The sequence below is a fragment of the Nostoc sp. FACHB-133 genome (assembly GCF_014698055.1).
Taxonomy (GTDB): Bacteria; Cyanobacteriota; Cyanobacteriia; order Cyanobacteriales; family Nostocaceae; genus Nostoc.
The window spans coordinates 1-57,671 of sequence record NZ_JACJSH010000033.1; the positions used below are offsets into that span (position 1 = coordinate 1).

The 57,671-nt window shown below is 41.2% G+C and carries 37 protein-coding genes and 1 pseudogene (1 of these 38 running past the window's edge); 22 read left to right on the forward strand and 16 right to left on the reverse strand.

From position 1 onward, the window contains the following. Positions 1 to 224 precede the first annotated feature (224 nt). The 11 genes from H6G86_RS23675 to H6G86_RS23725 all read right to left on the reverse strand — a co-directional run bounded on the left by H6G86_RS23675 (position 225) and on the right by H6G86_RS23725 (position 14,168). A complete protein-coding gene (locus H6G86_RS23675; RefSeq protein WP_190936370.1) occupies positions 225 to 785 on the reverse strand; it encodes an HdeD family acid-resistance protein in 561 nt (186 codons plus the stop codon). An 824-nt stretch (positions 786 to 1,609) separates the two neighbouring features. Beyond that, on the reverse strand, positions 1,610 to 3,202 hold the full coding sequence (locus H6G86_RS23680) for an iron uptake porin (protein ID WP_190936371.1): 1,593 nt from the start codon (positions 3,200 to 3,202) through the stop codon (positions 1,610 to 1,612). A 129-nt stretch (positions 3,203 to 3,331) separates the two neighbouring features. Next, complete coding sequence (locus H6G86_RS23685; RefSeq protein ID WP_190936372.1) at positions 3,332 to 4,378, reverse strand: Gfo/Idh/MocA family oxidoreductase; 1,047 nt, start codon at positions 4,376 to 4,378, stop codon at positions 3,332 to 3,334. 295 nt (positions 4,379 to 4,673) lie between these two features. Next, on the reverse strand, positions 4,674 to 6,074 hold the full coding sequence (locus H6G86_RS23690) for a sugar porter family MFS transporter (RefSeq protein ID WP_190936373.1): 1,401 nt from the start codon (positions 6,072 to 6,074) through the stop codon (positions 4,674 to 4,676). Positions 6,075 to 6,206: 132 nt separating this feature from the next. After that, positions 6,207 to 7,205, reverse strand: a complete 999-nt coding sequence (locus H6G86_RS23695) for an ABC transporter permease subunit (RefSeq protein WP_190936374.1) — start codon at positions 7,203 to 7,205, stop codon at positions 6,207 to 6,209. Further along, positions 7,202 to 8,758: a sugar ABC transporter ATP-binding protein gene (locus H6G86_RS23700; protein WP_190936375.1), complete on the reverse strand. Its 1,557-nt coding sequence runs from the start codon at positions 8,756 to 8,758 to the stop codon at positions 7,202 to 7,204. The genes H6G86_RS23695 and H6G86_RS23700 overlap by 4 nt, the downstream gene beginning before the upstream one ends. Before the next feature lie 269 nt (positions 8,759 to 9,027). Next, the gene (locus H6G86_RS23705; protein WP_190936376.1) at positions 9,028 to 10,050 is read right to left on the reverse strand and encodes an ABC transporter substrate-binding protein; all 1,023 of its coding nucleotides are present in this window, start codon (positions 10,048 to 10,050) and stop codon (positions 9,028 to 9,030) included. Between the two features lie 38 nt (positions 10,051 to 10,088). Continuing rightward, positions 10,089 to 11,093: an ABC transporter substrate-binding protein gene (locus H6G86_RS23710; RefSeq protein WP_190936377.1), complete on the reverse strand. Its 1,005-nt coding sequence runs from the start codon at positions 11,091 to 11,093 to the stop codon at positions 10,089 to 10,091. 728 nt (positions 11,094 to 11,821) lie between these two features. Then, a complete protein-coding gene (locus H6G86_RS23715) occupies positions 11,822 to 12,718 on the reverse strand; it encodes an inositol oxygenase family protein (protein WP_190936378.1) in 897 nt (298 codons plus the stop codon). A 503-nt stretch (positions 12,719 to 13,221) separates the two neighbouring features. Beyond that, positions 13,222 to 13,545 carry a DUF1815 family protein gene (locus tag H6G86_RS23720; RefSeq protein WP_190936379.1) on the reverse strand — a complete coding sequence of 108 codons (324 nt, stop codon included), beginning with the start codon at positions 13,543 to 13,545 and terminating at the stop codon, positions 13,222 to 13,224. A gap of 137 nt (positions 13,546 to 13,682) precedes the next feature. Continuing rightward, positions 13,683 to 14,168 (reverse strand): gluconokinase, encoded by a 486-nt coding sequence (locus H6G86_RS23725; protein ID WP_190936380.1) that lies wholly within the window; start codon positions 14,166 to 14,168, stop codon positions 13,683 to 13,685. 171 nt (positions 14,169 to 14,339) lie between these two features. Between H6G86_RS23725 and H6G86_RS23730 the strand changes: the two genes are divergently transcribed. From H6G86_RS23730 to H6G86_RS23760, 7 genes are all read left to right on the forward strand, one after another. Beyond that, on the forward strand, positions 14,340 to 15,368 hold the full coding sequence (locus H6G86_RS23730) for a LacI family DNA-binding transcriptional regulator (RefSeq protein WP_190936381.1): 1,029 nt from the start codon (positions 14,340 to 14,342) through the stop codon (positions 15,366 to 15,368). 143 nt (positions 15,369 to 15,511) lie between these two features. After that, positions 15,512 to 16,930 carry a glucuronate isomerase gene (uxaC, locus tag H6G86_RS23735; protein ID WP_190936382.1) on the forward strand — a complete coding sequence of 473 codons (1,419 nt, stop codon included), beginning with the start codon at positions 15,512 to 15,514 and terminating at the stop codon, positions 16,928 to 16,930. A 264-nt stretch (positions 16,931 to 17,194) separates the two neighbouring features. Beyond that, the gene (locus tag H6G86_RS23740; RefSeq protein ID WP_190936383.1) at positions 17,195 to 18,031 is read left to right on the forward strand and encodes an SDR family oxidoreductase; all 837 of its coding nucleotides are present in this window, start codon (positions 17,195 to 17,197) and stop codon (positions 18,029 to 18,031) included. A gap of 3 nt (positions 18,032 to 18,034) precedes the next feature. Next, positions 18,035 to 19,300 (forward strand): lactate racemase domain-containing protein, encoded by a 1,266-nt coding sequence (locus H6G86_RS23745; protein WP_190936384.1) that lies wholly within the window; start codon positions 18,035 to 18,037, stop codon positions 19,298 to 19,300. Between the two features lie 772 nt (positions 19,301 to 20,072). Beyond that, positions 20,073 to 20,273, forward strand: a complete 201-nt coding sequence (locus H6G86_RS23750) for a fasciclin domain-containing protein (RefSeq protein WP_199338409.1) — start codon at positions 20,073 to 20,075, stop codon at positions 20,271 to 20,273. Further along, a complete protein-coding gene (locus H6G86_RS23755; RefSeq protein ID WP_242064932.1) occupies positions 20,206 to 20,700 on the forward strand; it encodes a response regulator in 495 nt (164 codons plus the stop codon). The genes H6G86_RS23750 and H6G86_RS23755 overlap by 68 nt, the downstream gene beginning before the upstream one ends. Positions 20,701 to 21,216: 516 nt before the next feature. Beyond that, positions 21,217 to 25,446 carry a chemotaxis protein CheB gene (locus H6G86_RS23760; RefSeq protein ID WP_190936385.1) on the forward strand — a complete coding sequence of 1,410 codons (4,230 nt, stop codon included), beginning with the start codon at positions 21,217 to 21,219 and terminating at the stop codon, positions 25,444 to 25,446. 96 nt (positions 25,447 to 25,542) lie between these two features. Here the strand turns inward: H6G86_RS23760 and H6G86_RS23765 are convergent, their stop codons facing one another. Further along, on the reverse strand, positions 25,543 to 27,003 hold the full coding sequence (locus H6G86_RS23765) for an IS5 family transposase (RefSeq protein ID WP_190936386.1): 1,461 nt from the start codon (positions 27,001 to 27,003) through the stop codon (positions 25,543 to 25,545). A 526-nt stretch (positions 27,004 to 27,529) separates the two neighbouring features. On the opposite strand from H6G86_RS23765, the gene H6G86_RS23770 reads away from it, so the two are divergent. After that, complete coding sequence (locus H6G86_RS23770; RefSeq protein WP_242064934.1) at positions 27,530 to 27,799, forward strand: hypothetical protein; 270 nt, start codon at positions 27,530 to 27,532, stop codon at positions 27,797 to 27,799. An 80-nt stretch (positions 27,800 to 27,879) separates the two neighbouring features. Then, positions 27,880 to 28,065 carry a hypothetical protein gene (locus H6G86_RS23775; RefSeq protein WP_190936387.1) on the forward strand — a complete coding sequence of 62 codons (186 nt, stop codon included), beginning with the start codon at positions 27,880 to 27,882 and terminating at the stop codon, positions 28,063 to 28,065. Positions 28,066 to 28,111: 46 nt separating this feature from the next. On the opposite strand, the gene H6G86_RS23780 is transcribed toward H6G86_RS23775, so the two are convergent. Beyond that, entirely contained in the window at positions 28,112 to 30,409 is a 2,298-nt protein-coding gene (locus tag H6G86_RS23780) for an NACHT domain-containing protein (protein ID WP_190936388.1), read from the reverse strand. A 573-nt stretch (positions 30,410 to 30,982) separates the two neighbouring features. Further along, positions 30,983 to 31,474, reverse strand: a complete 492-nt coding sequence (ruvC, locus tag H6G86_RS23785; protein WP_190936389.1) for a crossover junction endodeoxyribonuclease RuvC — start codon at positions 31,472 to 31,474, stop codon at positions 30,983 to 30,985. 685 nt (positions 31,475 to 32,159) lie between these two features. On the opposite strand from ruvC, the gene H6G86_RS23790 reads away from it, so the two are divergent. The 7 genes and pseudogenes from H6G86_RS23790 to H6G86_RS38220 all read left to right on the forward strand — a co-directional run bounded on the left by H6G86_RS23790 (position 32,160) and on the right by H6G86_RS38220 (position 40,539). Further along, entirely contained in the window at positions 32,160 to 33,032 is an 873-nt protein-coding gene (locus H6G86_RS23790) for an alkaline phosphatase family protein (RefSeq protein ID WP_190936390.1), read from the forward strand. A gap of 564 nt (positions 33,033 to 33,596) precedes the next feature. Beyond that, positions 33,597 to 33,740 (forward strand): annotated as a pseudogene (locus H6G86_RS23795) (IS5/IS1182 family transposase); the annotation flags it as partial. Positions 33,741 to 33,771: 31 nt separating this feature from the next. After that, positions 33,772 to 36,855, forward strand: coding sequence for an ATP-binding protein (locus H6G86_RS23800; RefSeq protein WP_190936391.1), 3,084 nt, complete (start codon positions 33,772 to 33,774; stop codon positions 36,853 to 36,855). Between the two features lie 18 nt (positions 36,856 to 36,873). Further along, the gene (locus H6G86_RS23805; protein ID WP_190936392.1) at positions 36,874 to 37,440 is read left to right on the forward strand and encodes a nickel-binding protein; all 567 of its coding nucleotides are present in this window, start codon (positions 36,874 to 36,876) and stop codon (positions 37,438 to 37,440) included. A 358-nt stretch (positions 37,441 to 37,798) separates the two neighbouring features. After that, on the forward strand, positions 37,799 to 38,365 hold the full coding sequence (locus H6G86_RS23810; protein WP_190936393.1) for an OsmC family protein: 567 nt from the start codon (positions 37,799 to 37,801) through the stop codon (positions 38,363 to 38,365). Positions 38,366 to 38,501: 136 nt separating this feature from the next. Beyond that, a complete protein-coding gene (locus H6G86_RS23815; RefSeq protein WP_190936394.1) occupies positions 38,502 to 39,437 on the forward strand; it encodes a hypothetical protein in 936 nt (311 codons plus the stop codon). Positions 39,438 to 39,579: 142 nt separating this feature from the next. Then, positions 39,580 to 40,539 (forward strand): DMT family transporter, encoded by a 960-nt coding sequence (locus H6G86_RS38220; RefSeq protein WP_199338410.1) that lies wholly within the window; start codon positions 39,580 to 39,582, stop codon positions 40,537 to 40,539. Positions 40,540 to 40,823: 284 nt separating this feature from the next. Here H6G86_RS38220 and H6G86_RS40195 read toward each other — a convergent pair whose 3' ends face one another. Continuing rightward, positions 40,824 to 40,994, reverse strand: a complete 171-nt coding sequence (locus H6G86_RS40195; RefSeq protein ID WP_524538514.1) for a GNAT family N-acetyltransferase — start codon at positions 40,992 to 40,994, stop codon at positions 40,824 to 40,826. Between the two features lie 22 nt (positions 40,995 to 41,016). Continuing rightward, positions 41,017 to 41,217 (reverse strand): hypothetical protein, encoded by a 201-nt coding sequence (locus H6G86_RS38880; RefSeq protein WP_242064937.1) that lies wholly within the window; start codon positions 41,215 to 41,217, stop codon positions 41,017 to 41,019. Positions 41,218 to 42,207: 990 nt separating this feature from the next. Here H6G86_RS38880 and H6G86_RS23830 point away from each other — a divergent pair. The 6 genes from H6G86_RS23830 to H6G86_RS23855 form a co-directional block, all read left to right on the forward strand. Continuing rightward, positions 42,208 to 43,965: a fatty acyl-AMP ligase gene (locus H6G86_RS23830; RefSeq protein WP_190936395.1), complete on the forward strand. Its 1,758-nt coding sequence runs from the start codon at positions 42,208 to 42,210 to the stop codon at positions 43,963 to 43,965. 120 nt (positions 43,966 to 44,085) lie between these two features. Continuing rightward, positions 44,086 to 49,767: a type I polyketide synthase gene (locus H6G86_RS23835; RefSeq protein WP_190936396.1), complete on the forward strand. Its 5,682-nt coding sequence runs from the start codon at positions 44,086 to 44,088 to the stop codon at positions 49,765 to 49,767. A 242-nt stretch (positions 49,768 to 50,009) separates the two neighbouring features. Next, positions 50,010 to 55,208: an SDR family NAD(P)-dependent oxidoreductase gene (locus H6G86_RS23840; RefSeq protein WP_190936397.1), complete on the forward strand. Its 5,199-nt coding sequence runs from the start codon at positions 50,010 to 50,012 to the stop codon at positions 55,206 to 55,208. 72 nt (positions 55,209 to 55,280) lie between these two features. Then, the gene (locus H6G86_RS23845; protein ID WP_190936398.1) at positions 55,281 to 56,255 is read left to right on the forward strand and encodes a fatty acid desaturase family protein; all 975 of its coding nucleotides are present in this window, start codon (positions 55,281 to 55,283) and stop codon (positions 56,253 to 56,255) included. Beyond that, positions 56,252 to 57,196 (forward strand): ACP S-malonyltransferase, encoded by a 945-nt coding sequence (gene fabD / locus H6G86_RS23850; protein WP_190936399.1) that lies wholly within the window; start codon positions 56,252 to 56,254, stop codon positions 57,194 to 57,196. The genes H6G86_RS23845 and fabD overlap by 4 nt, the downstream gene beginning before the upstream one ends. A 90-nt stretch (positions 57,197 to 57,286) precedes the next feature. Continuing rightward, positions 57,287 to 57,671: the 5' end (the start) of a fatty acid desaturase family protein gene (locus H6G86_RS23855; RefSeq protein ID WP_190936400.1), read on the forward strand. 605 nt of this gene lie beyond the right edge of the window; only the first 385 of its 990 coding nucleotides appear in the window; its start codon is at positions 57,287 to 57,289; the stop codon falls past the right edge of the window.

Consider the following 57,671-nt stretch of genomic DNA (forward strand, 5'->3'; position numbering starts at 1 on the left):
AATTCAGAATCAGGTTTTGGGAAAAGGTTAAAGGGGAAGGGTTAAAGGTTTTTTCTTTCCCTTTGCCCCTTCCCCTTTAACCTTTAACCGAGAAGTATTGAAACCTAACCCCCTAACCCGCTTCCCGATGCGGGAAGGGGGAAAATTCAAAGTCTCTCCTTTTAGGAGAGAGATTTAGAGAGAGGTTTTCCAGATGCCGTGAAAAGTCAGCCCCTGTAACCAATTCAAATTCCTATTCTCTGGTTGGGAATGCGACGGCTAGGCAGTGAGAGCGCGATCATCCAAACACCCGTCAACAAAAAATTAATACCTGCAAATAATCCCAGCACCCAAGCTGCACTGAAAGGCCATTGATACAAAATTAAAATTGCCAGAATAATGGCCATCATGCCACTAAACAGTGTCCAACCCCAATTTGGATCTGGACGTACTTGAAATGCTGTAATTACCTCAAATACACCCTCAGCAAAAAAGACAATTCCCAAGGCTAATGTGAGGGAGAGTGCAGCACCAAAGATGTTGCCAATCAACATAATCCCAGCAAGTACATATAGAATACCAACCACTAGCTTTAGCCAGAAGCCTTTTTGTCGTCGTGATTGCAATGCGTGGACAATTCGGACAATACCAGCGATCAATAAAAACCAAGAGATGACGATTGCGATCGCAATAGTGGCAACGAATGGTTCTGCGATCGCTGCCATGCCTAGCACAATCATTAAAATGCCTAGAACGATGAACCATCCTAAGTTTTGTCTCTCTTGACCAACGTTTTCAGAATTCATAACAGGTTTACCAAATGGGTTAAAATTGGGTTTTATTCAAGGATTTATATTCGTCTTAATTACTTCATTTCTTAACTACTTAAGTTGTGTAGACTCTGCTTCAGAATATATTTACCAAAGCTATTTTCGGTATTGCATATTTGTGGGATGGACAAGATACCCATCTTTGTCTTTCTAGGCGGTTGGTATGCCCATTTCCCAAAAATAATTCTCGTTACTTTGCCTCTAAGTTTGTTTTAAGATATAAATGCTCAATCTTAAACAGTCATAAAGATATTTAAAGCACGCTATAGCACTTTTAATCTGCACAACTTTGGCGCTCATGTTGCCCACCCTACAAGTAATTTATTTTCAGGACTTACGCAAAATAATGAAAAAACGAACCGCATTCGCGCAGCGTCTCGTTAGAGAAGGACGCAAAGTACACAAAGGAATAAGAGTTTGAGAGACTTATTGCGTAAGTACTAATTTTTACGGATGCAAATTAAAATATTTTTAGCCTATTAGTATGAGTATGGACAAACGGAATCGTAATCCGCATAAGTAAAGAATTTACAATATCTGAAGTTTTAACTTCCTCACTCCCTAGAGATAAAGCAAGTCCTAGCAAATACTGATATTTAGCTTTGATTAATCTTTATACAGAGTGATGAAATAAAGTAGTGAAGATGCTACTAGAGTACGGCGGAATTTAGCTAATAGCTCAGTGAACAAGACTTGGCTAAAATCCCCTTATTAAAGAGACTTATTGTATCAGTTTTAATATTCGAGTATTTTCGATTGATTGCGAGTTGGCTAACAGACTCTGTTAGCCAACTAAACCATTAAAAATCGAAGGTTGTACGAAGCACCCCCACATACTGCGTATCATTCCTACTGTCGTTTTCCGGGTTGAGAATCACCCAAAAACCAGGAGTTACTGAGATATTATCATTGAGGCGGTAGCGATAGAATGCTTCAATATGGTAAGCGGTGTCTCGGTCTTGACGGATATCACTGTTAGAGACACGCGGTGGTATACCAAAGAGAATTCCTGGCAGGTTGCCTTTACCGCCCACATCGGGAAACGACATACCAATCGCCCCAAACCAAGCATTGGCATTATCACCATTGTTTACGAAGAGAGAATCTGTTCCACCCCTACCATTAGAAATATCGCTGAAACCAGAGTTTTTTGCATTTGCCCAAACATATCCACCCCAAGAGTGAACCTGGAAATTTTGGGAAAAGCGATAGTATCCTTGTACGCCAACAATGCTATTGGAAGTGGCAATGTTATTTCCAAAGGGAGCATTTGACAGGGCGCTGCCTCTACCGGCGTTGATATCTACAGTACCAGCAGGGTTATAACCATGAGAGTAGGCGACACTAATAGCCCCTTGTTCGCCGTAATATGCTAGGTGGGCTAGAGCATTGTAGCCGCCATCAAATAAGCCATTTTGCGCTGATGGAACGTTCGGATTATTTGCTAAATAGCCCAAGGTGAGAATCAAGTTTTTACTGATACTCCAGTTAGCGGCTGCACCACCACCACCCCGCTCGAAGAGGGGACTGTTTTTACCAAAGAGTGAGGGAATCCCATTACCATCATCGGCGATCGTGGCAGGAGTGATGTTGTTTGTGATGTCGTTGTAACCAATACCTGTGGGGCCAACAACGAAAGAAAGGGAGTCACCAACGGGGAAGTAGTAACGGATGTGGGGAATTATTAGTGTATTGTTGCTGTCATTGTCGAAATTCAGTCGTGTCATGCCTGTGCCTGTAGCTGCGGCAATTTGACTTGCACCATTAGAATTTGTAAAGTTGCCAAACTCTAGCCGGACTCGCAATAAATCTTTACCGGTGAAGCTACTCTCTAAGTTGAGACGACCCCGGTTAGCAAAATACAGACGGGATTCATCGCTTTGTCCACCTACTCTATTACCAAAGGTATCACTAATGGCCGTAATAATTTGAGCATTCAACTTAGTAGTGGTGGAAAATTGCTGCTGCTCCAGCGTTGCTGTATGTGCTTCCAGGGTATCCACCCGGCCACGCAGAGTTGCCAATTCTGCCGTAAACTCTGTCTGCAAATTTTGCAGCACTGTCAAATCTTCTTTTTTGACTAAATCATTAGTACCCACAGCAATTAATTCATTCACCCGGTCTAAACAAGCATTTAAACCAGCAGCAAATTCATAACGACTCAAGGCACGATTACCACGATAAGTTGCATCAGGATAACCTGCAATACAGCCATAGCGTTCGACTAGTGATTGCAGTGCCTGGAATGCCCAATCGCTCGGTTTGATGTCGGAAAGTTGGGAAACAGAATTGACTTGTCCTTGCAAATTTCTATCATCTTCTGGAGGTGCTGCCCAAACTGCTGGAACTGCGAAAAATAGGATAAAAAAGCTATGCAGAAGAATTTTAATCATGGACTTATTTATGTGAAAATGGTTGAATTCTGACTTTGTAAAGAAAGAAATTGCAGTCGAACAAAAGCTTCTGGCTTATAAGCTAGCCAGCATTAAAGTTAGATATTTTGAGTTGAAATTTTAGATTACTTAAAGCAACGCTATAACTTTTTGCTCATTACTGCTTTTAATGGCTGCTTCTATAATCTGCATTACATTAATTCCGTCTTCGGCAGTAACAGCAACTGGCTGATTATCAACAATAGATTTATATACTGCGTCGTAATAGCCTAAATAACTGCCCTGTGAGCTTTTTACTTTTTCCCGAATTACTTTTGTATCTTTTTCTGTATGCAGCAAGCCATATTCACTTTCCGGCTCTGTATACCAATCAAGTGTATTAGGCTTGATACCCGCGACTAAATACTGTTCTTGGGCATCGGCTCTGCTTTTGAGAAAAGAACCCTTTGTGCCATGTATGATATAGGCAGGTGCGGGTTCACGCACAATGAAACCCGCTTTTAACTTAACGCGCAGCTTGTCGTAGTATAGTATCAACTCGAAATAATCATCTACCTGTGATCGCACTCTTGTGATTCGGATGTCTGCAAAAATAGCATCAGGCATCCCAAATAAATTCACAGCCTGGTCTATTAAGTGCGGGCCTAAATTGTTTAATATTCCTGCACCTGGACTGGGAATTTCTATGTGTTGTTTATGACTGAGTGCTGGTTTATATTTTTGAAATTGAAATTCTGCTTCAATAATATCACCCAGCAAGCCTTCTTGTATAACTTTTTTTACTGTTTTAAAATCACTATCCCACCTGCGGTTTTGATATACAGATAATTTCTTTCCCTGTTTTAATGCCAATTCATTCAGTTGTTCTGCTTCTTTCACTGTTGTGGTAAATGCTTTTTCTACTACTACATGCTTGTCTGCCAGCAAAGCCTGTTTCGTATAATCGTAATGTGTATAAGTTGGTGTATTTATCACCACCAGAATTACGCGATCGTCGGCTAGCAATGCTTCCAAAGAAGGATAGCTTTTTACTCTTGGATAATCTTCCTGTATTAGCTTTTTGCTTCTTTCCCAAGAGCCTGCTAATTGAAAACCTGGATGCAAATCAATGAACGGCGCATGAAAGACCCTACCGGACAAACCATAAGAACAAAGAGCCGTATTGAGAGTTTCCATCTTTTTATTGATTGACTGAAGCGAAAGCTTGTATTTAGTTGTTGTTAGATGTTCCAGATAAAGTTTGCAGCATCAGGGCGGGCAAGATGCCCACCCCACAAAATTTACAGCAATCTTTTTTGATTTGAGACCAAATCCATTTGTATCAGAATTATTCTTCTTTCCTATTCTCAGCGCCCTCAGCGTCTCTGCGGTTTTTTAATCATTCAGATGCTACTGAATTTGATTTGAAAAGTCGAAAATAAAGTTTTTTACGAATGATTCAGTTCAGAATTACAAATTAGGCAGATGAAAATTACATATCTTCCAACTCAATTCCTTTGGTTTCTTTAATAAAAAAGAAAATGAAAAAGAATGAGGTAGCCGCCGCAATTGTATAAAGTCCATAGGCAGAACCTAGACCGAAATATTGGAGTATGGGAGGAAATGTTGTGGAAATAAGGAAATTCGCAACCCATTGAATTGCAGCAGCAACTGAAAGTGCAGCCGCTCGAATCTTGTTATTAAACATTTCTCCCAACAATACCCAAACCACTGGCCCCCAGGAGAAACCGAAGCAAAATACGTAGAGGTTGGCTGCGATGAGAGCCACAGTCCCGACGCTTCCGGTGAGAGCGGGGTTTCCAGCAGCATCTAGGGGAGCGTTGCCAAAAACATAAGCCATCGTTCCCAAGGTCAGGGTCATACCAATAGAACCTATTATCAGCAAAGGCTTGCGACCAAATTTATCCACGAAGGCGATCGCAATCAGTGTTGTAATAATATTGACGGCTCCTGTAATCACCGTGATTGATAGGGAATCTTTTTCGGAAAACCCGACAGCCCGCCACAAAACACTACTGTAGTAGAAGATTACATTAATTCCAACAAATTGCTGTAATACAGATAAGCCGATTCCTATCCAAACAATGGGGAGGAGTCCGCCACTTCTGCTTAAGAGGTCAGAAAATTTAGGTTGGCGTTCACGAAGCACTGTCTGCCGAATTTCTTCGATTTTTGGCAGTACGTCACCCCCCAAAATCTTGGTCAGAACGTTAACAGCTTCTGATTCTCGTCCTTTGGCAACCAAATAACGGGGAGATTCAGGAATTGTTAAAGCTACCATCCCATAGAATACTGCTGGTGGGACTGCTGTCCAAAACATCCAGCGCCAAGCTGCAACCCCAAACAAAAACGGCGAGTCTGCTGAACCTGCTGACGTAGCGATAAAGTAGTCGCTCAATAAGGCAACGAAAATTCCCACTACGATCGCTAATTGTTGCAGAGATCCTAACCTTCCCCGCAAATGGGTAGGAGAACATTCTGCAATGTAAGCTGGGGCGATGACGCTAGCAACGCCGATTCCAATCCCACCCAATACTCGCCAAAAGATAAAATCCCAGATTGTGAAGGCCATCCCAGAGCCAATGGCACTGATAGTAAACAACACCGAAGCGACCACCATTGCCTTGACTCGACCATAACGGTCTGCAATCTGTCCGGCAAAGAAGGCTCCTACCGCAGATCCCAGTAATGCTAGAGACACTGCCAGTCCTGTCACCCAACTACTGGTGTTAAAAGCTTTTGCTAATGATAAAACTGCACCGTTGATTACAGCAGTGTCAAAACCGAACAGAAAGCCGCCGAGGGCAGCAGCGCCAGCAATCAAAATCACATAAAACGTGCTGGATTTACGACGAACAGTAGTAGAAGACATAGTTTATATATTGGGAATTGGGAATTGGGAATTGGGAATTGGGAATGGGGAATGGGGAATGGGGAATTACTTAATAACCAATAGTTATTCTTCTCCTACCTCCCCTGCCCCCTGCTTCTTCCCCAATCCCCTTTATCGTCTGGAACGTCTGCGGAGTCGGTCAATCATGACTGCCAAAATAATTACTAGTCCTTTGACGACTAGTTGCCAGAAGTAAGATAGGTTCAACAGAGTTAAACCGTTGTTGAGAATAGCAATGATTAATGCACCTAAAAGAGTGCCGCCAATGGTACCAATACCACCTGTGAAGCTGGTTCCACCAAGAATAACAGCTGCGATCGCATCTAATTCGTAACCTTGACCCAATATGCCACTGGCACTATAAAGACGGCTGGCGCTCATGATTCCTCCTAAGCCTGCCAGTAATCCGCTAATACCATAGACAAATAGCAAGACACGATTAACTTTAATCCCAGTTAATCTGGCTGCCCGTTCGTTACCACCTACTGCATATATCTGCACTCCTAAAACTGTTTGCCGCAATACAAACCAGCTAGCGATTACAGTCAGTAGTGCAATGATTACTAGCCACGGCAGAGGCCCGACGTAACTATTACCTACCCAAGCAAAATTGATGTCTCGGTTAATCAGCGTTGTACCCTTGGCAATCAAAAATGCCACACCTCGCAAGGCTGTAAGTGAACCTAACGTGACAATAAAAGGTGGCACATCCAAGAAGGTAATGAGAGCGCCGTTGACTAAGCCTAAAAGCAATCCTGCCAGCAACGCAGCAGGTACAGCCGCCCAACTTAAAGCCGGCAGTAGCGATACCAGCAGTCCAACTACGGCAGAAACAGCCAATATTGACCCAACTGAAAGGTCAATACCGCCGGTGAGAATTACAAAGGTCATTCCTGTCGCCAGCACAATATTGATTGATGCCTGACGCAAGATATTGACGATGTTGCCGCCGGTGAGAAAGTTGGGAGAAAGGAATGCAAATAAGATGCAGATAATTACTAAAATCGGTAGAATACCCGCAACTTCCAGCAGAGTGCTGATTGATTTTCGGTTACGGGATGCGGGATTGTTGGCTGATTTATTGATAGGCGGTCTGACTGTCTGACTCATAATGCTGATACCTCCGATGCTCCAGTTGCATAATGCATAATCTTTTCTTGGGTGATTTCTTTGCCAAGGCTGCCGTCCAGTTCGCCTACCAGTTGTCCCTCTCGCATCACTAAGACGCGATCGCTCATACCGACAATCTCTGATAGTTCGCTGGAAACCATTAAAATAGCAACACCTTGTGCTGCCAATTCACTCATAATTCGATAAATTTCACTTTTAGCACCGATATCTACGCCGCGTGTCGGCTCATCTAACATTAGTACTCTAGGTTTAATGGCTAACCAACGCGCTAGCAGTAGCTTTTGTTGATTCCCACCAGAAAGATCCAGCGCTCTAATTTCCAAATTGGCTAGACGAATATTAAAGTTTTCTACTGCCTCTGTTGACAACCGATTCACTGAAGGCCAGTTAACAATTCCACCTTTGGCATCCTGCTTGAGTGTATTGATAGCAATATTTTTGCGGGCGCTCATCTCTAGAAATAAACCTTGGTCTTTGCGGTCTTCCGGAACGTAGCCAATTCCGGCAGCAATGGCATCACTGGGCGTATTAATTTCCAGTTTTTTGCCATTTAAAAATACTTCACCACTGGCTTTGCGGTCAGCACCAAAAATCAGCCGCGATAGTTCTGTGCGTCCTGCACCAACTAACCCCGCTAAACCGAGAATTTCCCCTGCATGAAGTTCAAAGCTAGCCGGCTCAATCTTTTTGCGGGCATCGCTCATGTTTCTGACTTCTAGCACCACCGGGCCAGGATTCATTTGCCGTTGATGTTCGTAAAAGTCTTGCATGGAGCGACCAACCATCATCTGCACTAATCGCTGTGGAGAAATTTCGCTGCGTGTGAGACTACCAATATATTGACCATCGCGCAGGACGCTAATCCGGTCAGCTAAAGCATAGATTTCTTCCATCCGATGGCTGATGTAAATAATCGCAATGCCATCACTCCGTAGTTTGCGAATTACTTCGAATAAATGGTCGCTCTCGCGGTCAGATAGGGCTGCTGTTGGCTCATCCATCACCAAAACGCGGCTTTTATCTTTCAGCGCCCTGGCAATTTCGACTTGTTGCTGTTCTGCGATGGATAAAGTACCAACTATAGTCTGGGCTGTAAAATTGGCTCCCAAGCTATCTAACACTTGCTCTGCTTCCAGTTGCATCGCTTTGCGGTCTAAAAACTGACCTCGCCGCAACTCGCTACCCATAAACATATTTTCGGTAACGGTTAAATTAGGTGCAACGTTCAGTTCTTGATAAATAAGATTAATACCTGCTTTGCGTGCTGTCGCCGGATCGGTAATTTTCAGGGGTTGACCATTGATGCGAATTTCTCCTTCATCAGCAATGTAAGCTCCTGCCAAGATTTTCATCAATGTGCTTTTGCCTGCTCCGTTTTCACCCATCAGGGCATGAACTTCTCCGGGATAAATCGTGAGATTAACATTTTGGAGCGCAGATACACCATGAAATCGTTTGGTAATCCCTTGCATTTCTAATACAGGGGTGGTGGTTGGTGCATCAGGAAATGAGGTTTCAATACTTGTTGTCATGAACATCTCCTGTAAAAAGAATCTAAAAGTCGCAAGTTGTGAGTTAGAAATTAATCAACTCACATCTGATGTGAAATTAAAAGCATCACAAAATTCTGTTTTAAAAAGCGATTGCTATCTTGGGAAGCTCTGAATATTGAAAGGCAATATTCAGAACTTTCTACAAATGCACATAGATACATCATGGGTATGTGCAAAAACTATGTCAATGTATCAAAAGACTCAATTCAGCTTAGACACAACTCTTAATTGCGAATTTACAATTATTATTATTTCCAGCCTTTTTCTGTGCTGACATTATCTTTTGTAATCAGCTTTACGGGAATCAAAATGGTGGGATTAGTAGGTTTTTTCCCATTTAAAATGTCGTTTCCAACCTGAACTGCTTTTTCAGCCATCCCTCGCGGATTTTGAGTAGCGGTTGCAGCATATATACTATCTTTAGCTGCGATCGCAGTGATTGCTTCTGGCGCACCATCAACCCCGACAATAAAGAAATCTTTACGTTGTGCTTGGTTAGCTGCTAATTCTGCGCCAACTCCACTCGGATCGTTGATGGCAAAAACCGCATCAATTTTTGGGAAGGTTGTCAGCAAATCAGTCATAACTCTTAGTCCTCCATCCCGACTCCCTTCTGCATTCTGGTTTTTGGAGAGGATTTTGATATCGGGATATTTAGACAGTACACTCTCGCAGCCACTAACTCGCTGAATAACTGAGTCTACTGGCGGGCCATTAACTATTACTACATTGCCTTTACCTTTGAGGCGATCGGCAATATATTTGCAACTAACTTCTCCAGCTTGGACATTATTAGTAGTGATAGTGGCATCCACACCTCCCTCAGCACCAGTATCTACCGCAATGACAATTCTACCAGCTTGTTTCGCTTTTTCAATTGCTGGTTTAATGCCACTTTTATCAGCAGCATTGACGATAATAATGTCAGTATTGGAAGCAGTGAAATTTTCAATTTGATTGGCTTGTTGATTCAGATCGTAAGCGCTGGAAACTACAGTTACATTGACATCTTTACCGCCAATTTTCTTGGCTTCTGCCTCAGTTGCTTGTCCCATGAGGACGAAGAAAGGGTTACTTAAATCGCCAACGGTAAAGGCAACTGATCGTAATTTGGAATTCCCAGTGGCAGTTTTAGTCTCGGCACTAGTATTTGTAGCAGGTTTTGTCTCAGGGTTAGTAGCACTGTTGCCATCGGGAGAAGCATTTGTACAGCCGACAACTCCACCACTGATGATACCTAGTATGCTAGCTGCGATCGCAATCCTTTTCATGTTTATCTATTTCCTAAAGTTAATTAAAATTTTCTTACTTACCAGCCTTTGTAGCTGCTGAGATTATCTCTAGTAACCAATTTGACTGGAATCAAAATCTCAGATGACTCAGGTTTTTTGCCCTGAACGATCTCATTTCCCACTTGAACTGCTTTTTGAGCCATCCCTGCGGGATTTTGCGCCGCAGTTGCAGCAAATACACCATCTTTGTCTTCCATTGCTTTGGTTGCATCTGGCGAACCGTCAACCCCAACAATAAAAAATTCTTTGCGTTTTGCTTGTCTTGCGGCTAAGTCTGCACCCACACCGCTTTGATCGTTCGTGGCAAAAACGGCATCTATTTTGGGAAAGGTTGTAAGTAAATCACTCATTACTCTCAAACCTCCATCCCTTGTCCCTTCAGCGTTTTGGTCTTTAGAGATGAGTTTGATATCAGGATATTTGGCTAATGACTTTTCACAACCACTGACTCGCTGATTGATTGAATCCATCGGCGTACCGTTGAGGATGACTACACTACCTTGACCTTTGATGCGATCGGCAATATATTGACAAGCAATCTCACCAGCTTGGGTATTGTTAGAGCTAATCATCGCATCTACGTCTGCATCAACGGCTGAATCTACTGCAATGACAACCTTACCTGCCAGCCTTGCTTGGTCAATTACTGGTTTAACTCCTTTTTTATCAACAGCGCTGAGGATAATTAAATCAGTATTTGCAGCAGTAAAATTTTCGATTTGGTTGCTTTGTTGGTTCAAATCAAAACCACTAGAAACCGCATTCACTCTAATATTACCGCCGATTTTCTTCGCTTCTGTCTCCGCACCCTTCTGCACTGCATTATAGAAAGGGTTTCCCAAGTCACCCAAGGCAACACCAATTGTTTGCAATTTTCTATTTGGACTATTAACTTTAGTCTCTAAACTAGTGTTGGTAGCAGTATTAGTAACATTAGCAGCAGAGTTGTCATTTGGAGCGCTATTTGTGCAGCTCACAAAAGTGAAACCTAATATGCCAACAATGAGCGCAATTGTCTTCATTTTTGTCTTATTTTTAACAATGGATTTAAATTTGATCAAGGTCGGCAGAATATTAAACATGTCTAAAATAATCAGACATTACCTAATATTTCTACAGGATTTGGCATTTTCAACTCTTATTTAATATCTTGCAAACTGATGTGATTTGAGTTGCTGCTATTCATTCCAATTCACTAAAAAAATTATTTTTAAAGCAAACTTTTGACGATTACATCACGTCATTCACACTAGTTTTTGGTGAAAATGCTTTTTTAATGTGCTTGGATTGAAACTACCTTTTCCGCAAAATTTTTAGAAAAGGATATTATTCGACTTGAGAACATCTGCTTGTCTTTTTATGAGTTTATCCTTCCTTAGTACCAAAATGAGTTTTAGTTATTAAATGTTACAAAACAAAGAAAGATTTTTAATCTATCTTTAGTTAAAACTCTTGAAATTCTAGTGCTGAAAAATGTTAAGTATTTTTAAGATTAAGCAAATTCAAAAAACTTAACATTTCCAGATTGAAATATCATAATTTAGCTTGGAGGATAACCAGTTTTAGATTTTAGATAATGCAGTTGAAAGATTTCAAATTCTAAGCTTCAAACTAGTTTTCAGCACCAATCTATAGATATAGGGTTAATCTAAAATCCCAAACCTGAAATTGATTAACTGCTCCTAGCATCTCCTATAAAAATGGAAATTTTTTAGCGCACAGCAATAGCTAGTAATTGAGTGTCAGCAGTTTAAAACTTTAACGTCGCGGGTAGATATTTAGCCACTAAATCTTCATAGTATGGTCTTAAGTTTTGCCAATCGGGAGGAGTAGGGTTTTTTGAATACAAATCATAAGGATTGAATAAATTCACCCATTTAAACATTTCGCGATCGTGTTTATCCATCAAATGGCTATATGCGTTTTCGCGGTGTTGAGGATAAAATGAGTGATAGCGAAGCATATACAATGCAGGCTCAGGCAAATAGTTTTTCATTATTTGATATAAATACTCATCGTGACCCCATGAAATATGTACATTAATCAATCCACAATTCGGCTCGTAAATACCATATTTAGTGTTGTAATTGGGATTATTGTAATCAGGGTTTTCTTTGAAAAATTCCGAGAAAACAATTTTATCAGAGAATGCACAACCCACTGGATAAGTATCACCGACAGTAGCCCATTGAGGCTCACCAAATAGACAAAGTACCTTTCCCAGATCGTGAAAGAAGCCGGTAAGTACCATCCAATCAGGATGACCATCAGCGCGAATGGCTTCTGATGTTTGCAATAGGTGTTGTAGCTGATCCATATCTGTATCAGGATCTGAATCATCTACTAATTGATTCAAAAATTCAACCGCATCCCAAACAGACATTTCTTTTTTATCAAACTTGAGAAAATTCTTTTCTTTCTCAAGGACAAAATTATATGTTTGATTAATATGATTTAACCGATAAAATTCTTTCACCGTATCTCTAGTAGGCGTTTGGTAATTCCTATACTCTTCGGTGGTTTTACCTTCTTTAACTATGCTGTCTGGATTGGGATAGCGATTGAGTAAGTCTTCTTCCCACTCTTCTAACGAATGTAAGGGGTTGTTTTGAGCTTGTTCGATGGAATTCTTTAAAATCTGAGACATATCCAATACTGCTCGGTTAAGGATTTTTAACTCGGAATTGGGTTTGGGGAAAAGGTTAAAGGATAAAGGTTAAAGGTTTTTTCTTTCCCCTTCCCTTTTCCCCTTAACCGACAAGTATTAGAGACATATCTTGTTACTTGTCGGTATGATTTTCTAAATCGGACTTTGGGAATCCATTTATGCACAGGTGTGCAAAAGCTGTAATTGATTTATTTTTGCACACGTGTGCAAAGACGTGTGTTAAGTTTCTTTTCCATCTGCAAAACCCTGTACAACACACTTCGTCAAGTTTTTTTACAATCCAATCGGGATTAGACAAAAGTATTGATAAAGTACACGAGATTTAGAGCGCAGACTTAAAACCAAGTACTTATGCGATCTGGGTAGGAATAAGTTTATACCAACAAATAATTCATCTGTTGGATAGATTTTTGAATAAATAGCTTTATACACACCTGTGTAAAATCTATATTAAGTTTTTTTCGGTTTTACCTAGAAGAGTGTTAAGTTGTCAATTGTATGGCGTGCGAATACTTGATAATATTAGCCAACTCTTGCAATTGTTTTATTGCTTCTGCACCCTCCAACTTCATTAATTCGCGATCGTCCCATAATTCCATCCAAGTAATTCCGTAATCAGACACTACAAAACGAATCAGATGCTTTTCTCGTAGGCTAACCATAAATGAAGCACTCTTCATTTGGTCGCCGCACGTATAACATGAGGCAGAATACCCACGCCGCTCAAGAATAATTGTCAAGGCTTGTAGGTTCATTACCAAGTCTTGAACGAATTCTTGATGTTGTTGCGCTAATCTTAGAAACACTAGTTTTCTCCTACCACTACAGTTATGTGGTTGCTTTTAAAGATTCTTTAGACTTACATCCGACGTATTTAGTTGCCAAAAGTTCGTGTTTTCGTAGAGACGTGATTAATCTTAATCTTACGGTTTTAACCAATAAGCTAAAGTCTCAAAGCCGTTCTAATATTCTGGACAATGATCTGGGGTGGTTGTGCAACATCCATAGATATCGTATCTAATGGTTCTTCGAGAGTATCAAACTGGCTATTGAGAAGTTTTTCGCTCATGTAATGATTACTACGTTCTTTTAACCGTATTTGAATCAACTCATAAGAGCCTTTGAGGTAAACTAACTTAGTGCGAACGCTATCCGATACCAAAAATTGCCGATAGCTGTCTTTTAAAGCCGAACACGCCAGCACGACATTTTTATTTTCTTGCAGCCAATGTTTAATGGCTGTTTGCAAATCTTGCAACCAAGGCATCCTGTCAGCTTCAGTCAATGGGATACCGTGCCGCATTTTTTCAACATTCTCTGGTGAGTGGAAACTATCAGCGTCACTAAACTCCCAGCCTAAAGAGTCTGCTAGCAGTTTTCCTATGGTGGTTTTGCCAGAACCAGATACACCCATGACGATAATAATCATATTTTTTGAAGAAAAGTTAAGTTATTGAGGTAAGGGACAGGAGGCAGGAAGTAAGACTATTGAATTTTTGTATGCAAAGAGTTGTATTAAAATCTCTTGACAAATAACCATTATTTTCTATAATACATACAAATGCACAGGTGTGCATTATTTTAAAATCTAAACTAAAAAATGAATAAACGAAGAATTTCAATTGAAGATATTGCTCGCAGAGCAGGTGTTTCTCATTCCACAGTTTCACGTGCTTTGCGGGATAATGCTCTCATTAGCCCGAAAGTGCGAGAAGAAATTAAGCAACTGGCCCAGGAGATGAACTATGTGCCAAATGCTATAGCTCAAAGTTTGCAAAATAAACGTACTAATACCATTGGTGTAGTTGTAACTTCCATTGCAGATCCCTTTTTTGCTGAAGTAGTAGACGGCATTGAACAGATAGCCAGACCAGCCGGATTGAGTGTTTTGTTAAGTGCTTCACACCGAGATTTTGAGCAGGAAATGGCAGCTATTGATACCTTTCATCGCCGGAGAGTAGACGGAATCTTAATAGCCGACTCACGAATTAGTAAACAGCATGTAAAGCAGCTAACCCAAATTGCTGTACCAACAGTTTTAATTAACAGCCAGACCGAAGATCAATCAGAAATATTTCACTCAGTGGCAATAGACGATCGCTTAGGTGCTAGATTAGCCACAGAGCATTTAATAAGTTTGGGACACACTGCTATTGGTTATTTGGGTGTAAGCGATCGCAGCAGGTCAAACCGCGAGCGCCTAGAAGGATATCAAATAGCTCTTGCTGAAGCTGGTTTACCACAAAATCCTGATTGGGTTTCAATTAGTGACGAGTATGATACCAGAATCAGCGATGTCGCCACCGGACAAAATATGCTGTCTAAACTATTGACCTCTGAGGTAACAGGCATCTTTTGTTACAACGATATGGTGGCAGTTGGCGCTCTTTTAGCTTGCCAAGAACTAGGTATTTTAGTGCCACGAAATTTAAGCCTGGTTGGTTTTGATGGTATTGCTTTAGGTAGTTACGTTACACCGGCACTTACAACAGTCAGCCAGCCGATGTTAGAAATTGGTGGCTATGCCATGCAAATGTTACTTGATTTATTAGAAGAAAAGACTGTGAAAAACCGCGTTTTATCTCCTTTTCTAGTAGAGCGTGGTAGTAGTGCAAGATTAATACAGTAATTTGAAATCGTGTCTATCTTGAAAATTGTAGTTTTTGTGTAAATCTACAAGAGAAAATGTTTCAAAATGGACAACTTTTTCTCTGTGTTTAAGACAAATTATTTACACTCAGCAACAGTAAAAATTTTAGCCAAACAAAAAATATGTTAACCAAAAAACCGATTTTATCTCCTGATCGCTGCTTCTCTCCAGAACCAGTTCAAAGACGACTAGCCCATCAATTCTTTGACAGCATATCTGCATTGCCTTTGGTCTGCCCACACGGCCATGTAGATCCAGCCCTGTTAGCTAATCCAGCAGCCCGTTTTGGTTCACCAACCGAATTATTTATTATCCCTGACCATTACATTTTGCGGATGCTTTATAGTCGGGGCGTTCCTTTGGAAGCTCTAGGCATACCTACTCGTGATGCACCGCCAGAAACTGACCACCGGAAAATCTGGCAATTGTTCGCCGAACATTTTTATCTATTCCAGGGTACTCCATCAGGGTTGTGGCTCAAAGACGAATTAACTAATGTCTTTGGGGTGGATGAAGCTTTAAATTCTCATAATGCTGGACGTATCTATGATTATCTGGAAAGTTTATTAGCCTTAGCTGAGTTTTCCCCTCGTGCTTTATTCAAACGCTTTAACATCGAAGTGCTTTGTACTACCGATACAGCCAGTGATAACCTAGAGAATCAGCGATCGCTCCACGAAGAAGGTTTCACTCAAATTAGACCGACTTTTCGGCCAGATGCAGTAGTTAACCTAGATGCTCCTGGTTGGCGGCAAAATCTGACCAAATTAGAAAGCAGTATCAGTAGAGAAATTAGCAGTTATGCTACTTTTGTACAAGCTTTAGAAGAACGTCGGGCTTTCTTTAAAAAAATGGGTGCAACAGCTACTGATCAAGGTGCAGCTACACCTTATACCACACGCCTTACTGACCAAGAAGCAGAAGCTATCTTTGCTAGAGCATTAAATGGCAAACTGAATCCAGGAGATGTGGAGCAGTTTACCGGTCATATATTCATAGAAATGGCTCGGATGAGTGTAGAAGATGGCTTGGTGATGCAAATGCATTGTGGCGTTATGCGTAACCATAACCCAGCTTTGTTTGAGAGATTTGGAGCTGATAAAGGTGCTGATATTCCGCTAAATATAGAATGGACTCGAAATCTGCACCCATTGTTGTCAGCTTATGGAAACGATCAGCGCTTCCGTTTAATTATTTTTGGTATGGATGAAAGCACTTATAGCCGAGAGATGGCTCCTTTAGCTGGTCATTATCCTACTATATTGCTCGGGCCGCCTTGGTGGTTTCACGACAGCGTAAATGGCATGGAACGCTACTTCAATCAGGTAATGGAAACTGCCGGAATTTATAATACTGCTGGGTTTAATGATGATACCCGTGCTTTCGTTTCTATTCCAGCCCGTCATAATGTCTGGCGGCGGGTAGCTTGTAACTGGTTAGCCGGATTGGTAACACGGGGATTGGTTGATGAAGAGGAAGGGTATGATATGGCTCGCGCTTTAGCTTACGACCTTGCTAAAAGTGCTTACAAATTAGACTAATACAAATCAAGCTACTAGAATTAGCCCTTTCAAGGTGACTTAATTATTACCCCCCTTAATCCCCCCTTATAAAGGGGGGAAACAATAAAATCCGGTTCCCTCCCCTTTATAAGGGGAGGGTTAGGGTGGGGTAAAAAAATATTTGATACATCAATCATAACTTTTCAAACATCCTCTTAAACAGGAATTTATTAACCAAAATTTTTACCCACCTTGAAAGGGCTAGTCCTGATATTGATTTCTTTAATTACGGATTGAAATAAGATGTCAGATTTGATTTTAAATAAACTTTTTAGCCTGAAAGATCAGGTAGCAGTAGTCACAGGCGGTTCAGGTGTACTTGGTGGAGCAATGGCAAGGGGTTTAGCCCTTGCTGGAGCGCGAGTAGTCGTTCTAGGCCGCAATGAAGCACGGGCGAGTGCAGTAGTAGCTGAAATTACAGCTAACGGTGGAGAAAGTATGGCTGTATTGGCAGATGTTAGCGATCGCTCCCAATTAGAAATAGCCAGAGATAAAATTATACAGCGTTGGGGTCAAATAGACATCTTGGTAAACTCGGCTGGCGGTAATATTCCGGCTGCCACAATTACCCCTGATGCGACTATTTTTGAGATGCCACACATAGCCTTTGAGGAAGTAGTTAGCCTAAACTTACTGGGTACTCTATTGCCCAGCCAAGTTTTTGGTCAAGCAATGGTCGAAAAAAAACAGCCCCACGGTTGTATTGTCAATATTTCTTCTATGTCTGCCATCCGAGTGATTAGCCGCGTGGTTGGCTACTCAGCCGCTAAAGCTGGGATAGACAACTTTACTCGTTGGTTAGCCGTCGAACTTGCCCAGAAGTATGGGGATGGAATGCGAGTAAATGCGATCGCGCCAGGCTTCTTTATTGGAGAACAAAATCGAGATTTACTCCTAAATCCAGATGGCAGTTTGACCTCGCGTGGACAAAAAATCATCGAGCATACCCCAGCCGGACGTTTTGGGAAACCGGATGAATTACTCAGTACCTTGATTTGGTTATGCAGTTCTGGTTCTAGTTTCGTCAACGGGGTAGTTATACCAGTAGACGGTGGGTTTAGTATCTACAGTGGAGTTTAATTTATGTATTCACTAGCTGTAACTAACGGCACACTTTCCGACGAGCAAGTTTCCGGGCTAGTTCATCAAGCTTTGGCAGACCGTCAGTTAGATGGACAGCGTATCTTAGTATTAATTCCAGATGGCACTCGTACTGCTCCCATCCCTCAAATATTTCGATTGCTGCATCAGGAGTTGGGTAAAAGAGTTCCGGCTCTAGATTTTTTGATCGCTCTGGGTACACATAATCCTATGAGTGAAGAACAGATTAATCACTTAGTGGGGGTGACACCAAAAGAGCGAGAGACAACCTTTAAAAAAGTTCGCATATTTAACCACCTGTGGAATGAGCCAGATACCTTTATTTCCTGTGGAGTAATTTCGGCAGATGAGATAGCAGAAATTAGCCTGGGAATGCTACATCAGTCCGTTGAAGTCAGAGTTAACAAGCTTGTAACACAGTACGATCTAATAATGATTTGCGGCCCTGTGTTTCCCCACGAAGTTGTCGGTTTTTCTGGTGGAAATAAATACTTTTTTCCCGGTATTGGTGGTCAGGAAGTAATTGATATATCCCACTGGTTAGGTGCTTTAATAACTAGTTACGAAATCATTGGTACATCAGGAATAACACCAGTTCGGCGCTTGATTAACCGAGCCGCTAACCTAATTTCTACACCGAAACTTTGCTTGGCAATGGTGGTTGCACCCAAAACAAATCAGCTAGCAGGACTTTACATAGATAAACCAGAGTCAGCCTGGGAAGCCGCCGCAAAATTATCCGACAAACTGCATATTACTTATGTAAATCAGCCTTTTAAACAAGTGCTTTCAGTAATGCCCGAAATGTATGATGACATTTGGACGGCCGCAAAAGGAATGTACAAGCTAGAGCCAGTAGTGGCTAACGGAGGCGAAGTAATTATATATGCCCCTCACATTACTGAGTTTAGCTACACACACGGTGAAATTCTGTCTCAAATTGGCTATCATGTGCGGGATTATTTCCTCAAGCAGTGGGATAAATTCCAAGCTTATCCCGGTGGAGTGCTGGCTCATAGTACTCACTTAAAAGGTATGGGTACATTTGATTTTATAGAAGGGGAACAAGCGCGGATTCGCGTCACTTTAGCCACTGGTATTTCTGCTGAACGTTGTGCTGCTCATAACTTAAACTATCGCGATCCAGCTACAATTCGACCTACAGAATGGGCTAACCGTGAGGATGAAGGAATCTTACTTGTGCCGAAGGCTGGCGAGATATTATACCGTCTAACTATTGATAAGTAAGCCGTCAATTTAGAGATGGCATAGATTTGTACCAGTAGTCTGCCAACCCAAAATTGTTAGGTGAGGGCTGGGAAAAGGGAAAAGGTTAAAGGAGTAAACATCTTTTCCCTTTCCCCCTTGCCCTTTACCCCGCCAAGTTTCCTTGGCGAACTACTAGCTATTCATAACCCAATCCCTAACGATAGCTAAAATCTTTAGGGAGACATGAACATTTAATTGTGCAGATATAGCAACTGCTGATGTTGAGCTTCAGGCATGATTGCCTATCAGACGTTCCAAGGATGAATTATCTAGAGTGTTCAATATCATCCTCGAAAGCGAAGTCGCAGGTGCAAATTTCACAAGAGAGACGAGCGCTCATCTAAAAAATCAAGTCTATTATATATTGTTGAAAGTTGCTTTGCTACTACTAAACGATAGAAAAACTCTACTTCTTTAGACATAATTAATATTGATAGCAATAGTGACCGAGCATCAGAAGAATTTAAATATTTTTTATCATAAATTTTATTGCTAAATTTATACAAAATATACAAATCATACGCTAATAAAACATTTATTAAAACATGACATTTAACAATAGGATGTTAAAGTAAATATTGTTAAGAAAAATTATGTTGAGTGGGCCAAATAAATAGTTGATATTGGCGATACTGCCATGAAAGCTAGTATTTTTAGGGAAACTCCAAAAAATAAATTATTCAATTTTTAGAATCAAAACAAGTTTTCCTCTCCCTGCTACCTGCCCTAAAAGCAATGGGATATTTTTTATTTGGAAGTCCCTAATACTCTACTTGCTGCAATCAAAGCTGCTCAGGAAGTAGACACTTTCAAAATTAATAGCCCATTCACCGTTTTTGTGCCTACTGATGAGACGTTTATTGAACTTCAAGCAAGCACAATAGATGTACTGCTTAAGGGCATTCCAAGCTCAAGAAAATCTCAATTTTGTAACTGTGATGTATCTAAATAATAGATTTCCTACTAATCCTCAATTTCTTCAAGGGCTACGAGTACTCCTTGTAGATAATGATGTCAATTTTTGCAATTCGTTCACGTCGAAGTTGCAATTTTATGGTGTGAATGTGCAAGCGGCATTTATAGAAGAGCAAGCTTTGGAAATATTTGTGCAATGGCAACCTGATATCCTGTTGAGTGATATTTCCTTGCTAAATGAGGATGGCTACGATCTGATTCACCAAGTAAGAACACTTACGGGAGAGCGAGGCAAAGTAGTACCAGCGATCGCTCTGACAAGCACTGTAACTGAAGATATGTATCAACACGCTCTTTTAGCTGGGTTTAGTCTATGCTTTGCTAAACCCGTAGTTGTTGATGATTTTGTTGCGGTGCTTGGCATTTTAGCAATTGCTAATAATCCTCATCTTCATGCTAACTAGCTTTAATTAATGTCTTAGATATAGTAGTCTAACTTTTGAGAAGTAATGATATGGGTCATTTCTTGGTGGAGATAATTGTTTTGAAAATGCTACTCATAAATTTGATAAATAATAGGATTAATCTCAGGAATTATCAAATGGATATTTTAACTCAATTAGTTTTGATTTTGAGTAGCGGAATTATTGGTATTGCATTCATTATAGCTTCTTATTTATTGGCACTGACTTAATAATTACTAATTCGCAATTTGTATTTAGTAATTAATGGTATAAGTACCTCAATTAATTGAGGGAGATAAAAAACAAAATTTCTTTTTCAAGCCCAAAACTAAAGTTGTGGCTTAACAATTACGAATTACGAATTATCAATTACGAATTATTCTGACTTGGATTTAGTAAATTTAAATTGTTTATTTAATTTGTATTTAAACTATTATTAAATACAAGGGAAGTAAGTAAACTGATCTAAAATATAAACCTAATCTGCCAAATCATTGCAGTGCTAAACTTCATCCTATGACATCCGATCAACCCTTTGAGCAACCTGTATCTGAATCTACCGCTAATGATGCGTTCGACGTAGAGCAGCAAGACATTGCAGATGCTTTATTTCCCGTCGTTGGCATTGCCGCCTCTGCGGGTGGATTAGAGGCGTTTATGCAGTTGCTCAAATATTTGCTTACCGATACAGGGATGGCATTTGTGCTGATTCAACACTTAGACCCTAACCACAAGAGTCTGTTGAGCGAGATTCTGGCAAGAACAACTAAAATGCCCGTCACTGAAGTGCTAGATGGCGTGACTATAGAACCTAACAAGGTCTACGTTATTCCGCCTAACACTAAGATGATATTGTCTGGTGGGGTGTTGCAACTCTCGCCACGAGAGAAAGTTCAGGGTAAATATATGCCTGCTGATGCGTTCTTTACTTCATTGGCAGCAGATCGAGGGCACAAAGCGATCGCAGTAGTTTTATCTGGAGCCGATGGAGACGGTTCGCTGGGGTTAAAGGCAATCAAGGCAGCCGGAGGCGTGACTTTTGCTCAGTGTGAAGACACGGCAAAATTCGATAGTATGCCCAATACCGCCGTTGCCACTGGGAATGTCGATTTTGTGCTGCCGCCTCAAAAAATTGCCGAGGAACTGATAAACCTCAGTCGCAATCCTTTTATTTTTGACTCACAGTCGCTGATCGCAATTGAGAAGTTGCCCGAACAGGGGGATGCCCTGGCGACTATATTTGTGTTGTTGCGATCAGCAACTGGCGTTGACTTTAGCCACTACAAGCCCAACACCCTCGATCGCCGAATCCAAAGGCGAATGCTGTTGTATAAACTAGAACGCTTGCAGGATTATGCCCAGTTTTTGCAAGAAAATCCAAGTGAAGTCAAAGCGCTCTATGAAGAAATTCTGATCCACGTCACCTATTTTTTCCGCGACCCCGAAGCATTTCAACTCTTGAAAGAGCGAGTCTTCCCCAGTATCATCCAAAACAAATCAGCATTGCCGATTCGGATTTGGGTAGCTGGGTGTTCCACGGGCGAAGAAGTCTATTCGATCGCCATCTCCTTGCTGGAGTTTTTGTCGGATAAAGTTACCCTACCGCCGATCCAGATTTTTGCCACAGATATCAGCGAGATAGCGATTGACAAAGCAAGATCGGGCATTTATGTAGAGAATCAAATGATGGAAGTCTCACCAGAGCGCCGCCGCAGATTCTTTAATGCCCTTGAAGGCGGTGGGTATCAAATTAGTAAAGCCGTCCGCGAACTGTGTGTGTTTGCCCGACAAGACTTGGGTAGCGACCCCCCTTTTTCTAACTTAGATTTAATTAGCTGCCGGAATGTACTGATTTACTTGGACGAAACGTTGCAAAAACGGATATTGCCCATCTTTCATTACAGTCTCAACGCGACTGGCTTTTTGCTGCTAGGAACTTCAGAAAGCACTGGTCAATATTCAGAGTTGTTTACTCTGATTGACAGAAAGAATAAAATCTATGCCAAGAAGCTAACTGCAAATCGTCCAATTTTATCGTTCGTTACCAGCAATTATCCCCTCGCAAAAGTGGAGGAACCCAAGCTGACCAATGAGAATCGATCGGATGAGTTTGATTTAGACAGAAAAACTGACCAACTGATCTTGAATCGCTATGCCCCAGTGGGTGTAGTAATCAACAACAAGATGGAGGTGCTGCAATTTCGGGGAGAAATCGATCTCTACCTAAAACTTTCACGTGGAAAACCGAGTCTCAACTTATTTAAAATGGTGCGCCAAGGCTTGCTCGTAGAGCTACGCGCGACAATTTATCAGGCACAACGGCAAAAAATTCTAGTTAGAAAGGAAGGGTTACGAATTGAAGAGGGCAATCTTTCAAAAATCATCAATATTGAGGTGATTCCATTCAAGCCTGCGACCGACGAAGAATTCTACTTTTTGATTTTATTTGAAGAAGCCCCACCCACGGTTAACAATCTCAGCACGGTAAATCCTGAGAGCCTAGAGCAGCCAGATTTAGAGCAAGAGATTGTTCGGCTCAGACAAAAACTCGCAAACGCCAATCAAGAGAAGGCCGCGACTCAAGAATATCTGCAAGCAGTGATCCAAGAGCAGGAACACATCAATCAAGACCTGAAAGTTGCCAATGAAGAAATTCTCTCCAGTAATGAAGAGTTGCAAAGCACCAATGAGGAGCTAGAAACTGCTAAAGAAGAGATTCAGGCAACCAACGAAGAACTCAACACAACTAATGAAGAACTTCGCTCTCGAAATCTGGAATTACACCAAGTTAACAACGATCTGACGAATTTGCTTGGCAGTATCAATATTCCCATTTTGATATTGACTTCGGACTTACGGGTTCGACGTTTTACGCCAATGGCGCAACGGCTTTTTAATTTAATTCCCGCCGACGCTGGACGACCTTTGAGCGATATCAGAGCTAATCTGAATATTCCTGACTTAGAAACTCTAATTTTAGAGGTACTTGATACACTCAGCATCAAAGAATTAGAAGTCCAAACTCTAGGGGGACATTGGTATAATCTCCGCATCCGTCCTTATCGCACCACAGAAAACCAGATTGACGGTGTAGTGCTGGTGTTAATAGATATTGATGTTCTTAAACGCACTGCTACAACCTTAGAACAAGCCCGGAATTATGCTGAAGCAATTGTGGAGACGGTACAAGTGCCATTAATCGTGCTTGATTCTGATTTTCGGGTGAACAAAGCCAATCGCTCGTTTTATGAAACATTTCAGGTTTCACCATTAGAGACAACGCAATCTCTGATTTTTGAACTAGGGAATGGTCAGTGGAATTTACCTGGACTACAACAACTCCTAGAAGACATTCTCGCCAATGATACCACTATTCAAAACTTGGAGATAGAGCATCGTTTTGAGCAGATTGGGCAGAAAACCATGCTGCTAAATGGTTGGAAAATTATTCAACAGGGAGAGGCTCAAAGGATTTTGCTGGCGATTGAAGATATTAGCGATCGCAAGCAGTTTGAGTTAGAGCGATCGCAACTTTTAGCACAGGAGCAGTCAGCCCGTCAAGAAGCGGAAAATGCCAACCAAGCTAAAAATGAATTCCTGTCGAACCTCTCCCATGAACTTCGTAACCCGCTCAATACTATACTCGGCTGGGCGCAACTTATCCGCACCGACGCTTTAGATGAAGCAGAAGTCACTCGTGCCTGGGAAGTGGTAGAGCGGAGCGCTAATGTGCAAGCTCAGTTAATCGATGATATGCTGGATCTCTCACGGATTACGAGCGGAAAGCTTCATTTAAACACTCGTCTAATCGATCTAGTTTCAGTAGTGAATGCCGCGATTGAGTCTATCGAATTTTCCGCAGAGGCGAAAGGCATTCAAATTGTTTCACAGTTGAACTCGGCGACAGTTGTCGGAGATTTTGACCGTTTACAGCAAGTTCTGTGGAATTTACTTGCTAACGCGATTAAGTTCACTCCAGCCGATGGGCGAGTGGGAGTTATGCTCGAAGCTGTATATAGTCACGCTGAAATTCGAGTCAGCGACACAGGAATTGGCATCCCGGCAGACTTGCTGCCGTATATTTTTGAGCGCTTCCGTCAAGGAGATTCCAGCAGCAGCAAAACAAGTCAGGGACTTGGATTGGGCTTGTCAATCGTCCGTCATATTGTAGAACTTCACGGTGGAACAGTTCAAGCGCAAAGTCCAGGCCAGGGACAAGGAACCACAATTATCATCAGGCTGCCTCTGCGCTCAATGCCGCCAGAAATTACACCGCCAACTTATTTAGAGCCGATCGTTTTGTCAGAGACTCAGCACACATTAAATGGTAAAAATCCATCCTTGAGCCTTGAAGGATTATGCATCTTGGCTGTAGACGATCAAGCGGATAGCCGCAACTTAATCAAGTCGATGTTAGAAAATTTCGGGGCTGAAGTAGTAGTTGTTACATCGGCAAGGGAAGCGATCGCTGCTCTAATTGAATCTCCTGGCAGATACGATCTGCTTCTAGCAGATATTGGGATGCCAGAGCAGGATGGTTACTCCCTGATTCGTCAGATTAGAGAGCTTGAGGCTGAAGCTGGGGGACAAATTCCAGCAGCAGCAATCAGTGCCTATGTCACTGAGCAAGAGCGATCAAGGGCAATTGATGCTGGTTTCCAAATGCATCTAGCTAAACCGATTGAACTGACTCAATTGGTATTGATGATTGCAAAGTTGATTGGACGAGTCATAGATAATTCATAATTCGGGCTTGCTGAAAAAGTCATAAAAAAGCAATTTTAAGGGTTGACTAGTTATTCAGACCCAGTAAAGCATAAGTTTTTATTGACTATAAATACTTCATTGATAAACTGCAATTATATTAGACCGGAAAAAAGGTGTAGTTTTCAAAAATAGACATAAAAAAGCGTAAAAAAGCCGTGACAAGTGAGTAGAAAGATTGATCACTAAAAAAGTAATAGCAATTATAGAGAAAGAGCTATGAGACAGTTTAGCCATTACTCTACCAAGGCTAAATCGTCTTTTGGCTTGTCCAAACTTTCCCTCAATAGAATTACGAATCTTTTCATCCTCTGAGAAAAGTTTCTTTTTTTCTTTACTGAGATTAGCTGGAGGTCTTCCTAAGGGAACTCCACTGATTCTAATACCTCTTTCTTTACACCAAGCTCGATTTTCTCTCGTTCGATAAATTTTATCAACATGAACGGATTCTGGATAATAGCCAGTGTAATTTTTATAGGATTCGACTTGTGCTTTTAAATCTGCTGATTCATTAAAGTTATCCCAACTAATATGGTCTAAAAACACATATCCATTGAAATAGCTAGCCGACAGTTTTGCGCCAAATTCCACGGACTTCCCGGCTTTACCTCTGACAATGGGACGAATATGTGGTTGGCTTAAACTCACAATACGGTTATCAATACTTTGTTTTTTATTTTCATATAACCAGAGTTGTTGACGAAAGATTTCTGCAACTACAAGTAACGTCTTATATTGTCCATTAGTTAAACCCTCTAACGATGCTCCCAATACAATTAAATGGTCAATATGAGATAAATTTCTTTTGATATACTGAAGCTGTTTTTTTAGTGCTTTTCTTCTATCTTTTTGAGCTACCCGGCGTTTCTTCGCTACTTCTAAGTAATCTTTTCTGGCAATTTTTCTATAAGTTCTTGGCTTTTTCTGTAATGTGCCTTTTATCTGTTCATAAAGTAAGTCTATTATTCTTTCTGTCTGTTTTCTGGCTTGATTTAAAAGCTCTAAATCTGTTGGATAACTGATATCTCCAGGCGCACAAGTCGCATCTAATATTAATTTTCCTCGATTTTTTGGCTCACTTCTTTCTTCTTCTGGCTCTGCTGTTTTTTTTTGATTTGATTGAGATGATGTTTCTAAACACATCTCCTTTACCATCTCTTGATTCACTTTGTTGACTAACTCCACGCTAATTCTTTCTCGAAAATGTACTAACATTGATGCGTCAAATGGAGTTTCATTACTATAAGATGACATCCCTATAAAGTACTGTAGATAAGGGTTCTCTTTAATTTGTTCTACTGTTTCTCTGTCGCTTATCCCTAACTTTTCTTTGATTATTAATGCGCCTAGCGCCATCCTCCATGATTTGGCTGGCGCTCCCATTTCTGCCGAGAAGGATGAAGAATATTCCTCTTCAAATTCTGCCCAGGGGATTAAATCAGCCATGATTACCCAACGATTATCTGATGATAACTTCCCCTCAAAAGGAAGCAAGAAGTCTGACGCTGGAATTGCAGTAGATTCTTCTTTTCGGTACATGGTTATTCATAATACACAGTGTTGTGCTGCCCACTGTGATGCAAGGATTTTGGGCTATTTTACCTTCTTCTCTTGCACCTGAATATACTTCTAGGGTCCGATAATCCAGAGACTGTCACCTTTTCTTTATTTTTCAGCAAGCCCTAATTCGTAATGACGCTCCTACAGGCGCTCGTTCCTCTCTACGAGACGCTGCGCTCTAAGCAAAACTATGCCGTAGGCTTTACATAATTCGTAATTCAGAGTACAGAGCAACTAATTTTAATTATGAAAAAGTAAAAAATGCGCGGTGTTTAGATCCCCGACTTCTTAAAGAAGTCGGGGATCTAATTTTTCACGAATGATTTAGGATTGCCATATCATGTTTGAATAAACGTTTTAATTACGTATAAATTGTTTAATCTGTATCTAAAACATTCAAAAGTTATAGATGATGTTTGACATCTTTACTTAAAAAGATACAAAACATATTTTATTTATTCTACTAAAACAGAAAGTATAAACTATGAATTGAGGAGTTTTACGCATGACTGCAACCTTCATGAAGCTGCCTAAGTTTCGCAATACTCAATGGGTGAGCTTTGTTGGTGGAGAAGGGATTGTACGGAGTTACACACCTGAATCTGGCACATGGACGTATCTTATTGAGATGACATTAGGGTTAGAGCCTGACTTTGGCAGAGTTGGTGCAGAAACCATGATACTCCTCACCGAGGCAGATTTACATCTTCCACACATTGCTAGTGAGGGGGACGTTACTGTTACAAGGTTCGAGGCACTTTACAACCTCAAATAACTTAGTTCTGAATTATGCCATTCAAGCACTTGATGAAGTAAACTCTGGGATTTTTTAGATCGTCAATATGGAAGTTAAAAATGTTTAAAGCTACCGATTTAATTCGGGGTAAAATCTACTCTTACCGAGGGGAACAAATCAAATTTAGTCATCAATCTTATAATCAGAGATTCTTCTTCGTAAACAGTAGTGGTAGGCGCTTGATGTTTACATCAGATATCATTCGTCGAGAACTTTACGAAATCAAAGTGCTAGCAGAACAGTAGGGGAAGTTTCCTTGTCTCTCTATTCCCCATTTCCGACCCCTAGTTCCTAATTCCCTGTCATCCATTCTCGCTTGGAGAGTTCTTTTATCGGCAATAAACTGGCTTCAATCTCTTGGCGCACAACGTCTGTGATTTCACAGTTGCTATTAAGGCAATCGATAAGCAACTGATTGGCATCGTAATATTGTTGCAATACTTGTTGTTGCTGTGGGCTGAAGTGCCAGTGATACTGAATGTTTCGATGCTTGGCGATCGCAGTTTTTAACTGTTCCATCCAAGCAGGATAACTTTTTTGCCACCATGTCTGAATCCTTTCTCTACTTTGTTCTGGATCTGGCAGTAGGTCTTTAAGTTGTTGTAAAACTTGATGTAAGCCAGCATCTTGAACAATTGCTAAAGCACTACTCAGAGCATCGTTGCACCCATAGACATCGGCAAAATTAGATTTGCATTCCATTACTAGGTTATCTAATGCCGCATCCAAAAAAATATCTCGATCGAAGATGTAGACAAGGGCAAAGTACTGGGTAAGGTGAGGAGTCCTAGTCAGGGCAAGATAAAACGCCCGAATTGCAGCAGGCACAGGAGCAGCGAGAGACTTTTGACTTGTCCAAGTTAAAAATTTTTGCAAATATGGATCTTGAGCCGCTAGCGCATCAACTTCTTGCTTCATCAACTGCATCAAAAAATCTGCATTCCGCAGCATAGCAACCGTTAACAAAAAGATTTCACGCCACCTGGGTTCAGTAATATGAGTCACCAGACGTTCTAGCGGTTGTTTTAATGCTTGTAAATTATAACTAGCAACGATTTTTCGAGCAGTCAGATATTCTTGAAACGTCAAATAAGAGAAAGAGAAAATCCCCCGCACTCGTTCTGCTAGTAATCCATGTTGCAACTCTATCGCCTGAAGTACCCCTTTACTATCTAATTCCAATTCCTCTGGTTCTGTGGAAGCATTCGGCAAATCACCGATATAATCGCTAATGTATTGCTCAACAATGCGTTGTTCAAAAAAGTAATTACCCTGCTCAAATGTCGCGCTAGCAACTTGACTCAGCAACTTAAGTTTTTGTGGTAATAAAAAACCTTCGTACACTTCATCCCGCTCAATTGCTTTAGTTTCGTCCCATTTGCCCAAGAGCAGGTCTAAACACTGCTTATAAAACGCAGCTTTTTGAGTTGGAAATTTGTTCTGATGATGAAAAACCCAGCAGGCGAGATGCAAAAACAACGGAGTGACAGCAAGTCTTTGAAATTGCAAATTTTCGGGTAAATCTAGTTTCTCAATAAACTCAAATGCCTGTTCTTGTTTATCCTGAATGTTCGTTTTCGTAACTGCTGTAAACCACTTCTGAGCAAAAGTAACAATTTGATCTTGACTAAAAGGGGCAATTTCAACATCTGTAAAGCGTCTGAGGTTCAAAGCTTTAGCTGCCGTGCGGCAGGTGACGACAAACATATTCTTTTGATACTTTTCAGATAGTCTGCGAATCTCATTGACGACACCCTTCCTCTGTTGATGGAGTACTTCATCTAATCCATCCAGCAACAGCAATACTCTGCCTGACAACAACAAAGTTTCCAGCACCGATGGATCTGAAATTCCACAGGTGAGGAAGTCTTCGCAAATATAGTTGAGTAAATGGAACTCTCCTGCAACTCTCGTTTCGTCGGCAAAATCTCTTAAGGTGACAAAAATAGGAACCCGATTTGCAGCAAATTTCCCTCGGTTGCATTGAATCACCAGATGTTGTAAAAAAGTGGTTTTACCTGCTCCTGGTTTACCCAACACCCGCAGCTTTGAGTAAGTTTGAACTGCCGCGATCCCCGCTATTTGTGTCTGGGATACTTCACCTAAACCAAAGCGATCGAATTCTTGTGATGTAAAGTTTTGCAAGTCAGAAAACTCTAACCACTGAAGGCTGGCAATTTCCTCCAAAATATTAACATCGATGTAAATGTCGTCGATTTTAACGGGGCGAGTAACATCTAATAACTGCAAAGTGCCGCACTGGTCTTGAATTTTGTCGAAGCGTTGCGATCGCACTTGTTGTACTAGAGCATCAATATCTAAAAATTCAGCAGTACCAAGTTCTTTTGATTCAGATAATTCTTCTGGAGCATTAGCCGCAATCTCCCGCCAATTCAACGACAACACAGAACAAATTTCTATAAAGATATGACGCTCTACGGGACGCCCAGTAAAAAACCGCCAAATTGGTTGGCGAGTCTTTAAGTTAACTTCAAAAGCCAAATTGTCTTGTGTCCACCCTTTATAAGCGAACGCTTTTTTGGCTTGTTCAATCCCAGTGACTGATGCTTCGAGCGATCGCTTGACCATAGGAACTTACACACATCAAATAATAATTCTTCAAGTTGACATTATTGCAACATATAGTTTCGGAACTAATTAGAGACTATGTGAGCTATTTTTAAATGCTAATGATTTATTAAAATATCTTTAGCCAATACTTTATAACTGCATTTATTCAATAAAATCTGGTTAATTAAAATATGTTTTATAACTTTATATTGGGTGTCAGAGAAAGTTTTTGTATATCTAGTACGACACGGCGTAAATCAAGCAACCATCGAAAATAGCCAGAAAGCTTACAAAATAAGCATTCTTTCTTTTTACACTTCGACTTTGCTCAGTGTAAACTTTTGCCTTTTTACTTCTGCCTTCTTGTACTAGTACCTTTAGTGGTAGAGCAAGCCGAAAGTTTATGTACAATTGACTATTCATAATTATTGTATCACTTCTGTACGCTTGAGTATATTTATGTAGAAAGTTAGCTTGTTATAATTAATGTTTAAATAATTTAGCTCAAGCTTGTGATTTGGAGGTTTACGTACCGACATGAGGCTTAGATTCTCAAATGGTCGCTAAGAACTTTATTGTTTGCGATCGCAGCTACAGCTGATACGAAGCCGTCAAAGCCACCGCCAAAGCATCAGCAGCATCATCTGGCTTGGGAATTTCATCTAAATCTAACTCCCGTGCTACTGCCTCTTGCACATCTAACTTATCTGCATTGCCATATCCCGTTAAAGCTTGCTTAATTTGAGCCGGAGTAAACTCTACATAAGGAAGACGACGCTGGCCCAACACCAAAATTAATACACCCCGCGCCTGTGCAACCAAAATTGTACTTGACATCCGATAGAAGAATAGTTTCTCGATTGCAACCAAATCTGGTTGAAATTCCTCCATTACGGTGTGTAAATCATCAAACAAGGTACATAGCCTCAGTCCCATTTCTACATCTGCTGACGTTTTAATTACCCCGAAATCCAGCATATTGATTGTAGTTTCTGGCACCTTCTTGGCAATTTGTGTGCAGGTAATTACCCCAAACCCTAAAGTTGCCAGTCCTGGATCTAATCCTAAAATTCGTTTTTCCATTCAATTCACTTTTACTAAACCAGGGTATTGTTTAACTAGGAATACTGGCAATCTTGACCACTTGCTCTTAGTCTAAGGGAGCAATGCGATTTTGTGAGGTTTGGTCAAAAACAAGCGATCGCTAAAAGGTCAGTTCCTCTCAAGCAAAAAGAACTAACTCTTATCCAGCATCCAGAGATTATTAACTATGGGGGCTGTCTTTGAGCCTCACCAAAATTCTAGTCCCACACCAAGGTCAGATAGCATATCGAGAACTCGTAGCGGTACGCAGTGTAAACATTCTCCCGTTGTATAAGTTCGTTCAAAACATTTAGTATCTTTGGATCTGTGACTAACTTAAGTTTTATGTAAAATCTAGTACTATATTATGGTCAACAAACACTTAGGAGAATGGGAAGATTCGTCAAGTATCCCCCCTGGTAAATGGGGAAAACAGCATAAGAGAAACTAGAATAAGAGAATTTGACCTAAAATATTTCCTTTTCAACTAGATAAATTAAATCTCAGAATTAATGCTAATTTAATTTCATCTTAAATTTAATAATGTAGTTTACAGTGGTTACTCTGCTTCCGAAAAAGAACTGAGATTAATAACAATTCAAAACGGGTAAAGCAACTTATCAGCTTCTTACTTCAAAAGGGGCTAATTGTCTGTTGAAAAATTTGAGAAAATGAGCATACATATATGTTGAAAACAATTAGATATCCTTGGCAATTGATTGCCGGAATTAGTAATGGATTAGCAGTATTAACGAGCGTCGCTATAAGCAGCCAAGCAGCGTTAGCAGCCACAGTGCCAACTTTCGATCACATCGTCGTCGTCATTGAAGAAAACCACGGGTATTCACAAATTATCGGTTCGAGTAGCGCTCCATATATCAATTCACTAGCAACGCAAGGCGCTCTTTTTACAAATTCCCACGGTGTGACACACCCAAGCCAACCCAACTACTTAGCCTTGTTTAGTGGCTCTACACAAGGTGTGACAAACGATAATTGTCCATTAACATTTAGCGGAGCTAATCTGACTACCCAGTTATTGGGCATTGGCAAGACTTTTACAGGTTATTCGGAGAGTCTGCCCAGTGTTGGTTATACAGGTTGTAACTCCGGCGGGTCTAATGGTTACTATCGTAAACACAACCCTTGGGTTGATTTCACTAATGTTGCTAGTTCCGTAAATCAACCGTTTACAAGTTTTCCTTCGTCTGCGAATTTTGCCAATCTGCCTACTGTCTCCGTTGTTGTTCCTAATCAACTAGATGATATGCACAATGGCACGATTCAACAAGGTGATACCTGGCTGAAAAATAATCTGGATGCCTATGCACAGTGGGCTAAAACTCACAACAGCTTGCTGATAGTTACCTTTGATGAAGATAATGGCACAACCAGCAATCGGATTGCAACTATCTTTTATGGCGCTCACGTTATAACGGGACAATATAGTGAGAATATCAATCACTACAATGTGTTACGCACGATTGAAGCAAGCTATGGATTACCTGGATTGAATAATGCCACTAATGCAACCCCAATTACTGATTCCTGGCAATAAATAACTTTTTTGCCCTTGTGTGAGTTTTTGGGGAAAAGTTGTACAGTGACTTTTTATTTGTCGTAGTGCCAAATTGATGTGATCGAGGATGTGAAGCCTGAACTCTCTACCTGGATTTCTCACAAGTGAGAAATGAGCGTGAGTGTGGGGGGTGTGGGGGGTGTGGGGAGAAAGAGGAGGAAGAGGAGAAATTGAATAACTGCACATCAATGAACGCTGCATTGCCTCCCACACCTCCCACACTCCCCACACCCCCCACACAATACGTGAGAAATTCGGGTCTAGCGTTCAGCTTAGAACCAGCACAGAAAACTTACAGGCTATACCAACACAAATTGTTACAAACCTAAAGCAGGTAAGCGTTAGCTTGATGACAGGAATTTGTCTCAATGCCATTTAATTTGTCACCCTACATAAACCAATGGTTTACACGCATCTGACTGGGTTACATCGGGGGTGGTGTTGGTACTTACGCTTAAGAGGGTATTTATAAAGTAAATCTAAAAAAGAGGAAATAAGGTTAAACAAAAAAGATAAGATACTCCTAAAGAGTATATATACAGTGATAAACTCGCTATTGCTATCTGGCTGATGATTCAAGCTCATGTTGAGGTTATTCAACGTATTGGCAAAGAATTTGAGGTTTTACCCAAACCTTGGATAGTAGAAAGAACATTTGTATGGTTTAACCAGTACCATCCCATAAATGGTCTGCGATAGTCTTATCCTGTTAAAACCTGTGTCTAAAAGCCTCGACATTAAGCTATTTGGTGAATTTTACTTGGCTGCCGATGGATTACCCATTCAGGGCATCAATTCGGAAAGATTACAGGCTCTGTTGGCATTTATTCTGCTGCATCGGGACACGCTACAACAGAGGCAGCAGGTTGCTGTGCATCTTTGGTCTGATGCAACCGACACGGATGCAAAAGCCAATTTACGGCGACGCTTGCATGAATTAAAGCAAGTAATTCCCGGTGTCGATCGCTGGTTGCACATTGAAACGAAAACCATCCAATGGTTATGCGATGAAAATTGTCACATTGATGTGGCCGAGTTTGAAAGCATAATCGCCAAATCTGCTTCTTCCGCTTTTGCTGCTCAAATCCAAGCTCTAAAACAAGCAGCAACGCTCTACCGGGGAGACTTACTGCCCAGTTGTTACGACGACTGGATTATTCCTTTTAGAGAACAAATGCGGCAACAGGCGATTGCGTCTTTAGATACGCTAGTCACCCTGCTAACTACTCAAGGGGACAATCGTCCGGCGCTCTTTTATGCCCAACAATTGCAGCGGATTGACCCACTTTATGAACCCGCTTATTGTCACCTAATGCGCCTTCATGCTCAACAGGGCGATCGCGCCAGTGCCCTGCGAGTCTATCACCAGTGCATGACCACACTGCAAGCTGAGTTGGGGGTTAATCCCAGTCCTAAAACCTGCAAGCTTTATGAAGAATTGCTGCTCCTGGACGATGCCCCGCCACCACCCACCTGTACGGTAAGTGCCCAAATAGCAGACTTTTCCCATCTCATTCCTATTCCCTCACCAACTCTGGCTGTAACAGCAGAACTGCCCTTGATTGGTCGCGAGGCAGAATGGGCTGCCATTGTGGACTGGCGATCGCAATGCCTTGAGCAGGATCGGGCGGATCTGTTGTGGCTCTTGGGTGAACCGGGCATCGGCAAAACCAGACTATTGGAGGAATTGGCAAAAACTGTCCAGAGGAGTGGCAGCTATGTGCTTTGGGGGCGTGGATTTGAGGCAGAAATGTTGCGTCCCTATGGTGTGTGGGTAGATATGTTTCAAGCAATCGGCGCGACGAAATTTCTGGATGAACTGAAATCTCTGGTGCTGAATGTGGAGTCGGCAGCCATCTTGAACCGTGGGCGATTGTTTGATTTAGCGGTTCAGTTCATTACCCAATTAGCGGACACTGCCCCTGTACTGGTGGTGCTGGACGACATCCAGTGGTTGGACGAAACTTCAATCTCCTTTTTGCACTATGCGGTGCGCCTGCTCAATCGACAGAAACCTGTTTGGTTTACCTGTGCTGCCCGCAAACGAGAAATCGCAGCCAACCAACCAGCCGATAAGTTTATTCAAACCCTGCACCGGGAACATCGCATTTGCACGGTGGAACTAACACCCCTCGATCGCCTGCAAACTTTAGCATTAGCTCAAGCCGTCGGATATACCGATGATGAAGAGTGCATTTTTACCAGTAGTGGTGGCAATCCCTTGTTTGCCTTGGAAATTGTCCGCGCTCAGGCGCAATCGGAGCGCACAGCAGCTGACAACCTAGAAACGCTGATTCAAGGGCGACTGCGGCAATTAGATGGAACAACCCAGGAATTAATGCCTTGGATGGCAGCTTTGGGACATAGCTTTAATCCCACCACCTTGGCAAAGGTGGCAGATTGCCCCCTACCAAAGTTACTTAGCGCCATCGACCAGTTAGAACAGCATGACATCATTCGTCCTGGTAGCGCGATCGCTGGCGAACTTTCTTACAACTTTGCCCATGACATTGTGAGACAAGTGGCTTACGAGCATTTTTCCGAACCCCGACGCAGGCTGATTCATACCCACATTGCCCAGTCTTTGAATGCGATCGCCACTCCTACTTCTCCACTGATCAATGATGTTGCTCACCATGCCGATCTTGGTAGTGACCATGCCCTGGCTGTAACCGCCTGTTTGCAGGCAGCAGAGCGTTGTTTGCGAGTCTTTGCCTATGGGGAAGCAGCTGAACTCACCCAGCGAGGCATTCGTCATTGCCTGTATTTAGGCACAAACGAACGCATCCACTTCCAGCTGAACTTGCTGAAGACCAGCGTTAAAGCAGGAGTGCCTAAGCAGCAAGCAGCAGCGGTCAAGCAAGAATTACAATCTCTGATCAAGGAAGCCGCAACCTTTGGACTACAAGAGGATGAATCGACTGGGCTGGAAGCATTGATTGTTCTGAATTATGACCACGGTAACTTAAGTGAAGTACAGCAATATTCGCTACGGGCCGCAGAGCAGGGACGCACCGCCAGTCCTGGCACCACCATGTATATGCTGGCTCACACTGGGGCTTGTCTGGCAGAAATTGGGCGAGAAATGACCCGTGCCGAAGCACTGTTGTTAGAAGCCCAATCCATTAGCGATCGCCTAGGCACTCCTTCCATCGATATTCCCTTTGGACTCGGTTGTGTCCGTCGCTTCCAGGGAGATACCGAACAGGCAAGCTCGCTGCTGCGTCAGGGCTGGCAAATGGCACAAGTGGCTCAAGACCATTGGCGCGAATGTACCTGCCTCACCAATCTAGTCATGGTGGAATTAGAAACTGGCAACCCATCTACCGCATTAAATGACGGCAACGAGCTGATTCATGTGGCAGCACAAATGGGTGAAGGAAGTGAGGCTCCCCATGCTGCTGCCCTGAATGCTCTCACTCAGTATCTGCTCCAGAAGCAGAATGCGGCAGAAATTCTCGAGCAATCGTGTCAGGTACTTCAACGCATTGATTCCCCTCGGATGCTGGCTTACGTACAAACCATTGCCGCCCAGTGGGATTTAGAACAAGGGGATCTAATACAAGCGATCGCCCGTGCCGAGAAAGCTCTAGAAGCTGCACAGGTGGTGAATAATCCCAGCGAAATTGCCCTAGCCTGGTCTGTAATTATCCAAGCCAATCATCAACGCGGCAATCTCAATTGTGCCCAGCGGCATTTTGCTGACTTGAAAACTCGGCTCAAGGATCGCGTCTTAAGTGCCCAGGCTCAACAATCCATTGCTGCTTTAGAGGCATATCTGCATGAACCAATTCACCTGTGATGAAGGAGGAAAACTACCGTGGGATTTGCGATCTCAGAAATGTCATATTCGCCGCCGCTCTGTGTGCCCATGACCTATGACCGTTGGATGCAGGTCACGCAGAGCCTGGATGGGTGTATCGAAGCACGGAATATCCAATGGCAGTATTCCCTGGTGTCTATGCAGGGCGATCGCTCCATTTGTGTTTATCAGGTTCCTTATACAGATGCAGTACGTGAAGCCTACCGTGAAGCGGGAATTCCATTTCAACGGATATGGCAGGCAGATATGTGGTTGGAGCAAAATCCGACAAACTTTCCTCAGAGCTGTTCTCTAGCGATCGCAGAGGTCAATTACAATCCACCCATAACAAAAGCAATGTATGAGTCTAGAAAGCATCAGGCAGAGGGCTGTTTTCATGAATTGAACGTTCAACATGCCTTTTCCGCCGTGTCTATGGATGGAACCTACTCCATTTGTGTGTTTTTTGCTACCACTGCTGAGGATGTGCGATCGCTCTACCGTAAAATTGGTCAGCCCTTTGAACGAGTTTGGAAAGCAACATTTATCCAACCCAATACCGATACAACTTCTCCCGCTTCCTAATTTCACAGATTATATTTATCGTCGGACATAGTTTTACAGTAGAAGCAATCACAGCTCGTCAAACCCGCTTTACCCAAGGCGACCAGAACTTTAACACGCTAATACAAAATATCTTGCTCCTGATTGCAGCATATTGAGCCGAGATTTGAGTAATTTTCTGCAAGATGGTCTGGAGCCTATCTTGCCTTTAATCAAGCTTTAAAGGAACGCTGTGAAGCTACCGAACGATCCTCAGATGATTTGCGGACGATTTCAGGACGGTAGGCTGAATAACCTGGTTATAGAACAGCAAAGGAACATCTGCTTTGATCCGTTCTTTGCTGCTGAAAAATAGAAGGCAATTAAACAAAGGAGTTTGATGATGACAACACAACAAATTCAAACCATTAACGGTGTTGCTCCTAGTGAGCTGCAAGAGTTAGTGACTGCCGTTTCACAAGATGTAACTCAGGGACAAATGGCGTTTCAAGCAACGACTTCCTGGATTAATGGAGTTCAATCCGTGACTCGTGTCAAGTCCCTAGAGTGGGCTGGACAATCCTACGAGCGTGACTTCACATTGACAATCGATGAACCTGAAGAATTAGGAGGGACAAATTTGGGCCCCAATCCCCAGGAAGTGCTGCTATCTGCTTTAAATGCTTGCATAGTAGCGACCTTTGTTTCGCTCTGTTCCATGCATGGGATTGTGCTGGAAAAGGTGGAAGTTACCAGCATTGGTCAATTGAATTTGCGCGGCTTCTTTCAACTTGATGCAGCCGTTCCTCCAGGTTATCAGGATCTCCGCTGGACATTGACAGTGAAGGGAAACGCAACTCCTGAACAATTTCAGCAAATATATGAATCAGCTCTGAGCGCATCTCCCAATATCTGGAATTTGGTGAATCCTGTCCCTGTCAGACCTGAGTTGCAAATAGAAGCGTAGGCATAGCCCTATCAGACAGCAAAATACCGAACATATCTAATTTTGTTGATTGTTAATTACTTTCAGGGTCGTGCAACCACCCTCTGGTTTGCTCCCCATTGCTCAATAGCCAAACTATCTATACAGAAGAATAACCATGACTACCACTATACCCAGTCCCAATCAAGCTTACGAACAATCCCTTCTCCGTGCAACCAAAGTCAACTGGAAGATTGAAGACATCATTGGTGGCGACAAACGCCTCGATTTCAGTAAGCGATTTCTACCAGAAGCTTTGGCGCAAGTGAATAAAATTTCCTGCCTGAATGAAGCTGAAAAACTAATTTTCAACCAGATTCGTGGCAATAGCTATTTGCACCTATTTGGTCTGGTAGAAGAGTTCATTGTTCCCTGTGTGATCAACCATGTGAAGACGACAGGATTGGAAAACATCACTGCTACACAAGCCATGCTTCACTTTGCTGAAGAAGAAAGTAAGCACATTCACCTATTTCGCCGCTTTGCTGAAGAGTTTGAAGTCGGTTTTGGCAGTCACTGTGAGGGTATCGGCCCACTCCCAGAAATTGCTAATGCTGTGCTTCAGCACCGTCCTTTGGGTGTGGTGTTAATTATCCTCTACATCGAGTGGATGACCCAATATCACTACCTGGCAAGTGTCCGCGATAACTCCAGTGAAAGTTTAGACCCGCAGTTTTGCAGCCTGCTACGGAATCACTGGCTGGAAGAAGCCCAGCACACAACTCTGGATACTCTGATGGTGGAGCAGTTAGTACAAGAGTTGGAACCTGACGAAGTGGAAGCCGGGGTAGACGATTTCTTCAAACTGATCGAGTTCCTCAACGGTGGTCTAATGATGCAGGTGAAACTGGATCTGGAAAGCCTGGCCAGAGCAACGGGTCGCACCTTCACCGAATCTGAGCAGCAAGAAATCATAGTCATTCAAGAACGGTCTTATAAATGGACTTTCGTTGGTTCTGGAGTCAGCCATGCCAAGTTTTTAGAAGTCTTCAACCAGTTTGGAACTACTCGGCAAGCACAGCTATTAGAGGTGTCTAAGAGCTACTGCTCATAATTAGCTGGCGATCGCCTTATACCCTGCAAAGGTAGCGATCGCTACCTTTGTAACCCAGCACAACCTCTGAATTTTTTCAGCAATAATCTAAGATGTTTTATTCAATACTCAATTTTAAACAATTTTCGTTGTAAATATTTACATGCCACCTCCACGCACTCTGATTCTGACCATCCTTGCTATGCTGGACTTTGCTAGCAACTCCTTACTCTGCCGCATGGCACTCAAGCAAACCAATATTGATGCCGCTAGTTTCACATCGATTCGCCTGATTTCCGGTGCTTTAGCGCTTTGGCTGATAGTCCGGTTACGAGGAGAGACGATCGCCAGGACAGGCAGTTGGTTCGCATCGCTGGCACTGATTGCCTATGCCGCCTGCTTTGCGATCGCCTATGTCAGCTTATCGGCTGGAACAGGTGCTTTACTCCTGTTTGGCTCGGTGCAAATCACCATGATTAGCTATGGGTTGTGGATGGGGGAACGGTTGCGATGGTCTCAGAGTATGGGGCTAATGCTGGCAGCGTTCGTCGCCATCCCGTTACTCCAGGAACCCATGACCCTACGGCTCGGTTTGGCAGCGATCGCCGTCTTGGGTGGCATTGCTCTAGTGATTGGACAGCTGCAACGGTCTGGACAAATTCCCTCCAATGCCAGTGAATTCGTAAAGAACCAGTCACGCGATCGCAGATTTCTTACCCTTTTTCCGCCTATCAGACAAAGACTGGTCTGGAGTTTATGGCTAATGACTTGGTTGGGACTGCTGGCTGGCTTAATTTCACGGCAGTGGTACGAGGTTGTGGTCTGGTTCTCAGCAGTCCATGCTCTGCTCTTCATCTATCTTGAGCGATTCAACCTAACTGCTTTTCCAGTTCAGGTACGGCTAGCCTATGTAGCATGGGTCGCGATCGGCACTTATATTCCTTACATGCACTGGCTGATGTGGATTACCATCGTTGGTTTAGCTACCAATCTCTTTATGGGTTACTGTCCCTTAGCTCGCCTGCTTTCCCTATTACCCCTCAACCGCAGTGAACCCCTTTCCTTCAACTTGGTAAGCCGGGTCTTTCTCAGCCCGCCAATAAAAGGGCGATTCATGCCCTAGCAACGAGGCTTTAAACCCGAATAATAACTTTAAGTAGATCAGTGTTAAAAATTGTCGTTATGACAATGCATTTAATACAATTCAACCTTGCAACCTAACATCAGTTTCAGAAGTCAATCGTAACTCAACCGGAACTGTAATGCCCTAAATATATACCAGGATATACCAGGCAAGGAAATTGAACCACTGCTCAAGAAGCGTGAGTCTTGCTAATATCAAGTTTTTAAGTCAAGCAAAAGATTAGCCTCTTCGTATAGAAATAGATTAAGTTGTATTAAATATCATCAAAGAATATTTAGCTCCAAAACAAAACCTGGTAAGCAAGCAGACTTAGATGGGGTGAAAATAACATACGTGCAAACGACCAGAGCAGCTCCAATGCCTTGACGTTGATAATCTGGATCAACGGCGATCATGTAGATTTCTCCCATACTACTCTCTGAATGGAGTTTCACGGCTACAAAGCTCACGGTTGAATCAGAGTCGATGGCAATCCACACCTTCATGTCTGCTGTAGTACAGGCGGACTCGACATACACGCCAACCATCAGGGTAGAATGAACGGTACACGTCAATATCCATCTCTTTTTGAATCGAATCAAAGACCAGACTCCATACCCGAAGTGAAAGACTTTTGATGGTATGAAGTTGGCTATCTTCGTATGATTCAATTCGCATAAAGGTATTATGTAGTTATATTGTATTACACAAATACTACAAGCTAATCTTTTGTTTTTTTGGTATGGGGAGTACACCGTCAAAATTGACCACCTGAAGCCACTGAATTACCTGGAGTCGGAATGTTAGCAGATGCAGTTAATTAGCGATCGCATTCATATCTCGACTCAATACCAAGTTGTATCTCTATATGATGAAATATCACCCCAGATATAGCTGGCTGAAAAGATTGCTGTATAAATCTTTCAGCCTTAGCAATTGTCTTGTGATGTCAAGTGGTTCTTACAAAAGTCAGTAGGCTAAAAAGTCTTGGAAGTTTATCAAAGAATAAGGTTTTCAGTCGATGTTGCTGTTTCTAGGGTGATCGCGTAACATAGACTTTTAGCGATGTTTGTCCCTAATTACGGTCGATTCGCTCAATTCTGTTGATGATTCAGATTTATAAAGGCACAAACACTTATTATCTATCCCGTAAAAGTTTCAACTCAAGTTGAAGAAATAAATGTAAGCATCTTCACTAGCTTGTCAAGTGCTACGATAAGCTGATTATTTTGCAAACTGCATCTACTAGTAAAACAATGAAAAATAAACAGAACAACTTGAAGGATATCAATTTTCTCACTGAACTTACTCCTAGTGAGCGGGTGAAATAAGCAGTAATGCAGAAAGTTACGTTAAAGAATTGATCACCAGGAATAATAACTGTACCAATCGAAGGTTCTGAAATTTCAGAATTTTAAACCCTTGCTGTACCGTACTCGTTTACTGTACTAAACAAATTATAGTTTTATGCATAATTGTCTCTGAAATAAGTGACTAATAATTAGTACTTGATTACTGGGATAGCCATATTGGTTACAACAGTTTTTAGGTTTTAATCAATTTTTCATAGTGACTGGGCTAAGAAACTAATTCTTAGTTCATAGATTTGTATGCCCAATGGCAAAAAGCAATTAATCATTCTACAAACTAAATGAGGCATTTCAAGTTATGACTGAAAGAATTATCAATGCAGCTACCAAATTTTCAAACTATGTAGAAATTTTAAATGTCAGAGCATCTTTACAAACAAACGATACAGCATTCGTCTTTATTAATTCACCAGAATCAAAGCTGGAAGTAACTTTTGGACAGTTGCACACAAAAGCAGCAGCCATAGCTGCAGAACTGCAAAAATACAATCCTGATGGAGAAAGGGCGCTATTGTTATATCGTCCGGGAATTGATTTTATCGTTGCCTTTTTTAGCTGTTTATATGCCAAGGTAATTCCAGTACCTGTGCATCCTGTACGTAATCAAAGAGAAATTTCTCGCCTCAGTGGAATTGTAGAAAATGCACAAATTAAATTTGTACTAACAACTGAGGACTCTATTGTTGATTTTCAGAAGATTTACAGCGAAATTCCCTATATCAATAATGCACGTTGGATAGCTACAAACTCCCAACTAGAAGCAGCTAGTCGTGACTGGAAAATGCCAGCTATTCAAGGCACTGATATTGCGTTTCTACAATACACCTCCGGTTCTACAGGACAACCAAAAGGTGTGATGGTGACGCATAGTAATCTCATTCATAATCAGCAAGCCATTAAACAAGGATTTCAACATTCCCAAGAAACCATATTTGTTGGCTGGCTACCGCTATATCACGATATGGGTTTAATTGGTAATGTTCTCCAACCCCTATATCTAGGAATTAAATCTGTACTCTTCCCTCCCTTCAATTTTTTACAGTCGCCTGCAATTTGGTTGAAAACCATCTCAGAATATCGGGCTACTACTAGCGGTGGCCCCAACTTTGCTTATGAGTTGTGTGTGAATAAAATCACCGATGAAGAAATTAAAGATATCGATTTATCTAGTTGGAAAATTGCATTTAATGGTGCTGAACCTGTAAAAGCTAATGTGATTGAAAGCTTTATTAATAGATTTAAAAAATATGGCTTCAAAGCAGAAGTTTTTTACCCTTGTTATGGTATGGCTGAAACTACTCTATTTGTTTCTGGTGGAAATCCCCAAGACAAACCTGTGTTGCTTCCAGTAGATGAGCAAGAACTAGAAAATCATCGCATCAAGGTTGTAGATAACGACACCAAAAAGGTTTTAATTGGGTGTGGGAATGTTCATGGTGAGCATGATGTTCGCATCGTGAACCCAGAAACTCATACGCTTTGTAGTCTTGAGGAGATTGGCGAAATTTGGATTGCTGGGGGTTCAGTTGCAGCCGGATATTGGAACGTAAACCAACAAACTCAAGAAACTTTTCAAGCTTATCTCACCACAGGAGAAGGTCCTTATCTGCGGACTGGAGACTTTGGCTTTTTTGTAGAAAGGGAATTGTTTATTACAGGTCGCTTGAAGGATTTGATTATTATTCGGGGATTGAATCATTATCCTGATGATATAGAAAACACTGTTGAGAAAAGTAACATTGCAATCCGTCCAGGGGGGACAGCAGCATTTACAGTTGATGTCAATGGGGATGCAAATGCAAAGTTGGTTGTGGTCTGTGAAATCAAAAAAGATATGCTCAACAAGGTTGACTATAGCCAGCTATTAGCAATTGTGAGAAAAAATATCTCTGATGTTCATGGGTTGAGGTTGCATGATTTGGTGTTAATTATGCCTGGAACTCTGCCAAAAACTTCCAGTGGAAAGAAACGGAGAAGACATTGTACAACTCTATATCTACAAAATGGTTTCCGCGAGGCTGTTGCTAGACAATTAGTTGCAGTTGAGAAGCTATAAAGTAGGTTGGGTTGACGTAAGGAAACCCAACAAATACCTCGTCGTTAATATTGGGTTTCACTGCGTTATATCGAACCTACAGATGATTTTCAAAATATATTATTGACAGCAATATCTACAATGAATAATATCTCTCAAATTGAGGCTAGGTTACAAAATAAAATTGCAGCAATCCTAGAAATACCTATTGAAGAAGTCTATTTATCTTTTTCACCTAGTGAATTGGGATTTGATTCTTTAAATTATGTGGAATTAACTACTTTTCTGGAAGGCGAATTTAAAATTCCTGTAACTCCTGACCTGCTGTATGAATGTCATACAATTACTACTTTGGCAGAGTTTATTCAGCAGAATCTAGAGCCAAGTTTAGAAACTAGCACTAAAGAGGAAGGTGCTGTTGCTGTAATTGCAGAGGAGAAATTAACTTTAGCCAATGTTTTGGAATATGAATCTTCCCCTCAAGATATTGCAATTATCGGTATTGGTGTATCATTACCGCAAGCTAAAACCTTAGAAGAATTTTGGCAGTTATTGACAGCAGGTAAAGTTAACATTACTGATTTTCCGGCTCAACGTTTACCCCAGAAGACAGAGCAAACAAATCTCTTACAATCCCCAGAACTTTCTCCTTTCCTCAAAGGTGGGTTTATGGCAGATGTCGAGTGTTTTGATGCTTGTTTCTTTGGCATTTCTCCACGGGAAGCCCAATTAATGGACCCGCAGCAACGCATATTTCTCCAATGTGTGTGGCACGCTCTTGAGAATGCTGGATATCGCGCTTCGGAGTTATCGGGTTCTAAGACGGCAGTATTTGTTGGTGCTTCTAGCTTTGATTATTATGAGATGTTGTGTCAGCAGGAAAACTCCGTAGAACCCCACTTGGGTACGGGTGTGAGTCATGCTGTACTGGCTAATAGAATTTCTCACCTGTTGAACTTGAAGGGGTCTAGTGAAGCAATTGATACAGCTTGCTCAAGTTCATTGGTAGCGATAAATCGGGCTGTGGAATTACTACGGTCAGAAAAATGTGATTTAGCGATCGCAGGTGGTGTTAATGTTATCACTTCTTTGACATCCTATATAGTCTTTTCTAAGGCGGGGATGTTAAGTAAAACAGGTGAGTGCAGCCCTTTTGATGAACGTGCCAATGGTTATGTTAGAGGTGAAGGTGCAGGGGTACTGTTATTAAAACCCTTGGCGAAAGCTGAACGCGATGGCGACTATATCTATGCTGTTATCAAAGGTGCGGCAGTGGGACACGGCGGCCATACCAATTCCTTGACTGCACCTGCTCCCGAAGCTCAAGCAGAGACGATTTTAGCAGCTTATGCCGATGCCCAAGTTAGCCCTGCTACCCTTGGTTATATTGAAGCACACGGTACTGGCACAACCTTGGGCGACCCGATAGAAATTAACGGACTGAAGAAGGTTTTTGCCACTGTTGAGACTACCCAAGATTGTTATATAGGTTCTGTCAAGAGTAACATCGGACATTTAGAAGCCGCAGCCGGGGTGGTAGGAATATTAAAAACTATCTTGGCGTTGCAAAAAGGTATAATTCCTGCCAATGCAAACTTTACCAATCTGAATAAGTATATCCGTCTGGATAATTCTCCGTTGCAGATTGCCGCAAAACAAGTTAATTGGGAACGCCAAACAACCGCTACAGGTAAAGAACAGCCACGTCGAGCCGGGGTGAGTTCCTTTGGTTTTGGCGGTATGAATGCTCACGTAGTTCTAGAAGAATATTTAGCGCGTCCTCGACACATCTCTACATCAAAAAATTCGTCTCAGCCGCAGTTAGTTGTATTGTCTGCCAAATCAAAAGAAAGACTAACTGCCTACGCTCAAAGCATAGCTGTATTTTTGTCACAACAAAATAGCTTCTCCTTAGCAGACATAGCTTACACCTTACAAAAAGGCAGGGAAGCTATGGAATATCGTCTGACTATTGTGGCAAACACACTTGAGGAATTGGGTGATTCTCTGCAAAATTTTATCAATGGAAAGCTAGAAGACACTAAGACTTTTGTGGGTGATTCTAGTCATCGCCAAGCCTATGAAGAGCTATTTGAGAGTCCGCAAGAACTAGAAAAGCATTTGCGATCGCTAACAGCGGAGCGTAGCTCATCGCTAGCTCAAAAACCAGCATATTCTAAGTTGGCTAAGTTGTGGGTGGGAGGATTAAATATCGATTGGGCTAAGGTATTGCCTAGAGATTATTCCCCTGCCGTTGTTCCCTTACCTGGATACCCATTTAGCCTTGATAAGTATTGGCTTCCTGAAACAAACACCGCACCAGCTACGACTATCAAAGTACCTGCAAAAGAACACATCAGCCTGCTTGTACCACAATGGCAGCGTCAAGCATTACCCAAGGATGCCCAGATTGTTTTACAAGGTACAATCATTGTTTTAGCTAGTAATGATGCTAAACCTCTGATTGATACTCTGCAAGCACAGCATCATCATGCGGCTTTTGTGGTGGTAGAGAATTTAGAAAACTCCTCTCCTTTTAGGGGAGAGGCTTTGAATTTTCCCCCTTCCCTACAAGGTAAGGAGGTTACGGGGTTAGGTCAAGAGAACAATGTTCCACATGACGTGAAAAGTCATACCTACACACAAATTACATCCCAGCATTATCAATTCTGCTTTGATAATGCCGACCACAGAGCTAGATTTTCCAATGAGATATCATCCTCAGATATCACAGGCATTCTTGATTTAACCGCCAATAGTCAGTCTATTTTAGGCAACATTGCCTTACTGCAATCTTTATTAAACACCCGCAAACCACTGCGTTTACTACAAGTTACCCAAGGGTTACAAAATATTAACGGGACATCAGCTAACCTGCGTGGTGCGGAACTGACGGGGTTATTCAAGATGTTGGGTGCAGAATATAAGTCTTGTTATGCCAAAACCATTGATTTAGACACCAAGAACTCAGATTTAGCAGCTTTAAGTCAAATTATTGCCCAAGAGTATCAAGACTACGATCAATTTACCGAAATTTGTCACCGAGATGGCGATCGCTTTGTCTCTACCCTCGCACCTCTAAACTATAAACCCAGCCAGTCGCAGAAATTACCACAGGGAATGGTTGTGATTACTGGCGGTACAGGTGGTATAGGTAATGAAGTTGCTCAACATTTGGCGCGTCAAGGTTATAAAACCCTAGTTTTAATGGGTAAAACTACATTACCCCCCAGAACAGAATGGGAAGAAGTCATCGCAGTACCGAATGCAAACCCAGCAATTGCTAGCAAAATTACCAACATTCTCAACCTAAAAAAACAAGGCGTAACCGTAGAACTCTATACTGGCGAATTAACAGATTATGCTGCCCTAGAAATCTATTTCCAAAACATTCGCCGTCAATATGGACGAATTACTCAAGTATTCCACTGTGCAGGCTGTGTTTCCTCAAAATCACCAGCTTTCCTGCATAAAACCTTAGACAGCATTGTTTCTGTATTGTCTCCCAAAACTACTGCTCTGGAAGTTTTACACCGCATCTTTGAGCATGACAATTTAGAAGCATTCGTCTTGTTCTCATCCCTGTCGAGTGTTGTACCTAAGCTAGCTGTAGGTATTAGTGATTATGCAACAGCTAACGCCTATATGAATTACTTCGCTGCTTACCAAGTAGCTCAAGGTAATACCTACTACCGCGCTATTCAGTGGTCAAACTGGAAAGAAGTCGGAATGGGACAGCTAACTAGTCAGCCAATGACCAGAATAGGACTTGTACCTTTGTCAACAGCCGTAGGTTTGCAGTCCTTAGATACTATCTTGGCTTTACCCCCGCAAATCCACACTGTAGCGTGTCTGGCTAGTCAAGAACAATTAAATGTATCAGAATTGTCCCTAGTTGCAAAGGAACAGACTACGCCGAAAATCCAACCAGTATCATTACCAAAACAAAACTTTCCCACTGATAGCAATCCTTTGAAGACTTACGTTTTAGAATCATTAAGCCAAATCCTATCCCGTGAACTCCACATTGCCTTAAACCAAATCAAGTATGAAACCTCCTTTGAGGCTTTAGGTGTTGATTCTATCTTCTTAGCTGGTATCGTCAACAAAATCGACCAATGGCTGGGAATGAGATTAGACCCATCACTGTTATTACAGTACGATTCCATATCACGCCTAGCAGAATATCTCATCAGCCATCACCACAACCAATTACAGCAAAAAATACCAGTAACACAACCCCAAATAGTAGAAACTCCACCTGCACCTCTAACCCCTCTCCGTGCCTCTGTGCCGCTGCGTGAGCAAAATCTATCTCAAACCGAAATCGCCGTCATTGGTATTGCCTGCAAATTCCCAGGTGCAGCCAACAAAGAAATCTTCTGGAACAACCTAGTAGTCGGCGTTGACAGCATCCGAGAAGTACCCAACTCACGTTGGGATATCGAACAACATTACACCAGAGAATTGACATCAGGTAAATCAATTAGTAAATGGGGTGGTTTTATTGACGATTTAGAATACATCGACCCCGCCATGTTTGGTGTATCTCAAAATGAAGCAAGTGATGTTGACCCCTTAGTGCGCCTATTTTGTCAAAGCTGCGTGGAAGCGGTGGTAGATTCTGGTAACACCATCAAAGATGTCAACAAACGCAAGGTCGGAGTATTTGTTGGTGCTAGGGTAGCAGGATATGGCGATCGCATTCAAGTCCCCAAAAAATCCAGCGTTGTTGGTGTAGGACAAAACTTTATCGCTTCCCATGTCTCCCATTATCTCAATCTCAAAGGGCCAAGTCTGGTAATTGATACCGCCTGCTCATCTTCTCTCATGGCTATCCATCTCGCCTGTCAAAGTTTACTACAGGGTGAATCAGAAATGGCTTTAGCTGGTGGCGTAGAAGTTCTCTTAGATGAAAAACCATATCTCTTCCTCAGTGCAGCACAGGCTTTATCTCCCGATGGTAAATGTTTTACCTTTGACGAACGCGCCAATGGATTTGTCCCTGGTGAGGGTGCGGGTTGTGTCTTGCTCAAACCTTTAAAACAAGCTTTAGCTGATGGCGACCCCATCTATGCAGTAATTGCCGCTACAGCCGCTAACAACGATGGTCATACAATGGGTATCACTACCCCCAGTGTAGAAGGTCAAGTGGAAGTTATTGAAACAGCACTGGCAAAAGCCAATCTTTCAGCAGAACAAATTAGTTACATCGAAACCCACGGAACTGCAACGATGATTGGCGACCCGATTGAGTTGCGAGCCTTGTCCCAGGTGTTTACCGGGGTGGGGACAAAAAATCACTGTGCTGTGGGTAGCGTGAAGACTAATATCGGGCATTTATTAAGCGCGGCTGGGGTGGCTAGCTTCATCAAAGTAGCATTGTCACTGCACAATCAAGTCATCCCTGCATCACTCAACTGTGAACAGGTGAATCCCCGCTTTGACTTTGCCCATTCACCTTTCTATCCAGCCCAAACAACCCAACTCTGGAATCAAGCTAATCCTAAATTTGCTGGTATCAGTTCCTTTGGTTTTGGTGGAACTAATGTACACACCATTCTCTCTGAACCACCAAAATTAGCAGTGAAACCAGGAGCAAAATTACTCAGCAAGGATTTTAATTTTAGTAGCAGCAAAATTCGGGCTTGGTTGCCAGCTGCTCAATCGGCAACTTCTTACACCATGAATGTGGAAAATACTGAACAGTTAGCACAACCCCCTCGGCGTTCCCTGTTGACCTTGGAATTGGAAGAGACTCACCAGCCTTTGCTGATATTGGAAGACATAGTAACCAATGTAGTTAAAAAGGCGATCTTTTAGGGACTTCCAATTAAAAAAATCTCCAATTTGTAAGGTGTGGCACTATCGTCCTAACACACCACCAACCTTCAAAGGATGGCGGATTACACTCCCCCTTTACTCTCGCAATATTTTTTTAAATTAGTAGGACTTGCGTAGAAATACTGAGTTTAGCCAGATATGCATAAGTTATTCTTTTAAGACTGAATATTAAAGAGCAAATAAAAAATAAAAACATCTTTCTCCTACACCCCTTATCATTTATGCAAACTGCACAAATAATTGGCAAATTTACAATTACAGATAATGATTATTTCGTTCGTGAACACAGAGTTGATGGTATTCATATCATGCCTGGTGTCACATTTATAGACATGATTTTTAAAACTTTAAAAGCCAGGTTTTTTGATATTGAAAATTTAGAATTGCGGAACATCATGTTCCTAGAACCAATTGTGACAACTGCCGATTTTGACCGAAAAGTGGAAATTCACATTTCACCCAATGGAACTGATTGGGGAATTGAAGCCACCAGCACTAAATGGAAAAATGGTGAAGTAAAAGACTCTTCTATTACTAAACATTTAACCTGCCAATTACTAACCAAAGAATTACAAATTAAAAATCTTATAGATATATCAATTCTCAAGCATAAAGCAACTCAAGTTGTCGATTTAGATGCCTGTTATGCCATCACCCGCAAAGTTGGCATTGACCACGATAACTTCATGAAACCTAGCGGTAAAGTTTATGGTAGTCTTTATGGTTGCTTGGCTGAAGTTTCTTTGGGTTCTATCGCCTTGCAGCACAGTGATGATTTCTTGTTCCATCCTGTGTTTCTCGATTGTTCGACTATTGTACCGCTTTTCTATTCAATTCCTTATCAAGCGACAGCCCAACTTTATGTTCCTTTTTATATTGAATCATTTTCTGGTAGACCTTTAACAGGACTCAGTAATTGTTATGTATATGTCGATCACCCTGAGCAACTTGAATTAACCAAAGAAATTGGTTACAGAAGTTTTGTGATTTGCGACGAGTATGGTAATCAACTAGCAACATTCCATAACTTTGGCATTAAAAAAGTTCATAATATTGAACTTATTAGAAGACTGGCAAACTTAGAACAAAAAACAGAAAATACTATTTTTACTCATCAACAACAAAAAGCATATCAAGTTTTAACAACTCCAGAAATAAGAGTAAAACATGTAGTTGAGTCCATAAAAAAAATAGTTTGCAAATACACCGAACAAAATTTTACAGATGATTTATTAGAAGTATCATTCTTTGAATTAGGGTTAGAATCAACTGCTTTATTAGATATTTCCCACGAGTTAGAAAAGCTGTTGAATATTCGCCTTTATCCAACAATGCTGTTTGAGCAACCTACTGTTTCTAAATTGGCAGAATTTCTATGGCGTGAACATTCTGAAGCAGTACAGAGATATCTTCATACTCAATTAAATACTGTTAATGATACGCTTCAAAAAATTGTCACTACTCCAGAACCGAGTGTGGAATATCTGGTACATTCTATCAAGAAACTAGTTTGTCAATATACTAAGCAAGATTTTACAGATGATTTACCAGAGGTTTCATTCTTTGAATTAGGGTTAGAATCAACGGCTTTATTAGATATCTCTCATGATTTAGAAAAGCTGTTGAATATTCGTCTTTACCCTACGACACTGTTTGAGCAGCCTACTGTTTCTAAATTGGCAGAATTTCTATGGCGTGAACATTCTGAAGCAGTACAAAAATATCTTCATACTCAATTAAATACTGAATATAACATTGTACCTACAAATTTAAAGCACGCTAATTTACCTCCCAACAAATTTACAGAAAATGGACACAGTAAAACAGCAAAGCTTGATGATTTATCTTTCACTACAAAAGAAAGTGAACTGATTTTCATCCCTAAATGGCAACCGACAAGTATTTCTATATCCAACCAACAATCATTCAATTATTTAAAGTTTGACCAAACTAAACCAGCTAAAACTCTGATTGTGACATGGGGTGAAAATTTACAAATATTGCAGTTGTTACTGAATTGGCATGGTTCAAACAATAGCTACATCATTACAGTTGGTAATTTCTATCAAAATTGGCAAAATTGCACTGCTCAAATTAGACATGATCAACCACAAGACTGGGATAAGCTTTTAAAACAATTAACAGATATCTCTCAAGTATATTTCTTGGCTATACCCCAAAAACCTGAGCAATTATTGAGCCATAACTATGCTTTTCACTTTATCAAGTCTATCATCAGAACTGGATTAACTCAACATTCAATTGAGTTTAAAATTATCACATTGAATGCTGTACAAGTTTTCTACGATGAAGAAGTTCAGCCTGATGATAGTGGTCTTTGGGGATTGTGGAAATCTTTTTCTAGAGAGTATAAACACTGCACTATTACTTTCTTGGATTTAGCAGTATCTGAAATTGAAGATGCCTTAAGAAAAGAGAATACTATCTGGCTAGAAAATACCTTTAAGAATGAATGTATATCTGGCAATGCTTTTGCAGTCCGTCAACAACAAATATATTGCCAACGCCTCTACAATTTAGCTCCAGTCTTCAGAGAAGGATTATCAAAATTTAAACCCAATGGTACTTATTTAATTATTGGTGGTATAGGTGGATTAGGTCTTGTTTTAAGTGATTATCTGCACACTCAATATTCAGCTAATATTGCTTTATTAGGTCGTTCGCCAGCAGATGATAATTTATTAGCTAAAATCTCCCATCTAGGAAAATATGGTGAAAATGTAATTTATCTACAAGCTCATTGTGATGATGTCAATGAACTAACTAATGCTATTACTCAAACCAAAGATAAATTTGGCAAACTAGACGGCATCATTCACTCAGCAATGGTACTAGATGATAGCTTGTTGATGAAGATGTCAGAGGCAGATTTTACGGCTGTACTACAACCAAAAGTAGCAGGTGCGATCGCACTTAATCAAGCCACTCTTAACGAAGAACTTGATTTGATCATTTTCTTCTCTTCTCTACAGTCTTTTGTCGGCAATATTGGTCAAAGTAATTACGCCGCCGCTAGCACTTTTCTTGATAGCTATGCTAAATATATGCAACAAACACGAAATTATCCGGTATGTGTAATTAACTGGGGATTTTGGGGTGAAGTAGGTGCCGTAGCTAATGATAAATATCGAGATTTAATGCTACATCAAGGGATGGACTCAATCAACATCGCAGAGGGAATGGAGGCATTAGAAACAATTATAGCGATGCAAATTCCTCAAGCTGTAGTCGTGAAAGCTAAGAGAAATATACTATTACAAATTGGCTTAGATCCTCACTTAATGCTTGAGCAAAGACCAATTACAGAAATACTATCAAATCTTGCAACACTAACTATAGATCATGCGGATTTTTTCACAGCTAATCATCCACCATTACTCAAGTTTAAGCAAGGCTTAGATCAATTAATGGCTGCTGCGGCTACCAGGTTAGTAGGAATTTTGCAAAATCTGGGTTTATTTAACCACCAAGCAGCATCCTACAGGATTACAGAAGCCATCAAATCAGCCAAAATTATTGATGAACACCATCATGTATTTGCAGAGATTTTCCAATTTCTTGTGCAAGCTGATTATTTATCACAACAAAATCACTACTTCTCTGCAACAGCAGAAATACAATACCAAGGCGAATATCATACACTGGCTGAATTTGAAAATGCTGCTAATCAAATCCTACAAACTCAGTCAGAACTCAAACAATACTATCAGCTACTACACACGTGCTTAAAGAATTACGAAGATATTTTATTAGGTAAGATTGCAGCTAATAATATTGTCTTTCCTAACTCTAGTTTAGATTTAGTTGAGGGAGTCTACAGTGGTAACTTAGCTTCTGATATTTATAATGAACTTGTTGCTACTGCCCTTGTTAATCAAATCAAAGCTAAGTTCAACGGTAAATCTCCAGAAAAAATCAAAGTTTTAGAAGTAGGTGCGGGAACAGGTGGGACAACTCGCTATGTAATTAATTCACTAGTTGCTCATAATATTGCTGTCGAGTATGTATACACTGATGTTTGGTTTAAACTTTTAGAACATGGTCGAGAAAAATTTGCTAAAACTTACCCTGGAATGCGTTTTTCTGTTTTAGATATTTCCCTAAATCCCGAAAAACAAGGTTGGCAAGAACAATTTGATTTTGTCATTGCTACAAATATCCTGCACGCCACCCCTAATATTCGTGAAAGTCTACGCAACGTTAAGCAATTACTCAAGCCAACAGGTTGGTTAATCTTTAATGAGAGTGTAAAATCACAGAATTTCTCAACTTTAACATTTGGACTATTAAGAGGTTGGTGGAATTCACAAGATAGAGATTTAAGATATCCGGGTTCGCCTCTTTTACAAGAAGCAACTTGGCAGAGATTAATGAGAGAAGAAGGTTTCTTTAATCTGCAATCTCTAGTTCCTACCTCTAGCGATAAAGAAGATATTCTCGTGCAGCAGGTGTTTGTAGCTAGAAGTGACGGACAACTCTTAAAAGTATATAGCAGTCAAGAAGTAAAAGTAGCAATTACTAGAGAGCATGAGATAGTTAACAATACGAACAAAGATGTAATTCATTCCAGTATTCGGGAACATTTACAGCCAATCAATCTATATAACACCTATGGCTGTACTCGGCAAAAATTTGCTTGTATTGATAGCTATTTTGATAAAAATAATTGTCTTTGGTTATTTTTAAATTCTGCTAATGGCAATGCTTTATCTATCGAAGTGCTGGATGAACTCTTAGATATAATTGCGGCTTTATCTAAAGATAAATCATCGTTAAATATGCCTAAAATAGTTTATATTTCCCATCATGGTAAGTATTTTTCTCTTGGTGGTGATCGCACTCTCATTTTAGAATATTTAAAACAGCAAAATCCCGCTATACTGAAAAAATTTGCTGCTAAAGTTCAGCAAGTAATTCATGGATTTGTCTCTTTAAATGCTCTAGTTGTCGCCGTCATAAATGGTGCAGCCCAAGGTGGTGGCTTAGAAATGCTCTTGTGTAGTGATTTTCAGTTTGTTGATACCAACGTCAAGTTAGGTTTACCTGAAGTCAAATCAGGTTTAATTCCTGGTATGGGCGGCATGAGTTTCCTAAAGCAGCAAATAGGATTGATACAAACTAAGAAATTGGTACTAACTGGAGAGCTAATCAATGCCCAAATAGCTTATGAAATTGGTCTGATTTCTCATATTAGTGATGACCCATTTATTGAGGCATTCAAGTTTTATAAAACCATTGACAATTTTGACACTGCTATTTACCTGAAAAAGTTTCTTGACCAAGGTAAGAGCCAAGCACTGATTCAAGATATTGACTTTTGGGTAGAATATCTTATCCAAAAAGGTGAATGGGTCAGTCAAAAAAGAATATCCGCATCTCTACGGATAGTTAATTCCTAAAAGTTTCTATTCAGGGCTAAAGCCCTGATAAATCCCAACAACTTGACATTAAAATATACCAAGGAAATTGACATGAGTGTTGCAATAGAATCACAATTAACTTCCAAACCTAAAAGACAAAAATGGTTACGCGCTCCCTCAGCACGGGAGGCAGAAATTAGAAAAATGTGTGCTGCTAATGGTTGGCTACATCTACTTTATGGCTCACCATATATAGTATTGTATTTTGGATTAATTTCCCTGATTTTATTCATAGATAATCCTTGGATTGATTTTCTGTTAGCGCTTGGTCTAGGCAATCAACTCTATGTCTTATTTATTTTGCATCATGATTGTATGCACGGTAGTGCCTTTAAAACCAAATGGTTAAATACATTATTTGGTCGTCTTTATGCACTGTCATTCACGATGACATTTACAACCAATAGAGAAACCCATAAACGTCATCATAATTTTATTTCCGATCCAGAAAGAGACCCAGATGAATATTATTTTTCTGGCAAACTCAACCAAATTTGGTTGAGAATTTGGAGATATTATGAATGGTATACCAAGATATCTTTGACTTGCTATGGCAAACAAGTCAGTTGGACGGTGATTATTGAACAAATAGTTAATTTGGCTTTTTGGGTAGTCATTCATGCCGTTTTAATTTATTCAGGTATGGGAATAAAAGCACTGTTTATTTTCTGGATTCCTTTAGCCTTTGTTGCCTTAGTGATTAATCCTATCACACGGGGTTATGAACATGCTCCCTTAACTCTTTATGAAGGTGATGATCCTCAGAAAAGAGATATGCAGAAAAATGCAATTACTATTGATAACTTTTGGTTAGGTTTACTCTGGGCTGGTATTACTTACCATGTCGAACATCACGCTTATCCAGAATGTCCATTTTATCGATTACGTAAACTGCACGAGATTTTTCAAGAAGAAAAAATGCAGTATTATTGCGCTCCTTTTCCTCTCTATCAAATTCACAAAGGAGCGCAACTTACAGAAGGCTTAACTTGCAATCAAGTACCAGTGGAAGAGGTAGTAGCATGAACACTGCATTTGTATTTCCTGGACAGGGCGCACAATATGTTGGGATGGGTGTGGAAATTGCTGATCGCTACCCCGAAGCCAAAGTATTATACAATCGCGCCTCGAATGTACTCGGTTTTGATTTATTGCAAATGTGTCGTGATAGTTCCCCAGAACTGTTACAGCAAACAGAGAATGCTCAACCTGCCATTTTTGTCACTAACTTAGCTTGTCTAGCGGCGGCTCAAACCCAGTTCCCTGAACCAAAATTTCTTGCTGGTTTAAGTCTGGGAGAGTACAGCGCACTAGTAGCAGCCGGCGTGATGGAATTTGAGGATACAGTCTTTTTAGTACAGCAAAGAGCCATCTTTATGCAAGAAGCTTCTATCAACCGAGATACCAAGATGGCGGCGATTATCGGTCTGAATGCAGACATAGTAGAAGCTATCTGTCAACAGGTGAAATCAATAGGAGTGTGTCAACCGACTAACTACAATGCACCTAATCAAACCGTCATCGGTGGAGATGCTAGGGCAGTAGAACAAGCAATGACCTTAGCTGAACAAGCAGGCGCGGCAAAAGTAGTGCAATTGGCTGTTTCCGGTGCATTTCACACTCCTTTAATGCAGTCAGCCGCCCAGCGTCTAGCCGGAATCTTGGCAACTATCAACATCTGTACGCCTCGCATCCCAGTGATTTCTAACGTTACCGCCCAACCCATCACCACAGCTAAACACATCCGTTCCTTACTCATCCACCAAATCACCCTACCAGTCCGGTGGATGACTTCTATTCAACACCTTGCTGATCATGGTGTGGATACCTTTATCGAGTTCGGTCCTGGTAAGACAATTTCAGGACTGGTAAAACGGAATTTCATCCAAGCTAAAACCCTGAATGTGGAAAATAGTGCCTCAATGAACGAAACACTAGAAGCTTTCCAAGGACTAGTAGGAATATAAGGGTATGGGAGTGTAGGAAAATATTTACCTTAAAAACATATCAAGTTTCCCCCTTACACCCCTAGCATTTACACACAAATAAGGATATTTATGACAACAACACAAACAATTCGCAGACCCGCAATTCCCGCCGACTGGTATAAACCTACAATATCAGGAACTACTGGGTTTATTCTCTACGGACTGATTTGGTATCTTGTCCCAGCATGGTTATGTTATGTGGTCGTCACATCAATTGATTTTCTACCACTGAAAATAGCTTTAATTATTCCACTAACTATCATGACTGGATATGGTATTCAGATGATGGGTTTTATTGGTCATGATGGCTTTCATCTAGCACTACATCCTAACAAATTTGTTAGTGCATTAATTGGTCTTTTCTTTGCATCTTCAGTCTTAACATATTGTGATATGGGTGCAATGATGCGACATTGGAGCCATCATCGATTTACAAATCAAGCTTCTGACCCTG

Excerpts from the sequence above, each read along its gene's own strand:
- H6G86_RS23675 (WP_190936370.1), bottom strand. The coding sequence starts at position 785 with ATGAATTCTGAAAACGTTGGTCAAGAGAGACAAAACTTAGGATGGTTC.
- H6G86_RS23680 (WP_190936371.1), bottom strand. The coding sequence starts at position 3,202 with ATGATTAAAATTCTTCTGCATAGCTTTTTTATCCTATTTTTCGCAGTT.
- H6G86_RS23685 (WP_190936372.1), bottom strand. The coding sequence starts at position 4,378 with ATGGAAACTCTCAATACGGCTCTTTGTTCTTATGGTTTGTCCGGTAGG.
- H6G86_RS23690 (WP_190936373.1), bottom strand. The coding sequence starts at position 6,074 with ATGTCTTCTACTACTGTTCGTCGTAAATCCAGCACGTTTTATGTGATT.
- H6G86_RS23695 (WP_190936374.1), bottom strand. The coding sequence starts at position 7,205 with ATGAGTCAGACAGTCAGACCGCCTATCAATAAATCAGCCAACAATCCC.
- H6G86_RS23700 (WP_190936375.1), bottom strand. The coding sequence starts at position 8,758 with ATGACAACAAGTATTGAAACCTCATTTCCTGATGCACCAACCACCACC.
- H6G86_RS23705 (WP_190936376.1), bottom strand. The coding sequence starts at position 10,050 with ATGAAAAGGATTGCGATCGCAGCTAGCATACTAGGTATCATCAGTGGT.
- H6G86_RS23710 (WP_190936377.1), bottom strand. The coding sequence starts at position 11,093 with ATGAAGACAATTGCGCTCATTGTTGGCATATTAGGTTTCACTTTTGTG.
- H6G86_RS23715 (WP_190936378.1), bottom strand. The coding sequence starts at position 12,718 with ATGTCTCAGATTTTAAAGAATTCCATCGAACAAGCTCAAAACAACCCC.
- H6G86_RS23725 (WP_190936380.1), bottom strand. The coding sequence starts at position 14,168 with ATGATTATTATCGTCATGGGTGTATCTGGTTCTGGCAAAACCACCATA.
- H6G86_RS23730 (WP_190936381.1), top strand. The coding sequence starts at position 14,340 with ATGAATAAACGAAGAATTTCAATTGAAGATATTGCTCGCAGAGCAGGT.
- uxaC (WP_190936382.1), top strand. The coding sequence starts at position 15,512 with ATGTTAACCAAAAAACCGATTTTATCTCCTGATCGCTGCTTCTCTCCA.
- H6G86_RS23740 (WP_190936383.1), top strand. The coding sequence starts at position 17,195 with ATGTCAGATTTGATTTTAAATAAACTTTTTAGCCTGAAAGATCAGGTA.
- H6G86_RS23745 (WP_190936384.1), top strand. The coding sequence starts at position 18,035 with ATGTATTCACTAGCTGTAACTAACGGCACACTTTCCGACGAGCAAGTT.
- H6G86_RS23755 (WP_242064932.1), top strand. The coding sequence starts at position 20,206 with ATGTACTGCTTAAGGGCATTCCAAGCTCAAGAAAATCTCAATTTTGTA.
- H6G86_RS23760 (WP_190936385.1), top strand. The coding sequence starts at position 21,217 with ATGACATCCGATCAACCCTTTGAGCAACCTGTATCTGAATCTACCGCT.
- H6G86_RS23765 (WP_190936386.1), bottom strand. The coding sequence starts at position 27,003 with ATGTACCGAAAAGAAGAATCTACTGCAATTCCAGCGTCAGACTTCTTG.
- H6G86_RS23770 (WP_242064934.1), top strand. The coding sequence starts at position 27,530 with ATGACTGCAACCTTCATGAAGCTGCCTAAGTTTCGCAATACTCAATGG.
- H6G86_RS23775 (WP_190936387.1), top strand. The coding sequence starts at position 27,880 with ATGTTTAAAGCTACCGATTTAATTCGGGGTAAAATCTACTCTTACCGA.
- H6G86_RS23780 (WP_190936388.1), bottom strand. The coding sequence starts at position 30,409 with ATGGTCAAGCGATCGCTCGAAGCATCAGTCACTGGGATTGAACAAGCC.
- ruvC (WP_190936389.1), bottom strand. The coding sequence starts at position 31,474 with ATGGAAAAACGAATTTTAGGATTAGATCCAGGACTGGCAACTTTAGGG.
- H6G86_RS23790 (WP_190936390.1), top strand. The coding sequence starts at position 32,160 with ATGTTGAAAACAATTAGATATCCTTGGCAATTGATTGCCGGAATTAGT.
- H6G86_RS23810 (WP_190936393.1), top strand. The coding sequence starts at position 37,799 with ATGATGACAACACAACAAATTCAAACCATTAACGGTGTTGCTCCTAGT.
- H6G86_RS23815 (WP_190936394.1), top strand. The coding sequence starts at position 38,502 with ATGACTACCACTATACCCAGTCCCAATCAAGCTTACGAACAATCCCTT.
- H6G86_RS38220 (WP_199338410.1), top strand. The coding sequence starts at position 39,580 with ATGCCACCTCCACGCACTCTGATTCTGACCATCCTTGCTATGCTGGAC.
- H6G86_RS38880 (WP_242064937.1), bottom strand. The coding sequence starts at position 41,217 with ATGCGAATTGAATCATACGAAGATAGCCAACTTCATACCATCAAAAGT.
- H6G86_RS23830 (WP_190936395.1), top strand. The coding sequence starts at position 42,208 with ATGACTGAAAGAATTATCAATGCAGCTACCAAATTTTCAAACTATGTA.
- H6G86_RS23835 (WP_190936396.1), top strand. The coding sequence starts at position 44,086 with ATGAATAATATCTCTCAAATTGAGGCTAGGTTACAAAATAAAATTGCA.
- H6G86_RS23840 (WP_190936397.1), top strand. The coding sequence starts at position 50,010 with ATGCAAACTGCACAAATAATTGGCAAATTTACAATTACAGATAATGAT.
- H6G86_RS23845 (WP_190936398.1), top strand. The coding sequence starts at position 55,281 with ATGAGTGTTGCAATAGAATCACAATTAACTTCCAAACCTAAAAGACAA.
- fabD (WP_190936399.1), top strand. The coding sequence starts at position 56,252 with ATGAACACTGCATTTGTATTTCCTGGACAGGGCGCACAATATGTTGGG.